This is a genomic window from uncultured Thalassolituus sp., from assembly GCF_950066645.1.
Classification (GTDB): domain Bacteria; phylum Pseudomonadota; class Gammaproteobacteria; order Pseudomonadales; family Oceanobacteraceae; genus Thalassolituus.
In genome coordinates this window covers 172420-230090 of the sequence record NZ_CATMFB010000004.1, presented here as the reverse complement: position 1 = coordinate 230090, position 57671 = coordinate 172420, and the positions used below count along the sequence as shown (strand labels likewise).

The window sequence follows — 57671 nt, the reverse complement described above, 5'->3', positions numbered from 1 at the left end:
ACGCCAGGGCGTGGTTGCCACGCAGGCCAATATCGACCGCGATGCCCAGCCCGGGCGCGCGGATATCCGTATAACGTTTTCTCAGTGAGGTAATGATGAGCGATCTTTACGACCTGGTTGTGATTGGTGCGGGGTCTGGTGGCGTCCGTGCTGCACGAATGGCTGCTGCGACGGGAGCGCGTGTCGCGGTCGTGGAAGATCTCTATCTTGGCGGTACCTGTGTCAACGTAGGCTGCGTTCCGAAGAAACTGTTTGTGTATGCCAGCGAGTATGCAGGCCACACAGGTGAAGCGGCGGGATTTGGAGTTAATCTCACTAGAGAATCTTTTAGCTGGTCTACGCTTGTTGAGAATAAAACCAAAGAAATCAACAGGTTGAATGGCATTTATAACAATTTACTTGAAGGTCCGGGCGTGGAGGTGATTCGCGCGCACGGAAAGGTGGTGTCGGCAGATTGTGTCGAGGCGGGCGGGCGTCTACTCAAGACCCAGCGAATCCTGATTGCTACGGGTGGCTGGCCGTACATGCCTGATCTTCCGGGCATTGAACACGCAATAGACTCCAATGATGTGTTCAGCCTGGAAACCTTCCCGAAGCGGATTCTGGTGGTCGGAGGCGGATACATCGCAGTAGAGTTTGCCGGCATTTTCAACGGGCTAGGTGCCGGGACCAGTCTGCTCTATCGGGGCGAACAGATCCTTCGCGGTTTTGATAACGAAATCCGCAGTCACGCTGCAGCAGAGATTGTGAAGTCTGGCGTGGACCTGCGCACGAATACCGATATCGTAAGCATCGAGCGTGAGGCGAACGGAGGGCTGATCGCTCACCTCAATAATGGTGAGGCGATTCATTGTGATGCCGTCATGTATGCAACAGGTCGTAAGCCACGCACCGAAGGGCTTGGGCTTGAAGCTGTTGGCGTAGAAACGGCGGGCAACGGTTCAATTGTCGCCGATGAGCGGTTTTCAACCAACATCCCTGGTGTTTACGCACTGGGTGACGTGATTGGCACGCCAGCGTTGACTCCCGTAGCGCTGCAGCAGGGTATGGTTTTCGTTAATCAGCAGTTTGGCGATGACACCCGCTCGATGAATTATGACCTGATACCAACGGCTGTTTTCTGCCAACCCAATATCGGCACCGTCGGCCTGACCGAAGAGCAGGCGGCAGAACGTCACGCTGGTGATGTCGATATCTACACCTCTGAGTTCCGCGCACTGAAACATACCCTCAGCGGATCACCAGAGCGCACCCTGATGAAAATGGTTGTCCGTCGCTCGGATGATCGCGTCATCGGTGCCCATATGGTCGGGCCGGATGCAGGGGAGATCATTCAGGGGATCGCAGTGGCAATGACGGCGGGAGCAACCAAAGCGCATTTTGACCAGACATTGGGTATTCACCCTACCGCTGCGGAAGAATTTGTGACTATGAGAACACTGACGCGCTCAATATGAGCGCGTCAGGATGTCAGTCTTTATCCGCAGAACACCAGACGAACACTGTCCAGCACCAGCTGTGAACGGCTGATTGCCTCCACAACCTTTGCCTTCTCACGTTCGACTTCTTCGATCATGGCGCCAGAAATGGCAGCATTCTGCTCCGACAGGGCGCGCAGACGGCCGAGTCGATCTTCATAGGCCTCGGTAGCCCTGTCGCTTGCGCGGGCAATCATTTTATCCAGCTGCCCCATCCCCATTTTTTCCAGCTTAGAGATAAGAGGGCGGACCTGGGCTTCTTTCTGCTCGACCAAGCCCCGCGCTGTCCCTCGCTTGAGAGACAGTACGAATTCGCCGAGATCTGGCTGATTAACCTTAAGATCGCCTGTCGGCGTCATAGTCAGGTGCATGGCATCAGGAGGCAGAAACCGCTCAACCTGAAGCGCGCGTGGCGCTGGACATCTGGCAGTAAACTGAAGCTGGATAAAGCAGTCGCCGGTCTTATAGTTGTGATTTTCGATATACCCTACCGCTGCATTACCTGCCGGACCGCTGAGTATCAGCTCCAGAGCCTGATCGATAAATGGGTGCTCCCAGCTCAGAAACTGGACATCGTCCCGCGCCAGAGCAACGTCTCGGTGGGTCGTTGCCATGAAACCATCCTCAGGAAGGTGTGGCAGGTCGGGCACCAGCATATGATCACCCGGAGCAATTGTTATGCAGTCTCCGCCGAGATCCGTCACCTCAAGGCCGAAAGCATCTGCAAACAACTCGACAAAATCGTTCAGTTCCGCTTCATCCTCGATGTGCGTAATGGTCATTTCCTGCGCTTCAGCCCGTGCGCGGCGAGGTGGGCAGGAATGCAGCTCAAGCAGGCGGTCCCGGCCTTTTTCGTATTGCTCTTCCAGAGCCTTACGCTCAGTGCCCAGGGTGTCCGCGAGCTCCCCCATGTCCACGGAGGCGAATATTCCGTCGCGGATGCGGGTCTCGTGTTTTTCTAATAGCGGCTGAGCGGTTGGGTTAGGGTGACTGAAGGTGTCCAGCGTCCCGTTAAGGAAATCCGCCCAACGTTCGGTGGCATGGCCGGCAAACACTGGGATATGAATGCGGATATCGTTTTTCTGACCAATGCGATCAAGGCGGCCGATACGCTGCTCGATAAGGTCGCAGTTGAACGGCAGATCGAACAGTACCAGATGGCTGGCGAACTGGAAGTTGCGACCTTCGCTGCCAATTTCTGAACAGATAAGGAGGCGTGCTCCCTGCTCCTGGTCAGCAAAATACGCTGCAGCACGGTCGCGTTCGATCATATCCATGTGCTCATGGAATACTGAGCAGGCGACGCCGTGTTTCTCCCAGAGATACTGTTCCAGGGCCAGAACGGTATCCACATCGTGAGTGATAAGGACAAACTTGTCCTGTTTGTGCTGGTTGAGTAGTTCTGCAAGCCAGAGTGGGCGCGGATCATCCAGAGTCCAGTCAGGCGTATCCAGATGAGGACGGAGTGGGTCGCTGGCGTCTTTGTAGTCCGGTGGTAGCTCAAGCGACGTGAACTCCGGCAGGCGCTGAGGGAAGCCACTGACACTGTGGCGGGTATTGCGGAACAGAGCACGGCCCGGGCCAAAGCGATCCACCAGTGCTTCCGTGATTTTCTGCCCGTCTTCACTGTCAGCAAGATCCGGAACGCTGGAGTGCAACAGAGATGACTGCTCTGACGTGAGGTCTTCACCCTCGGACACCGCTGCTGCAAGCTCAGCGTACGGCCGGTATTGATCCTGAGCCGCAAGGAAACTATCCAGAGAGGGGTAGCGTTCGGGGTCAAGCAGGCGCAGACGAGCGTAGTGACCTTCGACGCCCAGCTGTTCGGGCGTGGCAGTCAGTAGCAGAACGGCCGGTGTGATTTTGGCGATCTGTTCAACCAGGCGGTATCCGTCGTCCTGATATTCCGGAGTCCAGGTCAGATGGTGTGCCTCGTCGACAACCAGGGCATCCCAATCCTCACTGAGGATGTCGGCCGCAGCCAGATCGGAAGTGGCCAGAGATAACGGACAGATAAAGAGTTGCCCGCCACCGAATGCGCCTTCTTCTCCTTCAAGGAAATCCGCTTGCGTCGTCACGCTGAAATACAGATTGAAACGACGGATCATCTCAACAAGCCATTGATGTACCAGATGGTCAGGGACGAGAATGAGAACGCGTTGGATGCGCTGCAGGCGGATCAGGCGGTGCAGAATCATGCCTGCTTCAATGGTTTTGCCCAGGCCAACTTCATCCGCAAGCAGTACTCTTGGCAGAGCGTCCTGAGTAACCTGCGCAGCGATATGAAGCTGATGCGGAAGTAGGCTGGTGCGAGCACCAAGGAGGCCATAGAAAGGGCGTTTACGGAGCTGCGCCAGCTTCTGTAGCGCAGACTGGCGCAGTTCGAACAGGTTGTTGTTATCAATCTGGCCAGTAAACAAACGATCGGAGGGCGCGTTCAGCTGAATCGAAGCTGCCAGCAAAGTCTCAGGCACGAAGCGCTCGCCATTGCTGTAGAACATGATGCCATCGATTTCTTCGGTGTCCGCAATGGTGATGACAGAGCCGTCATGCAGCGGAACCGTATCTCCCTCCACAAAAGCAACGCGTGTAAGCGGCGCATTCTGAACTGCATAGGTCCGTGTTTCGTCCATGGCCGGGAAATACATCGACACCATCCGGAAATCGACACTTTGAACCAGACCCAATCCGAGGTCGGTTTCTGCTTCGCTGATCCAGCGCTGGCCAACAACAAACATATTTAATGGATAACCTGTTTTTGTGGAAGAAGGCGACAACCCGGGCCGCAAAAAGAATAAAAGGGCGCGGATTTTAACGTATGTATATTTTCATTCCTACCGCTCACGGGGAGTTAAGCGTCCACACCTGCCAACTCAAGCATGGCGTCGATCATCTCGTGACGATCATTCTCCTGGTGTGGGTGAGAAAGAAGGCCCTCAATGACATATACCAGCAGGCGCGAGACTGTGGCTGCGCGCTCAGTTGGTATACCGACTTTACAGACCTCGCTGATCAGTATCTGTTCAAGCATCATATGGAAACGCGCATGCCAGGTGGCGATGGCCTCTGAGTGAGCGACACGGGCATGCACCGTATTCATCAGCGATTCCGGGCGCTCGAACACCCCAATTGCGTGCATCAGACGCTCTCTGACGGGCAGGCCAGCCATTGTCATGGCCTCGGTCAGACCATCGCGGACGAGATCGTTCAGGACGCCGATTAATACGTCATCCTTTCCCGGAAAATACCAGTAGATAGTGTTCGGCGTGATGCCCGCTTGCTTTGCGATGGCATTCATCGAGGTTCCATCAAAGCCATTTTCCGTAAACAGCTCTGCAGCAGCGGTAAGGATGGCCTGCTTTTTTTCGCCCTGTTCCAAGTGTCGTTTGTTACGAGGCACGGCTTTTTCCTGATTCTTGATTGACATACAAGATAGCAATGTGTTTTCTTGAATGCCATTCAAGATGACAGTAAGTCAAAAAGCAGACAAAACAAAATTGGAGTGCATATGAGTTTTAAACAGGGCATGAAATCAACGTTCCGGTCGGAGGGCGCAGACTGCGCAGCAACCATCTACTATCCAGACAACAAAGCAGAGCGGACACCCGCCATCCTGATGATTCATGGATGGGGCGGAACTCAGCTGATTCTCTTCAAAGACTTTATTAAGCGCTTCACCGAAGCAGGCTACGCCGTCATGACGTTTGACTATGCGGGCTGGGGTGCCAGTGAAGGTCTGCCGCGAAATACTATTAATCCGTGGGCGCGCGTGCGCACTGCAGAAGCAGCACTGGCACACCTGAAAGCACAACAGGACATCAATCAAGATCAGATCGTCGTTTGGGGAACCTCCTTTGGCGGCGGTCACGCCATTGATCTTGCGGCAGAGCACCCAGAACTGGCGGGTGTTATCGCTCATGTCCCTATGCTGAACGGCATGGCGGCAGTTAAAGCCGTGCCGCTGCCACGCCTGATGCGCTTTGGTTTCGATATCGCAAAAGATCTGCTTAATCCGTTTGGCCGAACCTACATTCCTGTCGTATCTGCACTGGGTGAATATTCCACCATGGATAGGGACGGAGCAGGACGCCTTGAAGATTGGGTAGCGAAGGAGCTTGACAGCCCATACGACAACCGGGTAACCGCAACTTCGTTACTCACCATGGGGCCTTATCAGCCGGGAAGGAACCTTAAGCGACTGTCGATGCCAGGGCTTATCATCGGTGCCTTGCGTGACACAGTCGCGCCATTCAACGAAGCATCCGTTCGTAGCAAGGTCGGGAGTAATATCTCGATCAGCACGATTGATGCGAACCACTTCGATCCATATCTGCAGCCCTGGTTTGAAGATAACGTAACCAATCAGCTGAAGTTTCTTAACGAAGTGTTCTCTGATTAGAATTAAATCGAAAACGGGTGATTGCCGCGATTAGGCGGCAATTGCTGTCATTGCCTCATAATACGTTCAATGAACTCTCCTGTCTGACGTAACGATCTATCAGCCTCATCAATTATCCCTGCCTGGAGTTGAAACACATGACCCACACCTTCAAAGCAGGAAAACTCAACGTTAAGGCCCGCTTTTTGAGCGCTCTTGGTGAGCCTGAGCGAATCATCTAACAGTATTTCTTCGCTGCCAACATGTATCAGTATTGGAGGGAGTCCCTCAAGGGTTGCAAACAAGGGTGAACATTCAGCGTCAGTCTTCTGGAGTGCACCGCGGTATGCATCTGCACACCAGCTTAGCCAGTCGGGTTTTAACATGGAGTCCCGACTTAGGTGGGTTTCAATTGAACGACCGGACAGACTAAGATCAACCCATGGGGAATACAGAATAATGGCCCGCGGCAAGGGCAGGGCTGCATCGCGTAGAGCGATTGCTGTAGCAAGCGCCAGCCCCGCACCTGCCGAGTCACCTGCAAGAACTAACTGATGTGGCGCCTGCCCGCTCTTAATTAGTGAAAGGTATACTCGAAGGGCATCATTCAAAGCATGAGGATAAGGTTTTTCCGGAGCGAGCCTGTAATCAGGCAGCCAGACTTTCGATCGCACTGATTGTCCAACCCGCGCAGCCAGTTTTGCATGGCTACCGCGACCACCCAAAACATAACCTCCACCATGCAAGTAGAGGGTGCCCCGGGTTTCAATCGTTGAAGGCGGTGTAATTATGCAGGTCCTTACGCCATCTACTGCGCGCTTCTTGGTAGTGTAGGGCGTGCCGCGTAAAAGTATCCCGCCGACACCTATGATCATACGCTGAAGCCATATCGGTACTTCTGGTGACAGTATTGGTTTTACCGAGCAGCGGATAAATATATTAATTACGCTTCGTATATCCATCATACAGTGCCTTTTGTCTGTATGAAGTGGTTGAGGTTTAAGCTACGAGTCCGGTTACGGTATTCAAAGGTGAACCCTGGCCAATTGTTCGTGTTTTTTCCAGTCGCGGTCTGATACCAACTGGTACACCCCTGGGCCCAGACGGTAGACTTCATTCGCTCCTGAACTTCTTGATTGAAAGCATCCTGTACGTTTTTGCGTAGGTCCAGAGACCGCAGTCCGTTACTCTGGATCTTTCTAACAGCGTCCAGAATGAAGTTAATCTGGCTCTCAAGCATGTAGACGATAGAATTGTGCCCAAGGTTCGTATTTGGACCATAGAGCATAAACATGTTTGGGAAGCTCGTGACTGCGAGGCCGAGATACGCCTCGGCTCCGTCCCGCCATGCCTGCTTTAGCGAAAGGCCATTAAGGCCAGTAATATCCATCGGTGCAAGAAAATCAGTCGCCGCAAACCCAGTGCCGTAAATGATTGCATCGATTTCGCGTTCCTTGCCGTCACAAGTCCGTATGCCATGTGGCAGTACCTCCTCGATGTCGGAAGTAACGACTTCAACTTTTGGATCAATTAATGCGTTGTACCAATGATTTGAGATAAGAATGCGTTTACAACCAATAGGGTAATCAGGCATCAGCCTCTGACGGAGGTCATCGTCCTTAACGATGTCACGAATATGCTTGTGAAACAGATGGTCAACGATGGAGGTTTTTTTAAACCGCGTATTTAGTGCGAGCTGACGCAGCTCGTGGTAGCAGTATTGCCAGCCACGATCAAGCTTCTGTAGTAAGGGGATTCTACGAAACAGTGCTCGTTGCATCTCCGGGTATTGCTTATCGGGTTTTGGTAGCACGTATGGAGCAGAACGCTGATACACATCCAGGTGAGCTACCTGTCGGAGTATTTCGGGTACAAATTGAATGGCGCTAGCCCCCGTTCCGATGACGGCCACACGCTTGCCCGTAAGGTCATAGCTGTGATCCCAGCGGGCAGAATGAAAGGCCTTTCCTGTAAATACTTCAGATCCTTTAAGTGCCGGGTAGGCGGGCCTGTTCAGCTGACCTACTGCGGCAACCATGATCTGGGCGGAGTGGAGCGCGCCCGCTTTGGTGCGGAGTAACCAGACGGACTCTTCAGCATCATATCGAGCACTTTCTATTTCTGTATTGAAGTGAATATGGTCGTAAATGCCATACTTGCGCGCACAGTAGCGCAGATACTGATGTATCTCATCTGCCTTACCGAAGCGATTCTCCCAACCCGGACCTTGCTCAAAGGAGAAGGAGTAGAGGTGCGAAGGGACATCGCAAGCGGCTCCAGGATAGCTATTGTCACGCCAGACCCCTCCAACGTCTCCCGCTTTTTCGAATAGGGTGAAATTGTTGAACCCAGCCTTTTTGAGCTGGATAGCCAAGCCAATGCCGCCAAATCCTGAGCCAATAATGGCGATGCGGGTTGCGTCTCTATATTTTGTTTGTGAATTCACTATGTCTCTCCTGTCTGATTTCCAATACCAATCCAGAGCGTAAAGCCTAATCACCACAGGCTTGCCGTTCGACACTGTTTGAGGACAAAATATCGTTAAAAGGGGACGCCGAGAAATTAGAGGGGAAGAATGAATGGCACATTGGAATTTCCATCGAAATGTGATGAGTGTGCGCCTGTTGTCTGAACTTGCGATTGAGCTGGGAACTACGGCGGATTTTTTGCTGTCCGGTAGTGGCTTGAGCAAGGATCAGTTAGCTGAATCAGAATTGCTCATTTCTGCGCAGCAGGAGCTACAGGTGATCCGGAACCTTGTATCCACATCAAGTCAAAAGCCCGCACTTGGGATTATTGCAGGTACGCGATATCACTTTACTGTATTTGGGGCTCTGGGGTTCGCCATAGTCAGTAGCCGCACAATGCGCAGTGCACTGGATGTAGCTCTCCAGCACTTTCATCTCACGTTTGCCTTCACCCGTTTCGTTGTATCAGAGTGCGACAGTGGTATCAACGTGCAACTAATCGACAATGATATACCCGCAGAGCTGGCTCAGTTCATCATTGAGCGCGATGTTGCGGCTTTAATTACCGTAGCCCGTGACCTCTATGACCTGCAGCCGATGGTCACTCGGGTAACGTTTAAATGCGCACCTCCGGCAGACATATCCAACTACTGTTCATTTTTTAACGTCGAGCCAGAATTTAGTGCAAGTGAGAACTGCGTGGAGTTTGATCGGACCATGTTCGACAGACCTTTGCCGCGAGCTAATGAACTTGCCCATGCAGCGGCAGTTGATCAGTGTCGTTTGTTGCTCGAATCTCGAAGTACTCGTGATGGGGTTGCAGCGCTTGTCAGGGACAAAATGGTGTCTATGGCAGGGTATATGCCCAGGATGGATGAGGTCAGTGCTTCACTGTGCATGACCTCGCGAACCCTGCGAAGGCGGCTCGCGGGTGAACGGGTAACCTTTGCTGAGCTGAGGGATGAAGTCAGGATGTCTATAGCGGAGGAGCTATTAAATGGACCGCGTCTTAGCATTCCTCAGATTGCAGAAAGACTTGGATATGCGGAACCAACCAGTTTTATTAACGCATTTCGACGTTGGCATGGGATTACACCCCATGCATACAGACTTGAGAGCAAAAAGTGATAAGCATATGTATCGTCAATTCGATAGCACGATAACACATATATATCCTCTATTATTTCCGATAATTGTTATTATCGGAATAGGTAGATTGTGGCAGAGATTGCTGGAATTCCTGGGTATTTTCCTGCGGGACTATTGTTCAGCTCCATTCCAGTGTTGGAAAAGAACCTTACAGGCTTCTTCTGCAGTGTCGACCATTTTGAATAACTCCAGATCCGCCTGACTGACCGCGCCCTGATCGGCGAGAAACTGAAAGTTAACGGCTTGTTCCCAGTACTGACGGCCAACGAGGATGATCGGTAGACGGTCGATCTTTTTCGTCTGTACCAGAGTCAGTGTTTCAAACAACTCATCCATGGTGCCGAAGCCACCGGGAAATGCGACCAGCCCGACGGCTCGTTTGAGGAAGTGCATTTTGCGTACGGCAAAATAATGGAACTGAAAGCAAAGTTCAGGTGTGATGTACGGATTAGGTGTCTGTTCAAATGGCAATACGATATTGAGTCCGATACTCAGCCCGCCTGCATCTTTTGCACCGCGGTTTGCTGCCTCCATAACCCCCGGACCACCGCCGGTTGTGACCACATACTGGCGGCAGTCATGACTGACCGATAGCTCGGTAACGCGCCGGGCTAGCTCCCGGGCCTGCGAGTAGTAGTAAGCGCCAGTACCGGGTCGGTTCTTATCACCCGTGGTTTCGTGGAATCTGGCCCCGCCAAAAACCACCAGTGTTGATTCTATGCCGGCTTCTTCCTGTATCAGATCCGGTTTCATCCACTCGAGCCCCAGCCTGACGGATCGCATCTCATCACGCAGTAGCAAGGCATCATCTGCGTATGCCAGACGATATGAAGCGCTGTCCAGGCGGGTGTTTTTCGAGTGTTCGACATCTTCGGCGGCTGATGGAAAACACGATGCGGGTTTCTTCTTTTCGCTCACAGATCGTCCTCAGAAAGAAATTGTTTCCCGTTTTTCAGGGATTCTGGCGGTCCATCCCCTGCTTTCTGCGGCGGATTTGAGTGCCCTTTTGGCCTCAGACTCTCCGTGGACAAGGAATAATTGCGGCTGACTTTCTTTGAAGTGATCCAGCCAGTCAAGCAACTGGCTCTGACAGGCGTGCGCCGAGAACCCGCCAAGCGTATGAATCTGCGCCTTCACTACAATATCTTCGCCGGCCATCTTTACTGATGTTGCACCGTCAATGATTCGCCGTCCAGGGGTGCCCATGGCCTGAAACCCAACGAAAACCACATGTGACTGCGAGCGCCACAGATTGTGTTTTAAATGGTGGCGGATTCTACCCCCATTGCACATACCGCTGCCGGCGATAATAATCGCCCCGCTCTTTATTTTATTGAGTTTCATGGACTCATCAGTGGTTGATGTGAAGCGCAATGGAGGAAGCAGGCTTTGAAGGTTTTTAGGGGCGGAGGGCTTACGCGGCGTAGTGCTGTCTATTATTTCCAGATCTTCATCGCTGTAAACTTCCTGGTGCGATTCGTAGACCTGAGTGACAGAAATAGCCATCGGACTATCAAGGTAGATTGCCTGGTGTGGTAGCTTACCTTTCTGATACAACTCACCAAGACGGAATATGATCTCCTGGGTACGCCCTACAGCAAATGATGGAATAAGGATATTTCCCCCATTCCGGCTCGCCTCTTCAATCACGCCTTCAAATTCCTGAAGCGTATCTTCCATAGACTTATGATTTCTGTCGCCGTAGGTGGACTCCATCAGCAGAACATCCGCTTCAGAAATAATGTCCGGGTCGCGTAGTAATGCTGCCTGTGAGTTACCAAGGTCCCCTGAGAATACCAGGCGCTTCTCCTGACCCTCTTCCGAGATGGCCAGGCAAACAATCGAAGAGCCGAGTATGTGACCCGCATCGTGGAAGGTAACGTGCACATCAGGCGCTATCTGCAGCGTCCGGTAATAATCCACCCCTTCACACAACATCAGCGTGTCGTCTACTTTATCCAGCCCATACAATGGCTCTATGGGTTCTTTGCCGGAGCGCCTGCGACGTTTGTTTTCCCATTCGACATCCCGCTCCTGTAGAGAGGCAGCGTCTTTTAACAATATGCTGATCAGTTCTTTCGTCGGCTGGGTCATAAAGATCTGCCCCTGATACCCCTCTTTTACCAGCAGCGGCAATCTGCCGCTGTGGTCGAGATGGGCATGAGACAGAACGACCGCATCGATGGACGAAACGTCAAAATCCAGAGGAGTAAGGTTTTCGGCCTCTTCCTCTTTTCTACCCTGAAACAGCCCGCAATCGAGCAATACATTGCTGCGTTGCGTTTCCAGCAGATACATTGATCCGGTGACACCTTCTACGGCACCAAGAAACGTAAGTCTGGCCATTTAACTTCCTCCACCCTCATGACGGGTTTGTTGAATGTCGCCTTTAACTTTAATAATTTCCGACGTTTTCTCAGACGCCCGGACAGCATGACGAATTACCGAAAGCGCGGTTGAAGCAAAATCAATCAATTGCGTCATATCAGACACCTTCACCTGATGAAGCGCGGCGGCACGTATCATGGCTCGGCGGAGCTGCTCAAAACTCTCTTCCGCTTCTTCAAACGCCAGTAATGTGTCGGGCAATTGCCCCTGTGTCAGGTTGTCTGAGAGTCTCTGTGTAAGCTCAAAAAACAACAGAAACCTTTCTTCAAGATCTGTACTTATTTGCGGAAGCGATATTTTCTTCTGTATGAGAACAGAGAGTGACGTCTGCATCGCTAGTGTTTCCTGGTTTGCCAGCATTATGTCCATTAATTGCTGTGCGGTTCGTTCATTCAATGAAGATTGCTGCACGCCAACCACAAACTCGGATACCTGCTCGCACAGCGAACGACGCCCCGGTATATCGCCGGATAGCGAATGGTCATAAGCCGAAGCCAAAAGCTTAATTGTCTGATAATCAGCCAGGCTGGCTAGCAGGATGTCGTTCAACTCAAGCGCCGCAGCATTGACTGCAAGGTCTGGTGTGTCTGCAACATTTTTATCAATGTAGTGCGGCCGGAAAGGAATCTGCTCACGGCTACGAAAGCGTTGCTCGAGGAAATCGGCGAGGCGCCCGGTTATTGGATAAAACAGGACGACCCCGGCAACATTGAATGCGGTGTGGAAAATCGCCAGTGTGAACGCTACATTCGTGTTAAGCCCCGCAGCTACCGATAGCTTTTCAATGGCGAACAAAATCACGGGCAGGAGAACGAGCGCAACGACACCCGTCGATAAATTAAATATGACCTGCGCTGTGGCGACCCTCATGGCATTTGCTGTCGCACCCACCGAGGCAAGCAATGCAGTGGTGGTTGTCCCTATGTTAGCCCCTATCACCATTGCACCAGCGGCATAGAGCCCCACGACATCGGTCGATGCAGCAGTGATAATCAGGGCTATAGAGGCGCTCGAGGACTGCGTAAGAATCGTCATAACAGTCCCGATCAGCAGAAAAAGGAAAATCCCGGTAATCCCATCGGCTTTTATCCGCGTCAGATCAAACGCTTCAACAATGCTGCTGAACGCTTCTTTGAGAAAATCGATGCCAACGAAAAACAGACCAAACCCAACCAGGGCCACGCCAAAAGCAGACGCCCTTTGTGAGGGCTTAGTAAGTTTCAGGAGTACCCCCATTGCAATCATAGGGAGTGCAAAGGCCTGAATACTGAACTTAAACCCGACGAGTGCCACTAGCCAGCCCGTCACCGTTGTGCCGATGTTGGCGCCATAAATGATGCCGATTGCCTGGCGCATACTGAGAATGCCGGCGTTTGCGAAGCCAAGCGCGGCAACGGTCACCGCACTGGAAGACTGCACTACCGCGGTCATCATAGTGCCCGAGAGAATCCCCTTTACTGGGTGGCTGCTCCATGACGAAAGCAGGACTTTCAATCCCGAGCCGGCCGCTTGTTTCAGCCCGTCCGTCATCATTTCAATGGCGAGGATAAAAAGCCCTAATCCACCGGCAACGAGGCCGACTAGCTGAAAAGTATCCAAACTGTGAATCGCTACCTGTTCAGGATATTGAGGGTCAGAGCGCCTGCGATTCTGCAGGTATACTCCACGTGGCCGATGTAGCAGAATACTGGAATAACCATTGCTGTATATTGATCTGGATACATAGAAAAGCGGATCTGACAGTGATAATCCGCAACGAATTATCTGAGCGCCGATGAAGAGAAGACATCTTCCAGTCCCTACTCCCCTGATCGACCAGCTCGGTGAGATTAACAGCCCGCTTGCCTACTCCCGGAAAGTACTGAAACAGCACAGTCACATCAGTGTTCCGGATGCCTTCGATGACCTTGTCCACACGATTACGTTTCTTCAGGCCTATGATGGGTCAACTGCGACCTTTAACAGCTACCGGCGGGAGACCGAGCGCCTGTTGCAATGGAGTTGGCTCCTGCAGCAGAAGAGTCTTGCCGAGCTAACCCGGCAGGATCTGGAAAGCTACGTTCTTTTCTGCCAGGACCCACCTCCTGCGTGGACAGGTCAGAAACAGGTGGCAAGATTTATCACCAGAAATGGGGAGCGTGTTGTTAACCCAGTCTGGAAACCTTTTGTTAGCAAGCCAGATAAGCTGGGCAACGCCCCCTCTATGGCGCTTTCGCAGAAGTCACTTCAGGCTTTGTTTGCAGTACTCTCCACCTATTTCAACTTCCTGATTCAGGAAGATTACCTGCGCCTCAACCCCGTCAGCCTTATCCGCCAGAAAAGTAAGTTTCTGCAGCGCCATGCTTACCAGGAGCCCGTAAGGCGATTATCTAACCTTCAGTGGGACTTCATTCTTGAAACGGTCGAGGCGCTGGCGGAGCAGCAGCCAGCAGAGCACGAGCGAACCCTTTTCGTTATGAAGTGCCTGTTTGGCATGTATCTCAGGATCTCAGAGCTGGTTGCGGATGAACGCTCCGCGCCGGTTATGGGGGATTTTCAGCAGGATCAGGACGGTCACTGGTGGCTTCGTGTGGTTGGTAAGGGTAATAAGGTGCGGATGGTGACCGTGTCAGACGACATGCTGGAAGCCCTGAAGCGATATCGTTCTCACCTTGGTCTGCCGCCTATGCCGTACGTGGGTGAGCATACCCCGCTACTACCAAAGCTGCGTGGGCGCGGGCCGGTCACCAGTACCCGACAGGTCAGATATCTGGTTCAGAAATGTTTCGATCTGGCATATGAAAGAATGGTGTCACAGGGGCTGACTGATGAAGCGCAGGAACTGAAAGTGTCCACGGTGCACTGGTTAAGGCACACGGGAATATCCGAGGATGTTAAGTTCCGTCCCAAAGAACACGTCCGGGAAGATGCCGGTCATGCAAGCATGGCAACAACAGACCGCTATATCGATACAGAGATGAGGGAGCGGCACGCCAGTGCCCGGCACAAAAAGCTGAAGCCGGACTTCGAATAAGCCCGGCTTCTGGAGAGACACCAAAAACAGATCAGTGCATGTACTGACCACCGTTCGCCGACACATTGGTGCCTGTAATAAAGCCAGCATCTTCGTGTGCCAGGAAGCTTACCACCCGGGCGATATCCTCAGGCGTACCAAAACGTCCAACCGGAATGCCTTTGCGGATACCTTCGCGAATTTCTTCTGGCACTTCCATAATCATCGAAGTAGCGATATACCCAGGCGAAATAGTGTTCACGGTGACACCTTTGCTGGCCACTTCCTGTGCAACGGCCTTAGTAAAACCATGCATCCCTGCTTTGGCTGCCGAGTAGTTTGCCTGACCGAACTGCCCTTTCTCGCCGTTAACAGAACTGATGTTAATGATGCGCCCGTAGTTGTTGTTGATCATGTCGTTGATCACCATGCGGGTCATATAGAACACGGAGGTCAGATCGGTGTTGATGACGTCCACCCACTGGTCTTTGTTCATCTTCTTCAGGGTTGAATCGCGGGTGATGCCGCCATTATTCACAAGAATGTCGATGGCGCCGAAGTCCCGTTTAATGCCCTCTACGCAGGCTTCGCATGATTCCCACTCGGTGATATTGCCGAAGGCCAGTGCGATGTCGTAGCCCTCAGCTGCCATCTCCTCCTGAAAACGCTGGGCCTTTTCATGATTCCCGCCGGAGTAATATCCAGCGATGACCCGATAGCCATCGTCAGCAAGCTTCTTACAGATGGCCGATCCTATGCCACCCGTTCCCCCAGTTACCAATGCGATGCGTTTGCTCATTTCCTACTCCTTCAGAGTTGCTGTTACTGAATCAGAATTGCCAGTCACTATGAAAGTAGAATGACATTCGACTTTTTTGAAATAGACGTGACTGCATTTGTCACATTTTGTGTCGTCTTACGTGCGCAATGTTGCCACTGGACAGGTGTGAGACAGTTTTTGTCAGGTGAGTGGCGCACCATTTCCAAGCCCTGTCAGCTGGTCGATTGGGTAAAGAAGCCGTACTCGTTTATAATGCGCCGCTTTCTCCGCCCCAGGCCGTTGTATCATGAAGTTCATCGTTAAACTGTTCCCAGAAATCACGATCAAATCAAAGTCTGCCCGACGCCAGATGACTAAGATTCTCAGACAGAATCTGCAGGTTTTGTTCCGTACACACCTCATTTCTGCGGATGTTCAGAACCGCTGGGACAGTATTGCGATCGTCGTTAATCACGATGACGAAGTGACGCGCCGCAAGGTTATTCAGATTCTCAGTCACACACCGGGCATTGGCTTTACTCTGGAAATCGGCGAATACCCTTTTTCAACTCTTGATGACGCCTACCAGCGGATCCGCGATGAGTACCGGGACGAGGTCGCGGGCAAGACGTTTTGTGTGAGGATCAAACGGGCTGGTCAACATGATTTCACCTCTCATCAGGCTGAGATCTACATCGGCGGCGGCATTCTGAAAGAAACTGAGGCCCGCGCGGTGTCCCTGAAAAGCCCCGAGGTGGTCGTTAAGGCCGAGCTTCGCAACGACAAGGTTCATGTTGTCCGCCAGACAATCAAGGGACTGGGCGGCTACCCTCTGGGAAGCCAGGGGGAGGTCCTGTCTCTTATCTCTGGTGGGTTTGATTCGACAGTTGCCAGCTACCTGATGACCCGTCGCGGGCTGAAAACGCACTTCTGCTTCTTCAATCTTGGTGGCAGCGCCCATGAAATTGGGGTTAAGCAGGTCGCGCATTACCTCTGGAGCACCTACGGAGAATCGCACAGAGTTAAATTCGTCACGGTACCCTTTGAAGACGTCGTCACCGAAATTCTGAAGAACGTCGAGACCAGCCAGATGGGAGTCGTACTGAAGCGCATGATGCTCAGGGCCGCCTCTCAGGTGGCTGACAATCTCCACCTCCCTGCGCTGGTGACTGGCGAGGCTGTCGCTCAGGTCGCCTCTCAGACCATTACCAATCTGGCAGTCATTGACCGCGTTTGTGATCACATGGTCCTCCGCCCTCTTGCTGCTATGGATAAACAGGAAATCATTAACACTGCCCGCCGCATAGGAACCGAAAGCTTTGCCGCGAGCATGCCGGAGTATTGTGGTGTCATCTCCGTTAATCCTACGACGGTCGGAGACCGCAAGCGCGTAGAGGCGGCTGAAACAGCCTTTGATATGGCGGTTCTGGGTGATGCGATTGCGCGCTCACGTACCCAGCGTATTGACGAGGTGCTTAGCGAAGCTGAGAGCGGTCTGGAAGATATTCCTGTCGTCACTACGCCCGCCATCAGTGATGTTATTGTCGATATCCGACATCCTGCTGAAGCTGAAGAGAATCCGCTGACATTGCCCAACAACGCGGTGTTGCGCATCCCGTTCTACGACCTGGAAACAAAGAAGAGCGAGTTTGCGCCGGGTGTGCGCCACTTACTTTACTGCCAGAAAGGCACCATGAGTCGTATTCATGCACACCATCTCAGCCTGGAAAGCCCGGAGCGATACGGCGTGTTCTCCGAGCCCGATATTAAGCGTCCGGTAACCACTTCTGACGCAGAGCAGACAGAACAGGAATCTGTAGCCGATGACTAAAATTGTAAGTTTCAACATTAACGGCGTGCGCGCCCGCCCTCATCAGCTCGAAGCAATACGGGATGAGCTGAATCCGGATATTCTCGGGTTGCAGGAGACGAAAGTTCATGACGAGCAGTTTCCAAAGGAGATGGTGGAAGCGCTGGGGTATCACGTCGAATTCTTCGGGCAGAAAAGTCACTATGGCGTCGCCCTTCTCAGTCTTACTCCTCCTGTTCGCGTACAGAAAGGATGGCCATGGGACGACGAAGATGCCCAGAAGCGCCTGATTCACGCAACGTACGATGTTCAGGGTGAACAATGGCATGTGATCAACGGGTACTTCCCGCAGGGCGAAAGCATCGATCATGAAGTGAAATTCCCCGCTAAGCGTCGGTTTTATTCCGACCTGATGCGGTATCTGGAAGAGAACTTCACGCCTGATGACAACCTGATCATCATGGGAGATATGAATATCTCCCCGGAGGATAAAGATATTGGCATTGGTGAGCCGAACCGTAAGCGCTGGCTGAAAAGCGGCAAATGCAGCTTTCAGCCAGAAGAACGGGAGTGGTACACGCGTTTACTTGCGTGGGGACTGAAAGATTCGTTCCGGAAAATTGCTCCCGACAACGATGATACTTTCAGCTGGTTTGATTATCGTTCCCGCGGGTTCGAAGACACTCCAAAGCGCGGCCTGAGAATCGACCACATTCTGGTCACCGAGCCACTGTATCAACGGTGCACTGATTCTGGTGTCAGCTACACCGTGCGTGGAACAGAAAAACCGTCGGATCATGCACCTGTGTGGTCTGAGTTTTCCTGATCAGCCCAGCCCTTCGTGCTGAAGGGCTGAAATATAATCCAGCCAGCGTTTAGCCTGGACAGAGACACCCGGCATAGACGCTGCCTGCTGAAAGAATCTTCTGGCGTCGTCAAACTGCCCTGTTTCCATCGCGCAGCTGCCCGCCAGCAACGTCAGAGACCCTCGCTCACGCGAGTCACCTAGCATGCTGGGAGTCAGCGTCGAAAATGCATCCACTACCCTGGCACATTGCCCCTCGGCATAGAATAGGCGCAGCGCCTGCTGAAGCAACGCAGAACGAGAGTCAGACATCCCCTGAGCAAGCATCCGTTCTGCTGCTTCGGAAAGGTCCCGCGCAGACCGCAACGCCACCAACAGCAGCTCGCCTGAATCTTCTTCAGGGATGTTCTCGAGGATTTTGACTGACTTAGCCGGTACACCCTGCGCAATCATCAGGCGGGCCATGTCTTTCTGATCACTCTCATTCAGCAGGCCTGCCATATTTGCCAGCTCATAGACCGCCAGCTGCTTTTCGGGCTCATTAAGCAGTTGGTGCATTCCGCCAAGCTGCAACCACCAGATACGGTTGTCCGGACGCAAGGCGATGAGGCGTCGGAGAGTACCTGCTGCAGCGCGATATTGTTCGGTGCGGTACTCAGCTGCAACCTTCATTGACAACCAGGCTTCCGGCGGCGATGACTCCTGACTGAGCGCACCGTTAATCCAAGGCAGCGACTCACCCCAGCCTTCGTCTGTCTGCCAGGCAATCGCCATCAACATTTTTATTGCTGGCGCAACGTCCGGAGCGTCTGCAGTGATTCTCGAAGACAATACCGCTCGTGCCTTGCCGGGATTGTCTGTCATGAGGTAGGTCTTAGCCAGCAAGGCTGCAACGGGAATACGCCTGTCGGGAGGCAGACTTGTATTGGCGAGTACGACTTCAAGTACCTCTGCGCTCTCCGCCACCTGGTCAGTCTGCTGCAGGGCCTCGGCCCTGAGCTGCAGCAGAAGTGCCTCAGCCAGACCACCCTCCTGTTTTGCCCAAAGCTCTGCCGTGTCATCAAGCACGTCATTGTATGAGCCGGCCGTGAGTAGCTCCTGCGTGGCCTGTAACTGGCGATACTGGCGCTCACTCAACTCCGCAGCGAACACCGGCAGACTGAGACATAAGAATACAAACAGTCGGATCATTTCAGAGAAAACTCTATCGTCTGGGTTGCGGTCTGGCCTACAGCTTTACCGTTTTCAACCTTAGGTTCAAAACGGTACCGATACAGAGCCCTGATGGCTTCGCGCTCAAAGACACCGGGCGGTTCAGACTCGATGACCTCAACGCCTGTTACGCTGCCTTCGGCTGATATCGTCAGGCGGGCTTTGACGTAGCCTTCAATTTTCCTCGATAGTGCGCGAGCCGGGTAATTGGCAGCCGGTCGCACCAACGGCATGACCTCACTGTCTCCCATGCCAATCCCTGCGAGTATGTCGCCGCTTCCGGAAAGTGATGTCACACTCAGGTCCGTTGAGAACGCCGGCACATTCACTGAAGGCGGGCTCAACTCCTGCGCTTGTGAAGAAGCACTCATTGCGGTGTCCCGGGCGACTGGCTGTTCCGGGGGTGGTGGGAGACTACGCTCCCGGCGCTCTGCCCCGGTTTCCTGCTTCTGGCGAAGAAAGCTGAGCTGAACAGGAGGTGCGCTGTCCATGCTCAGATTCTGCGGCGGTGCCACCATGTAACTCATCAGACCAAAAAGAATCAGGGCAACAGCACAGCCAAGCGGAAAAAGCAGCAGATACCGCATCAGCGATCCCCGCTTGCTGCCAGTGCAATATCATCAATACCCGCCAGGCGGATCTGATCCATCACTTTTACAAGAAGCCCGGTGGGGGCAAATTCGTCTGCCTGAATAATGACCGCCCCAGAGGTACTGTCAGCCTTCAGACGCTCGACGTTGGCGCGCACCGCACGCACATCTACTGCGCGTTTATCAATCCATATTTCGCCATTGGCACGGATCGCGACCAGAATATTGCTGCCATCTTTCTGTTCTGCAGTTGACGCCTGGGGCCGGTTAACCGTCACACCACTCTCTTTGACGAACGAGGTAGTGACAATAAAAAAGATGAGCATGATAAAGACGATATCCAGCATCGGTGTGATATCGACATCTGCTCCTTCGCTGTCTCTGTCTACATGACGCCTGGCCATTACTCACCCCCTATCGGCATCTGATCGGCTAATTTCTGAGTGAGGCGCTGCGTCAGGCGCTGGAAACGGCTACGGAAATATAAGCCAGACAATGCGACCACTAAGCCTGCCATGGTCGGCAATGTTGCCTTTGAAATGCCTCCGGCCATGGCGCGGGCATTCCCCGTACCAGCGATAGCGAGCGTGTCAAAGACCTCGATCATTCCGGTAACGGTTCCAAGCAGGCCGAGCAAAGGACAGACTGCGATCATAGCGCCGATCAGTATCTGAGGCCCTTCAGCCATGCTGCGGAACCCGGATAGCCAGGCGCTGCGGATCTGGCGCGCGGATGCGGACGTCTGATCGTTACGATGCTTCCACTTCTGCGTATTCATGAAAATCAACTGTTGCTGAACCCGATAAAAGAACCAGAGTCGCTCCAGGATCAACATCCACAGAATGGCCGCCGCTGCAAAAACCGCATACAGAACCGGGCCTCCCTGCGATATAAAGTCTGTCAGCCAGAGCATTAACGCGACTCCCGCTTTTCTGCAGCCTCAGCGATCAGCCCGGCTGACTGCTCATCGAGCACCTGGACCAGCCCCCGACTTTGCGACGCCACCCAGCTGTGCAGCAACAGCAGAGGCACGGCAACGATTAAGCCGAGTTCCGTGGTGACAAGCGCCTGAGAAATACCTCCTGCCATCAGTTTCGGGTCTCCCGATCCGAAAACTGTAATTGCCTGGAACGTGGCAATCATACCTGTCACTGTGCCAAGCAACCCGAGCAGGGGCGCAATCGCTGCAAGCAGGCGAATGATCGACTGCCCACGCTCAATTCCTGGCAGTTCTTTCAGTACCGCCTCGTCCATGCGGGCTTCAAGCAGCTCCTGATCGTCGTTATCGGAACCGCGGGCAATCAATATCCGGCCAAGGGCATTGTCCGGGGATGGCGCTTCCAGCGTCCGGAGTTGATTGCGGACAGCAGAGCCTGTCAGGCGCAGTGCAATAAGTCGCCAGGCAGCGATCGCAGCACCCACTGCGCCAATGAAAATGATGAGGTAGCCCACCATGCCACCCTGTCGCAGACGATCAACAAAGGTCGGTGATTCTGCCGTCAGGCTGAGCAACCCACCCCGCGAGGGGTCTATCGCCACGGGAGCAACATCACTGGCCAGGTAGTTATCGATCAGGGCAGCCTCAGTGGGCTGGCGTGGAAGAAGGCTGAGCGCCTTCATCTCATCATCGAGAGTAAGGTAGCCATCTGCAGAAATCAGGTTGAAAGTACCAATACGAATCACTTGTGTATTGGCAAGTTCACCATTCGGGTAAACCGCATCAACCTCCGTTGAAGAAATCTCACCACTCCAGCGCGCTTCATCTCTCAATGCATCCCATAACTGCTTGAGCTCTGTCAGCTGCGGCAGCTCGCGGGCCTCAGAGAGCGCCGCAAGGTTAGCCGCAATATCGGGGTGATCGATACGAACAATACTATTGTCAGTGACGCTCTGAAGGTCGGTTGCCGTCTGACGCACAACGCCAAACATTTCTCCAAGACTACCTGTTCTCAGGCGCAGTGCTTCAGACGCATCCGCCAGGGCTTTTTCGTTCGTTGCAAAAGTTTCTCTGAGTCGCTCGGACTCTTCACGAGCGTCATTGCGGCTGGCGTCTGCGGCGCGATAGATGTCCATCTGTGCTGCAAGGTCGCCGCGGAATGCTGCTTCGCGTGCACTATCCAGCTGCTGTGTCGCCGCTTTCACGAGATCGGCATTCTGGGTTGGCGCAGCCGCAAAGAGAGGTAGGGATAACAATGCAGCTGTGAGGCCGGTCAGGATTCTGTAGCTATTCATCTGGACGCTCCGGCAGAAGGCAGAGACAGTGTCACCAGTTGAGGCGTGACACTTTGTCGGGCGACTTTAACGGCGGTTATAACGTTTGACGTTTCGCTGGTGTCCAGGGGCTCCCATCCGGCAGGTGTCCACCGTTCTGAGCTGCGACCATCAATGGTCGCGCGATAGAGTGCAATACGCCCGACTCTCAGATAGTCGTATGCGAGATCCGACTCCTGTTTTCGCCATGCCTCAATCGTGCGGCCATATTCGACTTCGATAAGCAGGGCTTCCGTAATCCGGCGATATTTTTCGGCAACACTGACGTCAGCCCTGGGCATAAGCGCCTGTAACTGTTCAACGCGCACCGTGCGCTCATCCAGCAGAAACGGAACACCTGACGAGATATCTTCAACCAGGCCGTCGATCATATCCTGCATCAGTGGCAGAACACCGCGCTCAGTACTGTCGATGCTTTCGATCTGGCTCGCGATACTCGCCAGCTCTTCAGATTGACTGGCGATAATGGCACTCAGTTGGCGATTGTAGAGCTGAGTCTGGCGCGATTCAGCAACTGCCTCGCGGGTCTGATTGAGCAGCTCTCGGGTCTTTTCATCTAATTGATTGATCCGCAACTGGGATTGCGCTGACTCGGCATTGGCTTTAACAACGGTGTCTGTGGCTGTTCCGACTTCAGATGCAGCAACGGGCAGCGAAATCAGAGCTGATAATACTAGATACTTCATGATTTCAGTAGTCCTGTAAATTTAAACCAAGCTGCGCAGCAACGGCTTCGGTCCCACGGGGTGCAACAACGGCTTTACTGCCAGCCTGTCCTCTCAGATAAGCCTCTGTAACACGCTGGACATCGGCCCATTTGACCTGCAGCAGCCGGTCTCTGAATGTCTGGCGAATTTCACGCGTACGTCCTGTGCGATCCATATGGAAGGCCTGTTTCGCTTCTCCGGCAGGAGATCCAGGCCGGTCAAGGCTGCCAATCAGTCCGAGAATAGCCTGATCAACCAGTGCGTCGCCGTCCTTCAGATTGAGCACCCAGTCGACGGAATGGCTGAAGTCGTCGAATGTTCCCTCCACCCGGGGGTCGCGGTAGGAGTAAAATTTAAATCCGGCGATGGAGGAATCCTGCGTCGCCCCTGCCCCATACGCACCACCCTTTTCGCGAATAGCCGTGTGAAGGAAACCATTGCGGAGCACACCACCAAGCACCGATAGCGCAGCGGCATCGGGGTGGTTAAGTGTGACCGTAGGGAATGCCATGGCACAGAAATTAACCTGAGAATCGACCATCCAGTACTGAGCCGTACCCGACGGCGACCAGTGGACAGTCCCTGAACGGGATTCTGCCGACTGTCCCCAACAGCATGACAACGCAGCACGATGACTGCCAGCGCTGGCTTCATCATGTACCAGCAGTGCTGCCTCTGGATTTGAACCAATCGCCTCAGAGATAGATTCGAGTACCGAAACAAGTTCGCCGGCCCCCTGGTTACGGATGTGATTGACCCTCGCTTTCAGGCGGGCGGTCTGCGGGAGGCCGCCAATTTCATTCATAAAGTGCGCGGTAGGATTCAACTGTGCGGCAGCCGCCGACATGGCCAGCGCATGACCACTTCCGGTTATGCCCTGTTCCTTACGTGCTTTTGCCTGACCAAGAAGATCCGTCAGGCGCTTTTCTTCATTGAATACCGATGTTTGCCAGGTCTCCTGCATCAGTGAAGAGAATGCCTCTGCCTGACCGCCAAGCGCTTTACCTGTCATTACCAGATAGCCACTCAGGTGACTGCAGTCATCGACCTGGGCTTTGATGGTCGCATAGGATGACAGCGACCCAACGATCGCTGTCTGCTTCTGTTGTTGGGCCAGGTAATCGTTTCCGCCTGCACCGACCTCTGTCCACGCCTGGGCAAAGAACGGCAGCCAGGTAATCTGGTCCGCGGACAGATCAGGGAGTTGGCAGAGCAATTGTTGATAGAGAATACCGTTTGTCCCTGCAACGTATTCAGTGGTTGCCAGCCCATCAGAATGCTCAGCGGTAGGAGCAACATACGATAACTGAGGGTTAACATCTGCAAGAGTCACCTGTGGCAGGATACCCGGATCATCATCCTCCGCCTGTCGTTTTTCCAGCGCAGCCGCCAGTTCAACCACAGCATCGATGTCGCTTTCGCTCATGCCTGCCTTCAGCTTTTCTAGTCTCTGGCGCTCAGCGTCGGCAACCTGACTGTTCAAGTCAGCATCCGGAGCCAGCGTATAGAGGACTCGATGTTGATTATTAATCAGCAGACGGGTGACGGCTTCCTGTATAAATCCGGGCTGTGTAACTTTGCAGCGGAGTCGTTCAAGTGCGGGGTCAAGATTAAGCAGTGCAACCGGGTCACCATAATGGGTAGCTGCAGGTAAGGCATTGAGGATCAGCTGCAGCCCATACGGGTAGTGATCACCTCCGATTTCCCGCTGATGCAGTTCCAGTTGGTGGAGCGCAGCGTCAACCATGTCCTGTGGTACGCCGTCTCTCGCGACAGTATTCAGAGTATTGAGGATCAGCGCCTCAACAGCACCGGCATGTTCGGGCTCGCTGCCCTCCAGGCCGCACATAAAACTCATTTCACGATTGGAATCTTCCAGTCCGCACAATGGTGACGGCGTAGCGCCCAGCGAAGACTCTTCAAGCGCCCTGCGTAATGGCGATGCGCTGTTGTCGAGCAGTACCTGGCTGACGAGGTGCGCTTCCAACTGAGCATCCAGATCGGTTGAATCACCGAGAAGCCAGCCAACCACGTGGTGAGTTTTACCTGACAGATCGTCGCTGTCGACACCGTATCGCGCCGTTGTGGTGACCGGTTTCTGATAGCGCTTTTCCGGATCTACACGCCATTGCCTTTCCTGTTTTTCAAACCGGGAAAGCGCCTGAATATGAAGTTTTGATTGGAGTTCGGATACGTCGAGGTTTCCGAAGGTCATAAAAATGGCATTGGTCGGGTGATAATGCGTGCGGTAAAACTCAGTCAGCTGTTCGTAAGTGAGATCGACAATGTCTGCAGGCTCGCCACCGCTGTTGTAGTGATAGGTTGTCGTCGGAAACAATACACTGCTGATACCCTGCCACAGTTGCGATACTGCGGAGGACATTGCACCTTTCATTTCATTAAACACCACCCCTTTGTACTCGAGAGGTGAGTTCCGGTCGGTACGATCTGACAACTCAACCCTATGCCCTTCCTGAGCAAAATCCAATTCGTGCAGGCGGGCAAAAAATACTGCGTCCAGATAAACATCCAGCAGATTATTAAAGTCTTTATCGTTCTGAGAAGCGAAAGGATATGCGGTCCAGTCGCTACTCGTCATGGCATTCATAAAAGTGTTAAGGGATCGACGTGTCATCATAAAGAACGGATCCCGCACAGGGTATTTTTCACTGCCGCACAACGCGGTGTGCTCAAGAATGTGAGCAACCCCGGTAGAGTCGTGAGGCATGGTTCTCACCGCAACAAGAAACGCTTTTTCATCATGGTCGCAGTTGATGTGATAGTGAACGGCCCCGGTTTGCAGGTGTTCGTAATGATCAATCCCGATATTCAGGGATTCAACCGGGGTGCTGCTGACCAGCCGGAATTGGACGTCGTTGCGAGTAGTTTCAATCATGAAGTACCGGAATATCCTGTTATAGTGCTGTTATTGCCCTATCTTAACAGTGACCCTGATGGACTGGAATGCGCAAAATGGAAACCCTGCTGAACAATGAATTTCCTGTAAATCAGGAGTTTGCCTACCTGAATCATGCGGCTGTCGCCCCCTGGCCGGAAAGCGCACGGCGGGCGGTTACAGATTTTGCCCAACAAAACACTCATGCTGGTGCTGCGCATTACCCAGACTGGCTGATGGTTGAATCGCAATTACGAGCAAATCTGGCACAGATGATTAACGCCCCGACAGAGACCGTTGCGTTCGTGAAAAATACATCAGAGGCGCTCTCGTTTGTAGCCTATGGCATTGATTGGCAGCAGGGAGACCGCGTAGTTATCCCAGATGAAGAATTTCCTTCAAACCGGATCGTGTGGGAATCTCTGCAGGAAAAAGGGGTTGTCCTTGAGACGGTGTCCCTTAGCGGGGAAGACCCGGAAGAGAAGCTTCTGCGCGCAATCGCTCAGTCGCCCAGATTGGTATCAGTCTCTGCTGTTCAGTACGCCACCGGCATACGGCTTGACCTGAAACGGATCGGTGAGGCCTGCAAGGCTAACGGTGTGCTGTTTTGTGTGGATGCTATTCAGATCATCGGGGCTCTGCAGTTCGATGTGCAGGCATGCCACTGTGACTTCGCCATGGCAGATGGCCACAAGTGGCTGCTGGGCCCTGAAGGGCTGGGCGTGTTCTATATCCGGCCTGAAGTCATGGATCAGCTCACACTGAACGAATATGGCTGGCATATGATTGAGCATGCCGGAGATTACAGCCGGACAGACTGGACGCCTGCTTCGAGTGCCCGCCGGTTCGAGTGTGGCAGCCCTAACCTGCTGGCCGCGCACGCGCTAAAAGCCAGTACGGATCTGCTGATTACTGAGGGAATGGATAGAGTAGAAAAAGCCATCTGCGAAAAAACACAATATCTCGCCGATGCACTTCAGCAGGCAGGCGCTCGTTTGATTACACCAGAACACAGCATTGGCAGGTCTGGAATCCTCACATTCAATACGAATGGTAAAGACCCGAAAGACGTCTGGCAGGCGCTTATGAAAGAGAGGGTTATCTGTATGCACCGGGGTGGTGGTCTGCGGTTTTCACCTCACTGCCACACCCCGCAAAGCACGCTGGATGCAGCGGTGTTGGCCGCTGCACGCATCTGCCAGTGGTAATGTTCGTCAGAACTGGATGCCGTATGTTATGTCGTATGTTGGGCCAGATCCGTCAGAGTCATAATAATCAGGATCATCGCTGTCGTAGCTTTCTGTCCGGTTGTATATGCCGGCACCTACAGAAATGTAATTCTTATTGCTAAGAACGAAGCGATAACCGCCGATCACATGCAGCCCGTAGAGAACTTCTTCTCCATCATCAAATTCATCTTCTACGATTTCAACAGGCGCATAACCAACTGCAGCATAGAAGCCGCCGTGATTCCGATCCTGAAGAAGTCGCGCTCCATAAGTGAGGCCGCCAATAATACCTTTGCCAACAAAAAGCGAAAGATGATCAACTGGCGCATATTCAAGCGATACACCGAGTGCCGGAGTAAGACCCGACAAACCCAGATTCAGTGAAATATTCGATTCGTCAGAACCGTTTGCGAAAGAGGGAGCGCTGACAATCAAAAGACTGCAGGCAGTAAGACTCAGGGACTTCAAAACAACTTCCTTTGTCAAAGTTAAAGGTCAGGAATACACGTTACATCGTGTGGGTCATCCGGTCGGATTTTACCGCGCCGGCGAGGTAGGTTTCGATTTTATTGCGCGCGGTATCATCGTCACCATTAAACTGAACGCCAACACCTGCAACTTTATTGCCCTGAGCTCCCTTAGGGGTAACCCACACCACTTTTCCAGCGACCGGGATTTTCTCGGGCTCTTCCATCAACTTGAGCAGCATAAACACTTCGTCGCCCAGCTGGTAATGCTTACTGGTTGGGATAAAAAGCCCACCATTACGAATGAACGGCATGTAGGCAGCGTATAACACTGACTTATCTTTGATTGTTAACGACAGAATGCCACTGCGGCCAGCCAGACTCATGCGTGTACTCCATGCGGTTCAGCAACAAGTAGCTCTCGCCACTCCAGAAGCAGAACCTCAATTGTGAGGGTTTTGTTATGATGTGATGCTCCGGAGAGCAGTTGCCCCAGAATCTGCTGGAGCTTTTCCTGAAATCGTAACAGGCGCATCCGGTCGATACCAAACTGACTCCCCAGTTCTGTGACCGCGTCTGCAAAGACGCAGTACTCCCGCGATACGCCCGAGCTGGTTTTTAACAGATCGCTACTCAGCGCGTAGAACCAGGCAATCACATCCGCAAATTCAAGCTTAGCCCAACGTTCGGCAACGCGATTCAGGGGAAGGTCTCCCCGACTCCACTGCTGAAGCTCGGAAGTCCAGGTCTGCTGCGTGTCTGCGACACCGGAGTTCAGCCATTCAAGCGCACGCAACGGTGCCTGGTAATTACGCTGCAGGGCTTCGAGCGCTCTGTCTCGCGATACACCCTGCTGGCCGAGCCATGCAATGGAATCGTCGGACGCTGGTGGCGTGAGGCTGATGCGCTGGCATCGGCTTCGGATGGTCGGTAGCACGGAACCAAATCGCTCGGTCTCCAGCAGAAGAAAACTTTCTCCCGGTGGCTCTTCCAGAGTTTTTAACAAGGCATTGGCGGCGTTCGTATTCATGACATCGACCGGCCGCATGATCACCACCTGACAATTGCTGATCTGAGGCGTCTGGAATATCAGTTCGTTAACCCGACGCACGTTATCAATGCGTATCTGCCGACTGCCCTCATCTGGCTGACAGATTATAAAATCCGGGTGACTGCCTGCGTCCCACAACTGACAACTGTGACACTGACCACAAGCGTCGTCGCCATTACGTGTGCAGAGCAACCATTTGGCAATGTGCAGGCATAATTGATGTTTACCAATGCCTCCAGCTCCACTGACGAGAAGTGCGTGCGGCAGACCCTTACCATTCTGACGACGGACGAGTGATGCCCATACACCACTCTGCCACGGCAACAGACTCATATTACATCCCCGGCCAGAATTGCTTTCAGAACAGACTCTATGTCGCGCTGTACTTTATCCAGAGGCTGCGTCGCATCCAGCTTGTGGAAACGAGGTGAGTGAGCGGCGAGTTCGAGAAAACCCTGTCGTACTTTTTCAAAAAAACTCAGCTTCTCAAGTTCAAACCGGTCCGTCTGTTCAATCCCCTGCTCTGCCCGTCTTGACGCTCTGGCCATGCCGGTTTCCACTGGCGCATCTAACAGCAGAGTACAGTCCGGCTGCAGATCTTTTTGCACCAGACCTGTCAGAAGCTCGATATCTGCCCTGGGTAATTCACGACCATACCCCTGATAGGCCATCGTTGAATCACTGAAACGATCGCAGATCACCCACTCCCCGCGCTGAAGGGCAGGCACAATCACTTTCTCAATGTGTTGTGCTCGCGCTGCAAACACGAGCAGCAACTCAGTCATCGCTGTCATATCTTCGTTGTGATGCGCCTTAAGCAGATCATTACGAATCTTCTCGGCAATTTCGGTTCCACCCGGCTCTCGAGTCACAACAACAGTAATGCCCTGGTCTTTAAGCCAGTCCGCTACAAAGGCAATGTTGGTTGACTTCCCTACACCTTCACCACCTTCGAAGGTGATAAAGCGTCCAGGATAAGAATGTTTCTTCATCAGTTTTCCTGTGGTGCGGGCGACGAACGATAATCAGATCTGCGCTTCAGCTGGTACCGACGTACCGCTTCATTGTGTTCTTCAAGGGTGGATGAAAAATAGTGACTGCCATCGCCCTTCGCAACAAAATACAGCTCAGTGCCATCGGCTGGATGCAGAGCTGCATGAATTGCTGCACGGCCCGCCAGTGCAATAGGCCCCGGCGGGAGGCCTTTGTGGCGGTAGGTGTTGTACTTGTTTGACCGGTCACGCAGGTGTGCACGGGTCAGATTCCCATCAAAGCCGTTACCCGCACCATAAATAACTGTCGGGTCTGTTTCCAGTCGCATACCCCGCTGTAAACGACGCACAAACACTCCGGCGATCACAGGCCTTTCGCTGGCGACGCCCGTCTCTTTTTCCACGATCGAGGCCATGATAAGTGCTTCGTAAGGGGTTTTATATGGAAGATCTGGTGCCCGGTTCTCCCACTCCTCCATAAGGATCTGATTCAGACGTTCATGGGCCTGCGTAATCAGCCCAGACACCGGCTCGTCACGGTAGTAAACATAGGTATCAGGATACAGTTGCGCTTCCGGGTCGGCGGACAGATCAAGAAACGCAGCAATGCCTGCAGGTGTCAGATCCGACAGATCCTGGCGCACATGCTCCGCTTCGCTGAGTACCGTCAGGGCATCAATCAGGGGGCGCCCCTCAATGAGAGTGATCCGGTAAGTTCTGGGCTTGGCCGTGGCAAGAAAACTAAGCAATTCAAAATTATTCATCCGTGCCGGGATAATAAACTCTCCCGGATGAATATCACGGCTGAGACCCGATACTTTGCCGGCCACCCTCAAGGCAAAAGCTGAGTTGAGCCAGCCAGCAGATTCCCATTCGCGCGAAAGGCCACTCAAGGTAGCACCCTTCGGAATATCAACAACAATTGGCGCCTCGTTGCTGTTTGCCTGATTCAACCAGAACCAGCCAGCGGCAGCGCCAGTTAACAGCATGAAAAGGGGTAAGGCGAGAATGAAAGCCAGCAAACTTCGTTGGCGACTCATAAATAAAGACTCCGGAACTGCTTCTGCCACAAGGATACTTCAGCGTGTTCTGAATATACCATGTCACCACAGGAAGATGCTGACCTGAAACCTGTCAGCGTATTGCAGAAAACGAGTGCACAGGCTCGTTCGAGATCTGCGCACGTGATCACTGACTCATGGATTGTTGCCCGCTCTTTCAGCCATGCCAGCGTCACACCGTTTACGCCAGACAGCTCAAGGCGAGGGGTGTGCCACTGTCCGTCAATACTGATTAGCACATTACTCATAATGCCTTCGATGATATTGCCCTGAGTATCCAGCATCAAAGCTTCATCAACGCCATCTGGTAACGCATTTCTTGCCAGAACCTGCTCAAGTCGGTTCAGATGTTTCAGCCCTGCAAGCGCCGGTTGCTGGCTAAGGCGCACATCACTCAGGCAGACTGACAGCGGTTTATCGCTGAAATCACTGGCCGGAAAATGCTGAAGCCGGACAGTTGGTGTAAGGTCAGCGGGCGCATAGTAGCCGCGCTCTGTTTCGCCGCGACTGACAATCAGCTTGATTACACCGGAGTGTGAAGAGTGACAGGCTGACTCAAATGCTTCTTCAACAACCGCCCGGGCATTGACCGAGAACCCCAGTTTTTTAAGGCCAGCTACAAGCCGGTTACGATGGTAATCCGCCAGGGGGACGGAGCCATCAGCAGCGCAGCGCATCGTCTCAAACAATCCGTCTCCGAACTGAACGGCGCGATCGGTACAGGCAGGCGAGTGCTGCCAGCCCGAGGAGTGCCAGAAGAAGGTTTCAGACATTAACCTGCAACCCTGCTGAGTATCAGGGTTCCGTTCGTTCCACCAAACCCAAAGCTGTTCGACATCACATGATTGGCTTCTATGTGCCGGGCAGTACCGGGGATAAAGTCCAGGTCGCACCCGTCATCCGGACTGTCGAGATTGATGGTTGGCGGCGCCGATTGATGCTGGAGCACCAGTGTACAGATGAGTGCCTCAAGTGCCCCTGCAGCGCCCAGAAGGTGCCCTGTCATAGACTTTGTTGAAGACACCGGAATGGCAGTATCTTCACCGAAAACCTGCTTGATGGCATTGACCTCTGCAATATCACCCAGAGGCGTCGATGTGCCATGTGCATTAATGTATGAGATTTCACGGGGTGCACGACCAGCATCGTTCAAGGCATTTTTCATCGCCAGGGCAGCGCCTTGCCCGTCTTCTGGCGGGGTCGTGACGTGGTGCGCGTCGTCACTCATTCCAAACCCGGTGATTTCTGCGTAGATATCAGCCCCTCTGGCCATCGCGTGATCGTAAGATTCGAGCACGAGCACAGCCGCCCCGCTTCCGAGCACAAAGCCGTCACGATCTTTGTCCCAGGGGCGACTCGCCTGCTCCGGGGCGTCATTGCGCGTACTCAGAGCGCGAGCCGAAGCAAAGCCAGCCATGCCCACAGGGCAGCATGCCATTTCAGAGCCGCCAGCGATCATAATGTCGGCGTCTCCGTAAGCGATTGTCCGCGCGGCGTAGCCAAGGTTATGTGTCCCGGTCGTGCACGCCGTGGCAATTGAGAAGTTGGGCCCACGAAAGCCATGTCGTATAGCAACATTGCCTGAGGCCATATTGACGACCGAACCGGGCACGAGAAATGGTGATACGCGACGGGGGCCGGATTTGCTGAGAGTGAGTGCGTTCGCCTCGATGGTTGCCAGGCCACCGACGCCCGAGCCAATGGCCACGCCAACACGGTCGCTGGCGCACTGCCCAGAGATCCCGCTGTCCGCAATGGCCTGCTCTGCTGCGACGATTGCGTACTGAATAAACAGGTCCATTTTGCGTGCTTCTTTCTCAGACAACACCGGCTCAGGAGAAAAGCCCTGCACTGTGCCGGCAAAGCGCACAGCAAGAACACTGGCATCAAAGTGCTCAATGAGTGAAATGCCACTGCGCCCAGCCATAAGAGAGGCCCAGGTATCACCGACATTAAGCCCAAGAGGATTTACGGTCCCGAGACCTGTAATTACCACCCGTTTCGTCTTCATAGCGTTCCGTGTCACATGCAATCAGGGTCTTTCAGAAATAAAAAAGCCGCGACACATGGCGCGGCTCTCTATGCGGCCAGACCTCAGAGGTTGGCTACGATGTAGTCGATAGCTTCCTGAACGGTAGTCAGCTTCTCGGCCTGCTCATCCGGAATCTCGGTCTCAAACTCTTCTTCCAGAGCCATAACCAGCTCAACAGTGTCCAGAGAGTCTGCACCCAGGTCTTCTACGAATGAAGATGAAGATTTAACGTCTTCTTCTTTAACACCCAGCTGTTCACAAACGATTTTCTTTACGCGTTCTTCAATGTTGCTCATGTTTATTTCCTGACTTGTTGTAGTTTCCTGGAGGTCAGCGCTGTGACCTCAGCCCATATTCATGCCGCCATTCACATGAATGGTCTGGCCGGTAATATATCTGGCGTCATCACTGGCCAGGAAGGAGACCGCACCAGCAATATCCCCCACCTGTCCGAAGCGCTTACCCGGAATGGACGCTAGGATGGCCTCTTTTTGCGCTTCAGGCAAGACATCCGTCATATCTGTTTGAATAAAACCGGGTGCAACGCAGTTTACTGTGATGTTACGACTGGCTATTTCCTGAGCAAGAGAGCGGGTAAATCCCTCAAGACCGGCTTTAGCAGCGGCGTAATTAGACTGGCCTGCATTGCCCGTCGTACCAATAATCGAGCTGATATTGATGATACTCCCAGCCTTCTGCTTCAGCATGGCTTTTGACAGCGCTTTGCATACCCGGAACACGCCGGTCAGGTTCGTGTTCAACACTGCTGACCAGTCATCTTCATTCAGACGGAGGAATAGGTTATCACGAGTAATGCCAGCGTTATTCACGACAACGTCTGGTGTGCCGAACTGAGCCTGAAGCCCCGCCAGCGCCTCATCTGTCTGCGCGCTATCGCCGATATTCAACACCAGAGCGTCGTGCTCTGCACCGCTTTCCTGCAGTGCCTCACGAAGTTTAGCTGCTCCAGCCTCTGAAGTTGCCGTGCCCACCACCCGGAAACCATCGCTTACAAGGCGCTGCGCAATCGCAAAACCAATTCCTCTCGACGCCCCGGTAACCAGCGCCAGCTTCTTTTCAGACATCAGTTCACTCCCTGAATCAGATCTATGGTGTTCCGCAATGACGACGCGTCGCCTGTGTTGGCAATCGCCAGTGATTTATCAATGCGTTTGTTCAGTCCTGCGATCACTTTGCCCGGGCCGAATTCGACGGCAAGCTCCGCGTGAGATCTGATGGCCGGAACCGCCCCGGTCCAGTTGACCGGGCTATACAGCTGAGCCAGAAGCCGCTCTGGGATCTCCTGGAGCGTCGCCGGGGCATTGCTGACATTATGAAACACGGGAAATGCTGGAGCGCGCCAGTTGATGGCGGCAAGATCTTCGCGGAACGACTCGGCAGCAGCCTTCATCAGACTTGAGTGGAATGGCCCGCTTACGGCAAGTGGCAGAGCACGCTTTGCGCCAGCTTCTTTAGCAAGCACAACGGCTTTCTCTATGCCTGAAACTTCGCCTGCAATGACAATCTGGCCCGGCGCATTGAAGTTTGCTGGCTCAACCACGCCTGCCGCTGCCGCATCGGCACATACCTGCTGAATTGCTTCATCGTCGAGTCCGAGAACTGCTGCCATACCACCCTGACCGGCTGGTACCGCTTCTTCCATCAGCTCGCCACGGCGACGTACCAGTCTGATTGCGTCAGAGAAGTCGATTGCATCCGCAGCGACCAGTGCCGAATACTCTCCCAGCGAGTGCCCTGCGGCAGCGGTTACGTGAAGTGCCGGGCACTCAGCGGCAACAATCCGCCAGAGTGCAGTACTGGCAGCCAGCAGCGCTGGCTGAGTATTAAATGTCTGGTTGAGTTGTGAATCAGGACCATTCTGAGTGAGAGCCCAGAGGTCAAAACCGAGCGCGTCGGACGCCTCGGAAAAGGTTTCTGCAACCTGCGGGAAATCAGATGCGATGTCTGCCAGCATGCCAACCTGCTGCGCGCCCTGCCCCGGAAAGAATGCAATTACATCAGTCATTCTGCTGCCTTATCATTATTGTTTGACCAGCACCTGCTGAACAATATGCAGGTGCAGATGATAGAGGCCCATATTCTGACAATAAATCCCATCTAATGCACAGGATTAATGCCTGATATTCACGAGACTGGCGTGTTGTACTCACTGAAAGCGCTCTCCAGTGAACGGAAATCGCGGGTGCGGATCTGGCGGACGAGGTACTCCAGCGCGTAGCGGAATGTCCGCTCATCAGATTTACCGTGCGTCTTAGCGACATGCCCGGCAATACCAAGAAGCATAGCACCACCATGTCTGGCAGGTGACACCTGACGGTCAATCCTGCGCATGGTTGCCTTCCACATAGGGATAAACCACCGTAACGCGAGTGACTGGCGTAGTTCATTACCCATCATGCTCAGCAACCACTCGATCAGGCCCTCGGTAGTCTTCAGCGCAATATTCCCGGAGTAACCATCACAGACCACCGCATCCAGGCGACCATCAAACAGATGATCCCCCTCGATAAATCCACGGTAACCAGACGCGAGCTCTGTAGAAAACAGCTCTCCGGCCCTGCGGACTACTTCCGGGCCTTTTCCTGGCTCGGTGCCTATATTAAGCAATCCGATGGTCGGATGAGGCTCCCCTCCAATCATGCACCAGGCCGAGGCAAGGCGACCCAGCTGGAGCAGGTCCTCGGGGCTCATGCCTATATTGGCTCCCAGATCCATCATGAGAACGGGTTTGTTTCTCGTGGGGAGCTGAGTCGCCAGCGCAGGGCGGTCGATACCCGAAAACGTACCGATATACTTCATAGCCAGCATCAGGAGCGCACCGGTATTTCCAATCGACAGGACACCGTCTGCCCGGCCATCAGCGTGTAGAGAGAGAGCAACACCCATTGTCGAAGTTCCTGCCTGTTTGAGCGCGGACTTAGGCGAGTCGGACATGCGTATATGGCCCGAGCAGCCAATAATTTCGATGCGATCTGAAAATTTTGCGAGAATCTTTTTCGCCAATGCCTGCTGGTCTGGCTCAAGAGGGAGAAGAATGCGCACGTCCGGTTGAGAACGCAGCAGGGCTTTGCAGGCCCGGAAAGCAACGCGGGGACCTAAGTCCCCGCCCATGGCATCAACCGCTATGGTCAACATAGATTAGTTGCTGCCAGTCTCCACGACTTTCTTACCACGGTAGAAACCATCGGCAGTCACGTGGTGACGACGGTGGGTTTCACCAGAAGTAGCGTCGGTGGACAGAGCGATGCTATTAGTGTCCAGAGCATCGTGAGAACGACGCATACCACGCTTGGAACGAGTAACTTTATTTTGTTGAACCGCCATTGTTTGGCTCCTGATTTATCGCTATTTCTGTTTAAGCTGCGCAAGCACTTCGAACGGGTTCGGGCGCTTAACGTCTGCATTCGTTTCTTCTTGCTCCGGCAGATCGGCACTGCACTCATCGGCCGGATGCATTGGAAAATCAGGCAGACTCAGCAAAACTTCGTCTTCAATGATTTCCCACAGGTCTAATAGACCGTCTTCTGTCAGTTCCGCAGGCTCCAGGCGCTTGGGCAGCTGCTTGGCCTGTTCATCATTGAATACCAGCCCCAACTCAAAGTTGCTACTGATTGCCAATGTGACCTCACCAAGACATCTCTGGCAGGTCATGACGACACTGGTCGAACAATCGCCCTTCAGAACCCTGTGGCGCTCAATATCCCGATCAAATTCGAGATTGCAACTCACTGGAGTGTCGCTCCGTAACGTTGCGGCACTCAGACGGGTTAACTTTGAAGCGTCAATTTGACCTGTAAGTTGTTGATTAACATCAACTAACTTACCACCGTCGACACGCTTTGGAATCTGAGCCTCTGTCATAGTGCGCGACATCATAGGTATGTCGCCCTCTCATGTCAAAAATATTTAGCGCAGCATCACAGTCTGCTGACTGAAGAAGCTTGCAACCCCCTGACCAAAGCTTGCACCGAATCGCTCAATCAGGCGCTGGAATGGATCAGGCTGAAAAGTATAGTTTTCAAGTTCTTCCGTACCCAGCAGTTCGCGAGCGACGTAACTGGACGATCCAAGACCGTCAATCAGCCCGTATTCCAGCGCCTGCTCACCTGTCCAGACCAACCCGCTGAACAGTTCTGGATCATCAGCCAGACGATCACCCCGCCCCGCTTTCACCTGATCGATAAACTGGTTGTGAGTAACCTTAAGTACGCTTTCCCAGAATGCTTTCTCGTCTTCTTTCTGAGGGGAGAACGGATCGAGGAACGCTTTGTGCTCGCCCGAGGTGTACAGGCGACGCTCAACCCCAAATTTCTCCATCGCACCGGTGAAGCCAAAGCCCGACCCAATGACGCCAATGGAGCCGACCAGACTCGCCTTGTCGGCATAGATTTCGTCTGCTGCAGCAGCAATATAGTAAGCACCGGATGCTCCAAGATCGACAATCACTGCATACACAGGGACGTCCGGACGCTCAGCCTTAAGACGCTTAATTTCGTCGTAAACATAGCCAGACTGAACAGGGCTGCCTCCCGGGCTGTTGATCCGCAGAATCACTCCCAGGATATCAGGGTTGTCAAATGCTTCCCTGAGAGCCCCCACAATCGCATCCGCACTGGCTTCCTGATCTGCAGCAATCGGACCATTCACCTCAATAATGGCCGCATGCTCGCCAGACACGCTCGCATGACGGTCAGCCCCACCAGGCACCCGCAACAAAGCAAGCACCACAATCAGGTAGGTAAAAGTAAGAAGCTTAAAGAAGATCCCCCAGCGTCGTGCAGTCCGCTGCTCTGTCTGGGCGGATAAAAGCGCCTTTTCAATCAGCTTCCACTCTTTACTGTTATCGGCCGGGCGCTGCTGTCCGTTGTTATCCATTGGTTTCAATCCAGTTGGTAAGTTCCTGAATGCTATGACAAATCACACGCGGTTCACAAGCAAGGAGGCGCGCTTCATCATGAGCACCATGACTCATGCCCACCGAGTGCATTCCGGCGGCAGATGCCATTTCAAGATCAAAAGTAGTGTCTCCGACCATAAGCGCGCGCCCAGGAGAGACATTCAACTCACTGAGTATTTCAAAAAGCATGCATGGGTCTGGCTTCGACCGGGTCTCATCTGCGCAACGGGTGATGTCGAAAACAGAATGCATCGACAGGTCCGTCAGTATGCGGTCAAGTCCTTTGCGGCTTTTGCCTGTGGCCACCGCCAGACGGCGCGTGCCGGCATAACGATCAAGCAACTCGGCCGCACCATCGAAGAGCGACATCATCACTGGGCTGTCACTGACAAAGTGGCGCGCGTACGCCGCTTTCATCGGAGGTAGCTGGTCTTCCAGAATCTCGGGCCATACCGTGCGAATGGCTTCTGGCAACCCAAGACCAATAATATTCTGAATCTCACTATCATGGACAACCCTGAGCCCCGTCTCGTGCGCGGCCGAGCGCATGCTGTCGACGATGCGCCCGGTTGAATCGCAAAGAGTCCCATCCCAGTCAAAAATAAGTAGCTCGTACTTCATACATCCCCTCCGAACTCACACCCAACCTGACGGAATGCCGCCAGCATTTCCTGATCGGGCAGCGCCTGAAGTGATAGCTGCTCACCATCCAGTGGATTGCGGAAGCTCAGGCGCCACGCATGCAGGCACAACCGACGCACGCCATGATCCCTGTCCAGTTCTTTTTCTGTTTTGTCGCTGTATTTCTCATCGCCCGCGATCACATGCCCCTCTGCAAGGGAATGGACTCTGATCTGGTGGGTCCGGCCGGTAACAGGCTCCGCCTCAATCAAAGAATATCGACGCCCGGAACTGAGCAGCCTTGTACGCGTATGGCAGCTTTTGCCTTCCTGACTGACCACCACTATGCGTTCACCCGACTGCCGCTCCGTACGTAGCAGTGGATGCTTCACATCACGAACGCCTGCATCCCATTGGCCATGAACAAGTGCGAGGTACTGCTTGCGGATGCCTTTTTTGTTAACCAGCATCTGCTGCAGGGCCGTAAGCACGGATCGTTTTTTGGCAACAAGAATCAAGCCCGACGTGTCGCGATCAAGACGATGAACGAGCTCAAGAAACGAATGATCCGGACGGAGTTTGCGCAAGGCCTCGATCAGCCCGAGAGACACCCCGCTTCCACCATGAACCGCCAGGCCGTGAGGTTTATTCACTGCAATCAGCCCGGCATCTTCGTACACAATGCTGGCCTCAAGTATCTGCTGCAGTTTTGGTGAGACATCAGGGACTTCATTCTGCTCAGGCAGCCGCACAGGAGGGACCCGGACAATGTCGCCCGAGGCAATTCGGGAGTCTGCTTTAACTCTTCCCTTATTCAGGCGAACTTCGCCTTTGCGGATAATGCGATACACCAGAGTTTTGGGCGCCCCCTTCAGCAGAGTGAGCAGGAAATTGTCGATCCTTTGTCCGTCATTTTCCTCTCCGACTGTAATAAGGGAGACTTTGGCGGGATCAAACTGCTCTCGGGACATGTATAAACCAGTATTGAAGATGAAGTTTTTCAGCGCGGGTGTTTGCTGCACCACTACATTGTTGCTATATTCGCCGGAGTCCGGGTTGAGACATGTTTCAGAGAGCGCGTCGGCCCAGCCTTCAGCGCCTCCCCGGACTGGCCGAAAGATGGCCGCAAGTATAAAGGAAGAAGTGAACGGTAAAAACTCTTCCTGAGAATTGATTCGGCGGAATGACTCCGCCCGGTGAGATAAACTGCGCAGCTACCGCTGGCAATCTCGCATTATCAAATTATGGACAGTGTCGGTGCCAGGTAACTAACAGGCACCCATGCAGCCGGTCGGCGCAACACGTAAGACGCGACCCAGGTGCAGAGCACCCATAAACATTTTGGTAATAACCGGCCCTGTTGGCCGTGATGAACACTGCGAAAGTGACACAGATTTTCTGACAGACATGGTTACTCCATGACTGCTGGGCCCGCAAGCCGCTTGCTGCGGGCCTGTTCCTTCGCTGCTGTACAGACACAGCAGACAGGCCTGCGTTGCCAGTCAGGTACGTTGCCCCTGTGAGTATACGTACAAGCATGAAAAGAATGCTGATTAACGCGACCCAGCCAGAAGAGCTGCGTGTTGCGCTCGTTGACGGTCAGAAACTGTATGACCTGGACATCGAATCCGGTGCCCGCGAACAGAAAAAATCAAACGTCTATAAGGGTAAAATCACCCGCATCGAGCCAAGTCTCGAGGCTGCATTTGTAGACTTCGGCGCTGAGCGTCATGGCTTCCTGCCCCTTAAAGAAATTTCCCGCGAATACTTCTGCAAAGACCCAGGACCTGGCCGCATCAATATCAAAGATGTGCTCAAGGAAGGTCAGGACGTTATCGTTCAGGTGGATAAAGAAGAGCGTGGTAATAAAGGCGCCGCTCTGACGACTCAGGTCAGCTTGGCCGGCCGCTACCTCGTCCTGATGCCAAACAACCCTCGCGCTGGCGGCATTTCCCGTCGCATTGAAGGTGATGAGCGCTCAGAGCTTCGCGAAGCCATGAAAGGCGTCACCGTTCCTGACAAAATGGGCGTAATTGTACGCACAGCAGGTATCGGACGCTCCAGCGAAGAGCTTCAGGCCGACCTCGACTACCTGGTCCAGCTGTGGGAAGCCATTACCCGTGCCTCTGAAGAGCGCAAAGCTCCTGTTCTGCTGCTGCAGGAAAGCAACGTTATCATTCGTGCGATCCGCGATTACCTGCGCCAGGATGTTGGCGAAGTTCTTATCGACACCGACGAAGCGCATGAGCAGGCTCTGGCGTTTGTTCAGCAGGTAATGCCGCAGTACCAGAACAAGTTCAAGCGCTACGAAGATCCGGTGCCACTGTTCAACCGGTATCAGATAGAAAGCCAGATTGAGAGCGCTTTCCAGCGTGAAGTCAAACTGCCTTCTGGCGGATCAATCGTTATCGACCCTACCGAAGCACTGGTTTCTATTGATATCAACTCCGCCCGCGCAACAAAGGGTGCAGACATTGAAGAAACCGCACTGAATACCAACCTTGAAGCCGCAGACGAAATCGCACGTCAATTACGTCTGCGCGATATGGGCGGCCTGGTCGTGATCGACTTCATCGATATGATGGCAAACAAGAACCAGCGTGAAGTAGAGACTCGCCTTAAAAAGGCGCTCGAAATCGATCGCGCACGGGTTCAGGTAGGCCGCATTTCGCGTTTTGGCCTGATGGAGATGTCCCGCCAGCGTCTGCGTCCGTCGCTTGATGAGACATCAGCGCACGTCTGCCCTCGCTGTAATGGCACGGGCGTCGTTCGTGACACGCAATCAGCCGGACTGTCTATTCTTCGCCTTATCGAAGAAGAAGCTGCAAAAGACAACACCGCTCAGGTCCGCGCAATCGTCCCTGTCGTCGTGGCGTCTTTCCTGCTTAACGAAAAGCGCACGCTGATCGCAAACATCGAACAGCGTCACGGCTGTCGCGTTATGGTGCTTCCGAATCCGCACATGGAAACACCTCACTACGAAGTCCAGCGCATTCGCCCGGACGACAGCGTAGTCGACGAAGTGTCTTACGAGCAGCGCTTTGACGAGGAAGAACAGGAGCACCTGTCAGCCACCATGACAGCTGAACCTGTCCGCGTCCAGAAAGCAGCCGTCAGCACCGTTTCACGCCCTGTCGCAGCTGCACCTCAGGAGTCAGCGCCGGCTGCACCTGTCGGCCTTTGGGGACGCATCAGTCAGGCAATCTCCGCCCTGCTGGACAGTGACAAAGCAGACGAGACTCCCGCCGTTAAGCGTGAAGTCCGGATTGAAAAAGACACGAAGCCTGCACGGAAAGAACGCAACACCCGCAAGGGCGGTACAGAAAACCGTAAGTCCGATGGTGACAGAGACAATCGTCGTTCTAATCGTAAGGATAAACGTCAGGATCAGGATCGCAACGAGCGCAAAGACACGCGCAATACTCGCGACCGCAAGACTGAAAAAGACGGCACTGAGAACGCGCAGGGTCCTGACTCACGCAACGAGTCGGGCAACCGCAACAACAAGGGACGCAACAACCGTCGCCGTAACGACCAGAAGGGCAGCGAATCTGCTGGTCTGGTTGATGGCAATCAGAAATCTGATAGCAATAGCGATTCAACTTCTGAAAACCCGAATGCCAAGCGCGCACCACGCCGTGACAGGACTCGTCGCAACAACACCGAGCGAACTGCTAAGCGTAACGACAGCGCGGGTAGCGAAGCAGAAAAAGAAGCGACCAGCACAGCGGTTGCAGCTGAATCTGTAACCGCCACGGAAGTGACGAAGCCAGAGGTTTCAGCGGAGCAGAACACGGAAGCAAACAGTGAGACTGCATCAAGCGGTAACGGACGTCGCCGTAGTCGTCGTCGCAACCGTAACAACCGCAGTGAACGCGGAGCAAGTGACAGCAATCAGACGCCAGAAACGGCTTCGACCGAAGCTGGTGCTTCTGAAACTGCGCCGGAAGCTCCAGTAAAAGTTGACAGCAACGAAAAGTCAGAAAAAGCAACAGCGACAGAAGCAGCAACTGAAACTGCAGCGACTGAAACTGAAGTAGTTTCTGCAGATGCTGCCGCGGATACGGCAAAGGAAGAAAAGCCTGCTGCTCAGGTAAAAGCGGACGTTTCTGAAGAAAAAGCAGAAACCAAAACAAAGCCTGCTGCACGTAGAGCTGTGAAGCCTGAGCCAAAGACAGAAGATAGCCCCGCTCCGGAAGCTGAAGTAAAACCTGCGACCGAGAAAGTCGAAGAGAAGACTGAAACAGCCCCAACCGAAGCCAAGGCTACTCCTGAGACTGCAGAGGCCCAGAAGGCCCCAGTTGCTCCAGAGGCTGCGCCTGAGACCACGCCGGATGCATCCGATGACAAGGGCGCTTCCCGTCCGCGTCGTCGCCGTCGCACCAACAGCACCGGTCGGGCTCCAAATGACCCGCGTAACAGCGGAGACAACGCAGCCCAAGGCGACCAGCCTGAGAAACAGGAAGCTGTAGCAGAAGAGAACCAGGGCGATCAATAATTGATCGCCCTGCCCCTGCTTGCCGGTCCTTACCGGCAAGCAGACATAAAAAAGCCCGCGATTGCGGGCTTTTTTATGTCCGGACGTTTCTACGATCCGATCAGAAATCGCTGATCAGAACGTTCCACCCGGAATATGGACATTACCTTCCATAATAATACGCGCACTGCGGCTCATTACGGCTTTTTTAGCTGTCCATTCACCGTTCACTTCTTCAGCCGCCGCACCAACACGCAACGTACCGGACGGATGACCAAAGGTGACAGCATCACGATCACCACCACCGGCCGCTTCATTCACCAGAGTGCCTGGAATCGCTGCAGCAGTCGCGATTGCAACGGAGGCGGTACCCATCATGGCGTGATGCAACTTGCCCATCGACAGCGCACGAACACAGAGGTCGACATCACCTTCTGAAATCTGCTTGCCACTTGATGATTCATACGCTGTTGCTGGTGCAACGAATGCAATTTTCGGCGTGTGCTGGCGATCAGCCGCTTCGGCAACGTCTTTGATCAGGCCCATTTTTACCGCGCCATAGGCACGCATGGTTTCAAAGCGAGCCAGCGCGTCTGCATCTGAGTTCAGATCTTTCTGCAGCTCAGTACCTTTGTAGCCAATATCTGCAGCGTTCACGAAGATGGTTGGAATGCCAGCATTGATCATGGTCGCCTTAAACGTACCGATACCCGGAACTTCAAGATCATCCACCAGGTTGCCGGTTGGGAACATAGAACCTTCGCCATCGGCCGGATCCATGAATTCAATCACAACTTCAGCGGCCGGGAAGGTCACGCCATCCAGCTCAAAATCGCCCGTTTCCTGCACTTCACCGTTGGTGATCGGCACATGAGCGATAATGGTTTTGCTGATGTTTTTCTGCCAGATGCGAACCGTACAAATACCGTTTTCAGGAATACGATCAGCACTCACCAAACCTTTAGCAATGGCAAACGCACCAACCGCCGCCGTGAGGTTGCCGCAGTTGCCAGACCAGTCAACGAAAGGCTTGTTGATCGACACCTGACCGAACAGATAATCAACATCGTGATCAGACTGTTCACTTTTCGCCAGAATCACGGTCTTAGAGGTGCTGGAGGTCGCACCACCCATACCATCGATCTGCTGTCCATAAGGATCAGGACTGCCGATGGTACGCAGCAGAATCTTATCGCGCGCCTCACCCGGCACCTGAGCCGCTTCTGGCAGATCCGTCAGACTGAAGAAAACACCCTTAGACGTACCGCCACGCATGTAAGTCGCCGGGATTTTAACTTGTGGTTTATGAGTCATAAGATGCCCCATTAAATAATAAAAATAAGGTGGGCAATGCCCACCCTACCGATTCAGCTTTATATCGCTAACACCTCACAGCCCCAACGACGAAAAACACGTCCGCTCGGGAGGCGTCAGTGAGGCCGCTGCAACGAGGCGCCCCGCAGCGAGACCCCGAGACATACCAACTGGTAGGCGACGGGGCGAGCGAGGACGCAACAAAGTTGCAGCAACGCAACTAGCCTCAGTTTGACTTAAGGAAGTCTTTGGCGAATTTTTGTAGCACACCACCTGCGTTATAGGTCACTACTTCTTCAGCAGTATCCAGACGACAGGTCACTGGCACTTCAACGGTTTCGCCATTCTGGCGGTTGATGATCAGTGTCAGATCGCCACGCGGAGTACGTTCACCCACGACGTCGTATGTCTCGGTGCCGTCCAGCTCCAGTGTCTTACGGGTGGTGCCTTCTTTGAACTGTACCGGCAATACACCCATACCGATCAGGTTGGTACGGTGAATACGCTCGAAGCCTTCAGCAACAATCACTTCAACACCTGCCAGACGAACACCTTTGGCCGCCCAGTCACGGGAAGAACCCTGACCGTAGTCAGCGCCGGCAACAATGATCAGCGGCTGCTTGCGGTTCATGTAGGTCTCGATGGCTTCCCACATACGGGTTACCTGACCTTCCGGCTCGATACGCGCCAGAGAGCCCTGCTTCACATTACCGTCTTCATCACGAACCATTTCGTTCATCAGTTTCGGGTTAGCGAAGGTCGCACGCTGAGCAGTCAGGTGGTCACCCCGGTGAGTTGCGTAAGAGTTGAAGTCTTCTTCTGGCAGACCCATCTTGTGCAGGTATTCACCGGCAGCACTGTTCATCAGAATCGCGTTAGACGGAGACAGGTGGTCAGTGGTGATGTTGTCTGGCAACAGCGCCAGTGGACGCATGCCTTTCAGAGTACGTTCACCTGCCAGCGCGCCTTCCCAGTATGGAGGACGACGGATGTAGGTCGACATCTCACGCCAGTCGTACAGCGGACTTGGTGCCTTCTCAGCTTCACCCAGATCGAACATCGGGATGTATACATCACGGAACTGCTGCGGCTTAACGAATTCACCAACGATCGCGTCGATTTCTTCGTCAGATGGCCAGATGTCCATCAGGCGGATTTCTTTGCCATCAACCACGGCCAGTACGTCTTTCTCGATATCAAAACGTACGGTACCAGCAATCGCGTAAGCAACTACCAGTGGTGGAGACGCCAGGAACGCCTGCTTAGCGTATGGGTGGATACGACCATCGAAGTTACGGTTACCCGACAGTACCGCTGTGGCGTACAGGTCACGATCGATGATTTCCTGCTGGATCACTGGATCGAGCGCACCAGACATACCGTTACAGGTAGTACATGCGAACGCCACAATACCGAAGCCCAGCTTCTCGAGCTCTGGCAGCAGGCCAGACTCTTTCAGGTACAGCTCAGCCACTTTAGAGCCCGGCGCGAAAGACGATTTCACCCAAGGCTTACGGATCAGACCCAGTTCGTTGGCTTTCTTAGCCAGCAGACCAGCAGCGACTACGTTGCGCGGGTTAGAGGTGTTGGTACAGGAGGTGATCGCCGCAATGATGACTGCGCCATCCGGAATCAGGCCTTCTGCTTCTTCAGCTTTTGCTGCATCCAGGTTGCCAGCAATGCCTTTGGCTGCCAGATCTGCCGTTGCCAGACGTGCGTGCGGGTTGGATGGACCAGCCATGTTACGGCCAACAGTCGACAGATCGAACGTCAGAACACGTTCGTATTCCGCAGTTTCCAGGGCTGTCGCCCACAGACCAGTCTCTTTCGCGTACTGTTCTACCAGAGCGACCTGCTCAGGCTCACGACCAGTCAGGTTCAGGTAGTCAATGGTCTGCTCGTCGATGTAGAACATCGCTGCAGTCGCACCGTACTCTGGCGTCATATTGGAGATGGTAGCGCGGTCACCGATGGAGAGGCTGGATGCACCTTCGCCGAAGAACTCGACATAAGCACCGACCACACGCTCCTTACGCAGGAACTCCGTCAGAGCCAGTACGATGTCAGTGGCAGTAATGCCTGGCTGACGCTTACCTTTCAGCTCAACGCCCACGATATCCGGGAGACGCATCATGGATGGGTGACCAAGCATGACAGTTTCGGCTTCCAGACCACCCACGCCCACAGAGATTACGCCCAGCGCATCAACGTGCGGGGTGTGAGAGTCGGTACCAACACAGGTATCTGGGTAGGCAACGCCTTCACGCGCCTGAACCACCGGAGACATTTTCTCCAGGTTGATCTGGTGCATAATGCCGTTACCCGCTGGAATCACGTCGACGTTGTCGAACGCGGTTTTGGTCCAGTTGATAAAGTGGAAACGATCTTCGTTACGACGCTCTTCGATGTCACGGTTTTTCTGGAATGCATCCGGATCAAAACCACCACATTCAACAGCCAGAGAGTGGTCAACAATCAGCTGAGTCTGAACCACAGGGTTCACTTTAGACGGATCACCACCCTGCTCTGCAATTGCATCACGCAGACCCGCCAGATCCACCAGAGCGGTCTGGCCGAGGATGTCGTGACAGACAACGCGCGCTGGGTACCAAGGGAAGTCGAGATCACGCTTACGGTCGATCAGCTGCTCAAGGCTGGCGTTCAGTGCTTCTGGTGCACAACGGCGAACCAGCTGCTCTGCCAGAATACGCGAGGTATAAGGCAGTGTGTCGTATGAGCCCGGCTTGATGGCTTCGCATGCCGCGCGGGTATCAAAGTAGTCCAGGCTGCTGCCCGGAAGATTCTTACGGAATTCAGTATTCATACTCAATTTCTCATCACGGTTTTGGCGCACTCGATTCGGTGCGTGGATGAAAGCCGGTTTTCAACTCGTCGTGAATCCATCCATGGAGACTCCCGCATGCCATCCATGGCATGCAGGGTTGAAAACCGGCTTCCACCCACCCCCCTTACACCGGGTGGGCCGCTGAAATCACCGCTCAATATGGCGGGGACTTCGGAGTACTCAAGTGAGAGCGACTGTTGCGATCTGGCTGTGCACCACATGGATGTAGCGCCCAAGCCCCCAGGGATGGGTTCACGGCGCGCCAGAGAGCAATAGCCGCCTCTCACATTTAACTTTTAGCGGCGCAGCGACTTAGCGGTCAGTAATCGCCGGAACCGCACGGTTCTCTTCACCAGTGTATTCAGCGCTTGGACGGATAATACGGTTGTCAGCACGCTGCTCCATTACGTGTGCTGCCCAGCCAGTCAGGCGGGAACATACGAAGATCGGAGTGAACAGCTTGGTTGGAATACCCATGTAGTTGTACGCAGACGCATGGAAGAAGTCAGCGTTACAGAACAGCTTCTTTTCGCGCCACATAACGGCTTCACAACGTACAGAAATGTCGTACAAGTTGGTGTCGCCATTCTCGTTCGCCAGCTTCTCAGACCACTCTTTGATCACAGCGTTACGCGGGTCAGATTCGCGGTAGATCGCGTGACCGAAGCCCATGATCTTATCTTTGCGCGCCAGCATACCCATGATGGTTTCTTCAGCGTGCTCTGGGTTGTCCATGCCTTCGATCAGATCCATCGCTGCTTCGTTAGCGCCACCGTGCAGTGGGCCACGCAGAGAGCCGATAGCGCCAGTGATGCAGGAGTGCATATCGCTCAGCGTTGACGCACATACGCGTGCGGTGAAGGTAGACGCGTTGAATTCGTGCTCTGCGTACAGAATCAGAGATGCCTGCATGACACGAACGTGCAGTTCAGACGGCTTCTCGCCATGCAGAGTCCACAGGAACTGCTCTGCAATGGAATCAGCATCGGTATTCTCATCAATGCGCTTGTCATTGTGAGAGAAGTTGTACCAGTAGTTGATCATGCCCGGGAAGACAGCCAGCATACGATCAGTCGCTTCCTGCTGCTCATCGAAGCTTTCTTCGGTTTCGAGGTTGCCGAGCATAGAACAACCGGTACGCATCACATCCATTGGATGAGCGGACGCAGGGATACGCTCAAGCACTTCTTTCAGCGCCTGTGGCAGGCCACGCATTGCTTTCAGCTTGCTCTTGTATGCATCCAGTTCAGCCTGGTTTGGCAGCTCGCCTTTCAGGATCAGGTACGCAACTTCCTCAAACTCACAGTTTGCAGCAAGGTCTTTAACATCGTAGCCACGATAGGTCAGACCAGAACCTGATTTACCTACGGTCGACAGAGCAGTTTTACCGGCGACCTGACCACGCAGGCCCGCCCCAGAGAGTTCTTTTGCAGCAGCCATGTGCTTCTCCTATAACTTTAGATACTTAACGTAACTATCTGAAATTATTAATTTTTATAACAGGAGGAATATCTCCCATCGGCAACTTACTTATTCTTTCCTTCTTCAAACAGCGCATCGAGCTTCTGTTCAAAATCGTGGTAGTTCAGGTAATCGTACAGCTCCATACGGGTCTGCATAATGTCGATCACCTTACGCTGATGACCCTCTTCAAGGAGGCTCTTGTAGACAGTTTCAGCGGCTTTGTTCATTGCACGGAAAGCACTCAGTGGGTACAGAACCATAGCGGCGCCCCACTCGCCCAGCTGCTCGCGGCTCCACAGTTCGGTCTGACCGAATTCAGTGATGTTCGCCAGAATCGGCACATCCAGCGCTTCAGCGAATGCGCGGTAGTGCACTTCAGTCTTCACAGCTTCTGCGAAGATGCCGTCAGCGCCAGCTTCAACACACGCTTTAGCACGGTCGATCGCGGCTTCCAGACCTTCCTGAGCAAACGCATCGGTACGAGCCATGATGAAGAAATCCGGATCAGTACGAGCGTCTACAGCCGCCTTGATACGGTCAACCATTTCTTCTTTAGAAACGATTTCTTTGTTCGGACGGTGACCACAACGCTTCTGAGCAACCTGATCTTCGATATGAACAGCGGCAGCACCAGCCTTTTCCATCTCTTTGATGGTGCGAGCGATGTTGAATGCACCACCCCAACCGGTGTCGATATCTACCAACAGCGGCAGAGAGCTGGCAGACGTGATACGACGCACGTCTTCAACAACGTCGTTCAGAGACGTCATACCGAGGTCTGGCAGACCGTAAGAGGCGTTTGCAACACCACCGCCGGAGAGATAGATCGCCTGGTGGCCGATCTTTTCAGCCATCATTGCGGCGTACGCATTGATGGTACCTACAATCTGCAGCGGCTTGTTATCTTCAAGCGCCTTACGGAACTTCTGGCCTGGGGTCATATCAGGTCTCCTGTGCCATATGTATTAATGTCGGGCCTCGTGAGCCAGACGAGTTTCAAGGTTAGTCAGCGACGCCTGAATATGGCGCCTCATCAATAATTCGGCGAGCTGCGGATCACGACCTTTTATCGCCTCCACAATCCGCTGATGTTCTTTCAGTGCAAGCAGTGGCCGTTCGGTACTTGTGCTGGTGCGGTAACGATACATACGAATGATGTGGTAAAGATCACCACACAACATCTGATGCAAGCGACCATTCTTGCTGCCTTCAATAATGCGGTAATGAAAATCGAGATTGCCGGACTTCTGGTAATAACTGAGGCCCTGGTCCGCCTCAATTGAGCGGGCATGTTCAGCCAGCAGCGACTCAAGGTCAGCCACCTCTTCATCCGTCATACGTTCAGCGGCCAGACGACAGGCCATACTTTCCAGTTCAAGACGGACTTCGTAAATATCCCGCAACTCTTCAAGAGACAATGACACCACTCTGGCACCCGCGTGAGGAACACGGACAACGAGGTTGCGAGCCTCAAGTTTCTGTATAGCTTCCCTGATGGGAGCACGACTCCCGCCATAACGCTCAACAAGCGCCTGCTCAGACAGCTTTTCGCCCGGAGCAAGCTCCCCTCGGACGATTGACGTTGTCAACTCATTAAACACTTTGTCGGCAAGAGTCTTTGACATGCAATGTCTACAATATAGTAAGAGAGGTCGCAATTCTAAGGCAATTCACTCCCCGCATCCACCTCATTGTATACAATCCATTTTTATTATTAACATTTTTAATACGAAGAATTCGCATTACGTTTGACATTAATTTTCAAATCCATACACTGCTCCGCGTTTTTGTAAGAATTCAATAAAAAGGATCTGAAAATGAAACTCCCTAAGGTAAGCGCTCTTGCCGTAGCAACCATGTCTATCGCTCTTTACGGTTGCGGTGGCGGCTCCAGCAGCAACGATGACGACAACGTAACAACGCCTGTTGTTCCTGAAAGCAGCTACAACGTCCCGGAGACCTATACGTTTACGGACGCCAGTGGCAACGACACCGTCAGCTACAGCGGCCAGACTGCTCGCCACATCCTTATCTCAGATCTTAAGGCGGCGACTGCAGACGTCACCGACACAACAGAAACAGCCGCATTTGATTATTTCTTCCGTTTCGACAGTGAAGCAAACGGAGATAACGCATTTGATTTCGCGATCGACGGCCAGACCCTTGTCCAAGACACTTACAACTCAATTTCATCAGGTAAAGATCTGATCAGCAAAATTGCCGGACAAGACAAGGCAGAGCATGTTCTGGGCGAGGGCTTCTTCGGCTGGGGCGACGTAGCAAGCCCTACTGATCTTGTCGATCAGTTCTTCGATGATCTCGTGCTTAATGCAGACACTGGATTCACTATCGCAACAACCGCCAGCGACACAACCGCTGTTGAAGTTGCATATGTTTCTCCTGAAGGCCTCGACTATGTGCAACTGATTCAGAAGTTCCTGCTTGGTGCAGTCACCTTCTCTCAGGGAACGGCAGATTACCTTCAGACAGATTTCGCAGACGCGTCTAATCTTGCGCTCGTTGACGGCAAAAACTACACCGCTGCAGAGCATAAGTGGGACGAAGCATTCGGTTACTTTGGTGCAACGCGTAACTTTAATGATTTCACCGACGACGAAATTGCAATCAAAGGTGGTCGTCCTGAATTCCAGGGCTACAACGATGCCAACGGTGACGGCCTGCTGGACCTGAGAAGCGAAGTTATCTTCGGTAATTCTGCCAACTGTGCCAAGCGTGACCGCGGCGCCACCGTTGAAACAGACCTCACGAAAGAAGCTTTTGATGCATTCCTGACTGGTCGCGCCATCATCGCCGAAGCCTCTGCTGCTGGTGAGCTGACCTCCGAAGCTGCCGCCGATCTCGAATCACAGATTCAGATTGCAGCTGTTACCTGGGAAAAATGTATTGCAGCAACGGTTATCCACTACATCAACGATACCATTGCAGATATGGATGACTTTGACGGTACCAAGTTTGCCGACGTTGCCAACTTTACTGACCTGGCAAAGCATTGGGGTGAAATGAAAGGCTTTGCTCTGGGCCTCCAGTTCAACCCACTGTCACCATTCCGTGTCAGCGAAGCAGCAGTCGCCAATCTCGAAGAGGTCCACTCTCTGATGGGTGATGCACCAGTACTTGCTGATGGAACACAGGCTGGCGAAGCCTTCACTGGTGGTGTTAGCCAGTACCGTACAGACCTGCTGGCAGCCCGCGATTTGCTTCGCGATGCGTATGGCTTCCACGCCGACAATGCAGCGAACTGGTAATTACCAGCTTTGAATAGAAACGCCCGCGATATCGCGGGCGTTTTTGTATGGAAATTCCTTAATACTAGCAATTCTTATTTACATCATCTCTATCACGGAGAGGTACATGTTCCGCCGCTATATTTCACTCGCGACCCTGATTACAGCATCACCACTTCTGATGACAGGTTGTGTCGGGAGTTCGGGCTCTGGTCAGTCGGAAAGTCTGGATGACTTCCCATTTACTGAAATGCTTGCAAATTACACCGACAACATCATCGAACCATCTTACCGATCATTCGCAGAACTGAGTCAGACCATCAGTGTCAGCTCCTACTGCGATGCCATCGGCAGTGACGGCGAGTCCTCAGCGCTGGATGCCGCCCAACACGAATGGCTCGATCTCATGGCATCCTGGCAAGCTAATGAAATGATGATAATCGGCCCTCTTGCCAGCAGCGACATGAGTCTCAGAAACAGAATTCTCTCTTACGGGAGCAACTTTTCCCATAACGCCTGCGCTGTCGACCAAGCGGTCATTGCAGCTACCGAGCCAGATTTCAGCATAGTCACGCGGCGAAACAGCGCGCGGGGGCTAGATGCACTTGAATATCTTCTTTTCAATCAAGACCTCGACCACTCGTGCCCTGCAACAACAGAAGCAACTCAGGACTGGAACGACCTGACCGATTCAGAGAGAAAGACCCAACGTTGCGCCTATGCAAAGTTCGTCTCGGCAGACATCACCCAACAAGCACAAACGCTGCTTGAACAATGGGATGCACAGCGCTCCGATTTCCTCAACCCGGTCAATACGAGTGAAAGCCTCGGAGCCCTGTCAGATGCACTTTTCTACATTGAAGAATATGTAAAGGACACAAAGGCAGGAATTCCAACCAGCATTATCAATTCAGGGTGCGACGATGCTGCATGCCCTGACGACGTCGAGTCTCCATACACCGAAACATCTTTTGCGAATATCCGCATCAACCTCCAGACCTTTAAAACCCTGCTCACCGGAGGTTCCGGCCTGGGGTTCGACGACGTTATCGCCAGAACTGAGTTTTCAGACAGTGGGATCATTGAAAACCTGCTGTCAGATACGGGTGCCGCAGTGTCCTTTATCGACTCCATGGACCAGTCTCTGCTTGATCAGGCAGAAGCTCAACTCCTGTCCGGAGATGAAACAGCCTGTACAAACAGTGCAGCAAACCCGGATAGCGGCTCTGTCGACATGTGCAGCCTTTATGGCCTGTTAAAGCGGATTACTGACAGACTGCGCGTAGATTTTATTGCCGCTGTAAATCTTGATCTTCCGGAACGAAGCCAATCTGACAATGACTGACCCGAGCATTACTATGAATTTTTATCGGATTAATTTATTAAAGGCGTCGGTATCTGCAGGACTTCTGATCTCTGTTCCGATGCACACGACTGCTGCCGAAGAAGCTGTTCACCTGGACACGATGACTATTATTGGTTCTGAGCAGGAGCTGGCAACCATCGCGGGCTCTGCAACGAGAATCGACGAGAGCATGATCTCCGAATTTGACAGCACCGACCTCAATGATTTATTGACGAGAACGCCTGGTGTCTATATTCGTTATGAAGACGGTTACGGGCTACGCCCCAATATAGGTATCCGGGGTGTCACCTCCGACCGGAGCCAGAAGATCACCTTGATGGAAGATGGAATTCTCATCTCCCCTGCACCATACACCGCCCCTGCAGCGTATTACATTCCGAATGTAAACCGGATGCAGAGTGTTGAAGTTGTAAAAGGCCCCGCGGCCATTCAATACGGCCCGCACACCATTGGTGGAGCCATAAATATGGTGACCCTTCCGACGCCCTACACCGATGAAGGTAGTCTGGACCTCACTTATGGTAGTGACAATTACTATAAAGGGCGTCTTCAGTATGGCGACACTCCTGAAGCATTAAATAAACAATGGGGCTATCACATTGATCTGCTCTCCTACGGCGCTGACGGATTCAAGGAACTGGACAATGGAGATGACACCGGTTTTGCCCGAAATGATGTAAATGCAAAGCTATTCTGGGAGAGCGCCCCCTCCGCAGAATACGCTCAGTTTGCCACTCTGAAACTTGGATACGCTGAAGAAACGTCAGACGAAACATATCTTGGTCTGAGTGATGATGATTTCAGTGCAAATCCCAATCGCCGCTACGCCGCAAGCCAACTCGACCAGTTCAATTCAGATCACAGCCAGGTTCACTTTATTCATGGCATCGAATTGTCATCATCACTGAGCATATCCACGCGAATTTACGACCAGACATTCAATCGCTCCTGGAATAAATTCGATGGTTTCATAGATGGCGTATCTGCTCAGGATGTCCTTGCCAATCCAGATATTTTCATTAAGGAAATGTCCGCCCTGCGAGGCGACATTGCCACATCAGACAGTGAAGACATCACTATTGACGTCACCGACAATGACAGAACCTATGGCTCCAAGGGTATATCACTGACCGCTGACTACCTCGCATATACAGGATCGGTTGAGCATTACCTCAGAGCTGGCCTGCGCTACCATCATGATTATGTCAGTCGCCACCATACCCAGAGAGGATACTTTATGGTTGATGGCACTCTGGAATTTGATGGTATCGAGGACCGGGAAGCCAAGACTCTCAACAGAGCAGAGTCGGATGCAGTTGCTCTGTTCTTGAGCGACGAACTTCGCGTCAACGACTGGCTCATCAATCTCGGTATGAGATATGAAACCATATCAGGACAGGTAAAAGACTATCTGACAGAAACCGAGAGTGATCGCAATCAAAGCATACTCGCACCGGGCGCTGGGGTTTTCTTCCAATGGTCCGATAATTTCGGATTACTGGCGGGCGTCTATAAGGGATTCTCCCCTGCCGGTCCGGCGTCGGACGACAGCGTTTCACCGGAGGAAAGCATCAATTATGAGTATGGTGCACGATATAAATCAGGCGAGCTTCATGCAGAGATCGTCGGTTTCTTCAGTGATTATTCAAATCTGATCGGTCGCTGCCGCGCCTCCGACAGCGGCTGTACCGTTGGTGACGAATTCAATGGTGGAGAAGTCCAGGTTGCTGGATTTGAATCCACAATCAATCATGCGCTGCTCCATGGACGCTACCGTTTCCCCGTGCAGCTTGTATACACCTATACTGAGTCGGCTTTCCAAAGTAGTTTTCAGTCGGGTTTTTCCCAGTGGGGCATTGTTGACGAGGGGGATGAACTTCCTTATCTGCCAAAACATCAGGCCAGGCTAAGCACCGGTGTTGAATTTGATCGCTGGAATGTTGCAGGCGCGATTCGCTACACAGGAGAGGCCAGAGAAGCTCCCGGGCAAGGTAGCTATTCTTCAGGCATCAGTACTGAAGCTCATACCCTGTTTGATCTGAGTGTCTCATGGCAAGCGACAAATGCGGTGCAGGCTCGCCTTATTGGCGAAAATCTGACGGATGAGCAGGTTATTGTCTCGCGCAGACCCTTCGGCGCACGTCCCAGTCAGCCTCTGACCGTTAAAGCGGCCATACGCTGGGATTTCTGAGAATATGATTGCAGACACAGGTGCAAGTGAGTTTCTGTCACTCACACTGGGGCAGATCACCGATCCCAGCAAGCGCCTGTTCTGGGGGTTTATCGCCAGTAGCATTGTATTAATTCTGATCTACTGGTGGATAAGCCCCTATCCGGTCACCTGGCATCGTGTTCAGCAGACGTTCTTTTCTCGTCGCTACTGGCTGACGAAATCAACGCTTACTGACACCTCGTACCTGATAGCAAACAGTTTGATTAAACTGCTCATTCTGGTACCACTATTCGGCTCCCATTTACTTGGTGCAGTCTGGTTTGCCGGTTTGCTTCAGAAATATTTTGATAGCCCATCGGCCATCGAGCTGCCGACATGGGGCATTGCCGTCGCCTTTTCGCTGACTTTCTTTCTGCTGGAGGATATCAGCCGCTTCGGTTTGCATCGTTTGATGCACAAAGTTCCTGCACTATGGCATCTTCACAAAGTACACCACAGTGCCACAACACTTACTCCATTGACGCTGCATCGGATTCATCCTGTAGAAATGACACTCTACGCATTAAGAGGGTGGCTGGTGTTCACCCTGGTCTCTGGTGCATTCCTCTATCTTGCGGGCAGGGAACTGACAGCGTTGCACATACTCGGCGTTGACGCACTGGGCTTTCTGTTTAATGTTCTGGGGGCGAATCTCAGGCACTCTCACATTCCACTGAGTTTCGGACCTTTTGAGCGCTGGTTTATCAGCCCGGTACAACATCAGATACATCACAGTAGTGCTCCGGCACATGTCGACAAAAACTTTGGCACCTGCCTGGCAATATGGGACAAACTGGGAGGAAGCTGGGTGTCGGGGCGATCTGATGACTCCCCTTCTGCTGCTGATGATCACAGCCTCAGAGAACCACGATTACGTTTCGGACTGACCCAGCCCGAAACGTAGTGTCGGCAATTTATTCAGGCATGCTCAGCGCTTGTGGAGAAACGATGATGCCGTTGTTATCTGCATAGACAAACTGACCCGGCACGAACTCTACACCACCAAATTTGACTTTGACATTTACGTCACCCAGACCGCGCTTATCGGTCTTCAGCGGATTAGTTGCCAGAGCCTGAACGCCCAGTTCGGTTTCCATGATCACGTCAACGTCGCGAATGCAGCCGTAGATAATGATGCCTTCCCAGCCATTTTTAGCGGCCTTCTCTGCCAGCATGTCGCCCAGCAGAGCGTGGCGCATTGAGCCGCCACCATCAACCACCATCACTTTGCCTTTGCCATCGGTATCAACCAGCTCTTTTACTTTAGAGTTGTCTTCGTGGCATTTAACAGTAACGATTTCTCCACCGAATGATTCACGGGCACCGTAGTTGTTGAACATTGGCTCAACAACAGTAATCAGGTCCGGATATTCATCGCACAGGTCTGGGGTAATATATTGAGTCATAGAATCTCTCCTGAGTTAAACATATCTATTTCACGTACTTTAAATCGGTGTAAGCCAGTTAAATCCTGACCGGCAGCCACTACCATGGCAGAGGCAACTGCCGCTCCTTTCCGGGCCTGAATATTTTTTGGCAAAGGTGGCCGCAATACTAAACCTGCCAGTGCCTCTGCGAGACGAAAATCATCGCGCTCACCAAGCAAAACCGAGGGCTGCCAGAACTGAATACAAGGAACACTCAGTCGACCGACCCCCTGCTCCATTTCGCCCTTGATACGGTTATAGAAAAACATCGAACCCGCATTCGCACCTGTCGCGCTGACAATCGACAACAACCGAGCGCCAGCAGCGACGGATTTCCCCGCAAGATCAATCACCAGATCACGATCCACTGCAGCCAGGCCAGACTTACCGGATACCTTCTGTGTTGTTCCCAGAGCACAGAAGAAATGATCAACATGCCCAGGAAAAGACTGATCGAACGCATTCCAGCGAAGCAACCCTGTGCTGAGCGCCTCCTGAGCAGTGACAGAGAGATCTGTCGGTTTTCTGCGCGCCAAAACCACTACCTGAGTGTATTTGCCTGTGGCAATCAGAAGATCCAGAAGATGCGCACCAATCAAACCTGTCGCTCCAGCGAGCACTGCGACATTGCGCTGCTGGTCAGCCGGCATAAGCCTTTAACCAATTACTGACCTTCGGCCAGACTTCAAGTTCTGCTTCCTTACTGACAACCATGTCTATATGGGCAAAATCCTTACTGAAGCCGTTCTCGGTACCAAGCAACAGCTCCTCTTTCGGACCACCATACATACGGTAAAACCGCTGACAATATTTTGCAGGATCCGTTGTATCCCCCGCTGCGGAAACACCGAGCATTGGAATACACTCTTCTTTCCAACGCGGAAGCAGAGGTTCATTCGTCGAGGGAAGTTTCCAGCGACCAAGCAGACTATGGCGAGCAAGATACTCATTAATGACGCCTGCAGGTTCATTTTCAGGCCCGATCTTAAGTTTGCGGCCATCGAGTTCCTGCTTAAAGTAAACCACTCCTCGTGTGATCTGACTCA

Annotated in this window: 52 protein-coding genes (2 of these 52 only partly in view); 13 read left to right on the top strand and 39 right to left on the bottom strand. The window is 53.1% G+C overall.

Features of this window, described 5'->3' with window-relative positions; translation table 11 throughout:
• Together Q1L85_RS05605 and gorA are read left to right on the top strand one after the other, a co-directional pair.
• Positions 1–88: the end of a type II secretion system protein M gene (locus Q1L85_RS05605; protein WP_300425086.1), read on the top strand. Its footprint begins 425 nt before the window's first position; the window shows 88 of its 513 coding nt (coding positions 426–513); the start codon falls outside the window, past its left edge; it ends in the stop codon at positions 86–88.
• Between the two features lie 7 nt (positions 89–95).
• Entirely contained in the window at positions 96–1457 is a 1362-nt protein-coding gene (gorA, locus tag Q1L85_RS05600; protein ID WP_300425158.1) for a glutathione-disulfide reductase, read from the top strand.
• 20 nt (positions 1458–1477) lie between these two features.
• Here the strand turns inward: gorA and rapA are convergent, their stop codons facing one another.
• Together rapA and Q1L85_RS05590 are read right to left on the bottom strand one after the other, a co-directional pair.
• Positions 1478–4216, bottom strand: coding sequence for an RNA polymerase-associated protein RapA (gene rapA / locus Q1L85_RS05595; RefSeq protein WP_300425088.1), 2739 nt, complete (start codon positions 4214–4216; stop codon positions 1478–1480).
• Positions 4217–4329: 113 nt separating this feature from the next.
• A complete protein-coding gene (locus Q1L85_RS05590) occupies positions 4330–4878 on the bottom strand; it encodes a TetR/AcrR family transcriptional regulator (RefSeq protein WP_300425089.1) in 549 nt (182 codons plus the stop codon).
• A gap of 108 nt (positions 4879–4986) precedes the next feature.
• Between Q1L85_RS05590 and Q1L85_RS05585 the strand changes: the two genes are divergently transcribed.
• Complete coding sequence (locus Q1L85_RS05585; RefSeq protein WP_300425091.1) at positions 4987–5877, top strand: alpha/beta hydrolase; 891 nt, start codon at positions 4987–4989, stop codon at positions 5875–5877.
• 47 nt (positions 5878–5924) lie between these two features.
• Here the strand turns inward: Q1L85_RS05585 and Q1L85_RS05580 are convergent, their stop codons facing one another.
• Entirely contained in the window at positions 5925–6821 is an 897-nt protein-coding gene (locus Q1L85_RS05580) for an alpha/beta hydrolase fold domain-containing protein (protein ID WP_300425092.1), read from the bottom strand.
• Positions 6818–8302 carry an NAD(P)/FAD-dependent oxidoreductase gene (locus Q1L85_RS05575; RefSeq protein ID WP_300425094.1) on the bottom strand — a complete coding sequence of 495 codons (1485 nt, stop codon included), beginning with the start codon at positions 8300–8302 and terminating at the stop codon, positions 6818–6820. Before Q1L85_RS05575 ends, Q1L85_RS05580 begins: the two co-directional genes overlap by 4 nt.
• A 133-nt stretch (positions 8303–8435) precedes the next feature.
• Here Q1L85_RS05575 and Q1L85_RS05570 point away from each other — a divergent pair, with 133 nt between their 5' ends.
• Positions 8436–9452: an AraC family transcriptional regulator gene (locus Q1L85_RS05570; RefSeq protein ID WP_300425096.1), complete on the top strand. Its 1017-nt coding sequence runs from the start codon at positions 8436–8438 to the stop codon at positions 9450–9452.
• A gap of 132 nt (positions 9453–9584) precedes the next feature.
• Here Q1L85_RS05570 and Q1L85_RS05565 read toward each other — a convergent pair whose 3' ends face one another.
• Genes Q1L85_RS05565 through Q1L85_RS05555 form a run of 3 tightly spaced genes read right to left on the bottom strand, consistent with a single transcriptional unit; the run spans position 9585 to position 13460 of the window.
• Positions 9585–10391 (bottom strand): TIGR00730 family Rossman fold protein, encoded by an 807-nt coding sequence (locus tag Q1L85_RS05565; RefSeq protein ID WP_300425098.1) that lies wholly within the window; start codon positions 10389–10391, stop codon positions 9585–9587.
• Positions 10392–10400: 9 nt separating this feature from the next.
• Positions 10401–11819, bottom strand: a complete 1419-nt coding sequence (locus Q1L85_RS05560) for an MBL fold metallo-hydrolase (RefSeq protein WP_300425100.1) — start codon at positions 11817–11819, stop codon at positions 10401–10403.
• Positions 11820–13460 (bottom strand): Na/Pi cotransporter family protein, encoded by a 1641-nt coding sequence (locus tag Q1L85_RS05555; RefSeq protein ID WP_300425101.1) that lies wholly within the window; start codon positions 13458–13460, stop codon positions 11820–11822. It abuts the gene before it with no gap.
• A 175-nt stretch (positions 13461–13635) separates the two neighbouring features.
• On the opposite strand from Q1L85_RS05555, the gene Q1L85_RS05550 reads away from it, so the two are divergent.
• A complete protein-coding gene (locus Q1L85_RS05550; protein WP_300425103.1) occupies positions 13636–14874 on the top strand; it encodes a site-specific integrase in 1239 nt (412 codons plus the stop codon).
• Between the two features lie 31 nt (positions 14875–14905).
• On the opposite strand, the gene phbB is transcribed toward Q1L85_RS05550, so the two are convergent.
• Complete coding sequence (gene phbB / locus Q1L85_RS05545) at positions 14906–15652, bottom strand: acetoacetyl-CoA reductase (RefSeq protein ID WP_300425104.1); 747 nt, start codon at positions 15650–15652, stop codon at positions 14906–14908.
• Between the two features lie 268 nt (positions 15653–15920).
• Between phbB and thiI the strand changes: the two genes are divergently transcribed.
• Positions 15921–17444 (top strand): tRNA uracil 4-sulfurtransferase ThiI, encoded by a 1524-nt coding sequence (thiI, locus tag Q1L85_RS05540; RefSeq protein WP_300425106.1) that lies wholly within the window; start codon positions 15921–15923, stop codon positions 17442–17444.
• The gene (gene xthA / locus Q1L85_RS05535) at positions 17437–18249 is read left to right on the top strand and encodes an exodeoxyribonuclease III (RefSeq protein WP_300425108.1); all 813 of its coding nucleotides are present in this window, start codon (positions 17437–17439) and stop codon (positions 18247–18249) included. Before thiI ends, xthA begins: the two co-directional genes overlap by 8 nt.
• Here the strand turns inward: xthA and Q1L85_RS05530 are convergent, their stop codons facing one another.
• Genes Q1L85_RS05530 through Q1L85_RS05500 form a run of 7 tightly spaced genes read right to left on the bottom strand, consistent with a single transcriptional unit; the run spans position 18250 to position 25904 of the window.
• The gene (locus Q1L85_RS05530; protein ID WP_300425110.1) at positions 18250–19419 is read right to left on the bottom strand and encodes a hypothetical protein; all 1170 of its coding nucleotides are present in this window, start codon (positions 19417–19419) and stop codon (positions 18250–18252) included.
• Positions 19416–20027, bottom strand: a complete 612-nt coding sequence (locus tag Q1L85_RS05525) for an energy transducer TonB (RefSeq protein WP_300425112.1) — start codon at positions 20025–20027, stop codon at positions 19416–19418. The genes Q1L85_RS05530 and Q1L85_RS05525 overlap by 4 nt, the downstream gene beginning before the upstream one ends.
• Positions 20027–20434, bottom strand: coding sequence for a biopolymer transporter ExbD (locus Q1L85_RS05520; protein ID WP_300425114.1), 408 nt, complete (start codon positions 20432–20434; stop codon positions 20027–20029). The genes Q1L85_RS05525 and Q1L85_RS05520 overlap by 1 nt, the downstream gene beginning before the upstream one ends.
• A complete protein-coding gene (locus Q1L85_RS05515; protein ID WP_300425115.1) occupies positions 20434–20943 on the bottom strand; it encodes a MotA/TolQ/ExbB proton channel family protein in 510 nt (169 codons plus the stop codon). Before Q1L85_RS05515 ends, Q1L85_RS05520 begins: the two co-directional genes overlap by 1 nt.
• On the bottom strand, positions 20943–22262 hold the full coding sequence (locus Q1L85_RS05510; RefSeq protein ID WP_300425116.1) for a MotA/TolQ/ExbB proton channel family protein: 1320 nt from the start codon (positions 22260–22262) through the stop codon (positions 20943–20945). The genes Q1L85_RS05515 and Q1L85_RS05510 overlap by 1 nt, the downstream gene beginning before the upstream one ends.
• Entirely contained in the window at positions 22259–22987 is a 729-nt protein-coding gene (locus Q1L85_RS05505) for a DUF3450 domain-containing protein (RefSeq protein ID WP_300425118.1), read from the bottom strand. The genes Q1L85_RS05510 and Q1L85_RS05505 overlap by 4 nt, the downstream gene beginning before the upstream one ends.
• A 4-nt stretch (positions 22988–22991) precedes the next feature.
• Positions 22992–25904: an insulinase family protein gene (locus Q1L85_RS05500; protein WP_300425120.1), complete on the bottom strand. Its 2913-nt coding sequence runs from the start codon at positions 25902–25904 to the stop codon at positions 22992–22994.
• Positions 25905–25981: 77 nt separating this feature from the next.
• Between Q1L85_RS05500 and Q1L85_RS05495 the strand changes: the two genes are divergently transcribed.
• Entirely contained in the window at positions 25982–27112 is a 1131-nt protein-coding gene (locus tag Q1L85_RS05495) for an aminotransferase class V-fold PLP-dependent enzyme (protein WP_300425122.1), read from the top strand.
• Positions 27113–27118: 6 nt separating this feature from the next.
• Here the strand turns inward: Q1L85_RS05495 and Q1L85_RS05490 are convergent, their stop codons facing one another.
• The 16 genes from Q1L85_RS05490 to Q1L85_RS05415 form a co-directional block, all read right to left on the bottom strand.
• On the bottom strand, positions 27119–27601 hold the full coding sequence (locus tag Q1L85_RS05490) for a hypothetical protein (protein WP_300425123.1): 483 nt from the start codon (positions 27599–27601) through the stop codon (positions 27119–27121).
• 40 nt (positions 27602–27641) lie between these two features.
• Positions 27642–27986, bottom strand: a complete 345-nt coding sequence (locus Q1L85_RS05485) for a PilZ domain-containing protein (RefSeq protein WP_300425125.1) — start codon at positions 27984–27986, stop codon at positions 27642–27644.
• A complete protein-coding gene (holB, locus tag Q1L85_RS05480; protein ID WP_300425126.1) occupies positions 27983–28984 on the bottom strand; it encodes a DNA polymerase III subunit delta' in 1002 nt (333 codons plus the stop codon). Before holB ends, Q1L85_RS05485 begins: the two co-directional genes overlap by 4 nt.
• The gene (tmk, locus tag Q1L85_RS05475) at positions 28981–29643 is read right to left on the bottom strand and encodes a dTMP kinase (protein ID WP_300425128.1); all 663 of its coding nucleotides are present in this window, start codon (positions 29641–29643) and stop codon (positions 28981–28983) included. Before tmk ends, holB begins: the two co-directional genes overlap by 4 nt.
• Entirely contained in the window at positions 29643–30683 is a 1041-nt protein-coding gene (gene mltG, locus Q1L85_RS05470; RefSeq protein ID WP_300425130.1) for an endolytic transglycosylase MltG, read from the bottom strand. The genes tmk and mltG overlap by 1 nt, the downstream gene beginning before the upstream one ends.
• Positions 30680–31477, bottom strand: coding sequence for an aminodeoxychorismate lyase (gene pabC, locus Q1L85_RS05465; RefSeq protein WP_300425132.1), 798 nt, complete (start codon positions 31475–31477; stop codon positions 30680–30682). The genes mltG and pabC overlap by 4 nt, the downstream gene beginning before the upstream one ends.
• Positions 31477–32715 carry a beta-ketoacyl-ACP synthase II gene (gene fabF / locus Q1L85_RS05460; RefSeq protein ID WP_300425133.1) on the bottom strand — a complete coding sequence of 413 codons (1239 nt, stop codon included), beginning with the start codon at positions 32713–32715 and terminating at the stop codon, positions 31477–31479. The genes pabC and fabF overlap by 1 nt, the downstream gene beginning before the upstream one ends.
• A gap of 83 nt (positions 32716–32798) precedes the next feature.
• On the bottom strand, positions 32799–33032 hold the full coding sequence (gene acpP / locus Q1L85_RS05455; RefSeq protein WP_300425135.1) for an acyl carrier protein: 234 nt from the start codon (positions 33030–33032) through the stop codon (positions 32799–32801).
• Between the two features lie 48 nt (positions 33033–33080).
• Complete coding sequence (fabG, locus tag Q1L85_RS05450) at positions 33081–33821, bottom strand: 3-oxoacyl-ACP reductase FabG (RefSeq protein WP_300425136.1); 741 nt, start codon at positions 33819–33821, stop codon at positions 33081–33083.
• Entirely contained in the window at positions 33821–34762 is a 942-nt protein-coding gene (gene fabD / locus Q1L85_RS05445) for an ACP S-malonyltransferase (RefSeq protein ID WP_300425138.1), read from the bottom strand. Before fabD ends, fabG begins: the two co-directional genes overlap by 1 nt.
• Before the next feature lie 119 nt (positions 34763–34881).
• Positions 34882–35892 (bottom strand): phosphate acyltransferase, encoded by a 1011-nt coding sequence (locus Q1L85_RS05440; protein ID WP_300425140.1) that lies wholly within the window; start codon positions 35890–35892, stop codon positions 34882–34884.
• Between the two features lie 3 nt (positions 35893–35895).
• Complete coding sequence (gene rpmF, locus Q1L85_RS05435) at positions 35896–36081, bottom strand: 50S ribosomal protein L32 (protein WP_300425142.1); 186 nt, start codon at positions 36079–36081, stop codon at positions 35896–35898.
• 21 nt (positions 36082–36102) lie between these two features.
• Entirely contained in the window at positions 36103–36633 is a 531-nt protein-coding gene (locus Q1L85_RS05430) for a YceD family protein (RefSeq protein WP_300425144.1), read from the bottom strand.
• A 30-nt stretch (positions 36634–36663) separates the two neighbouring features.
• Complete coding sequence (locus Q1L85_RS05425) at positions 36664–37632, bottom strand: S49 family peptidase (protein ID WP_300425146.1); 969 nt, start codon at positions 37630–37632, stop codon at positions 36664–36666.
• Complete coding sequence (locus tag Q1L85_RS05420; protein ID WP_300425147.1) at positions 37625–38275, bottom strand: HAD-IA family hydrolase; 651 nt, start codon at positions 38273–38275, stop codon at positions 37625–37627. Before Q1L85_RS05420 ends, Q1L85_RS05425 begins: the two co-directional genes overlap by 8 nt.
• Positions 38272–39246, bottom strand: coding sequence for an RluA family pseudouridine synthase (locus Q1L85_RS05415; protein ID WP_300425149.1), 975 nt, complete (start codon positions 39244–39246; stop codon positions 38272–38274). The genes Q1L85_RS05420 and Q1L85_RS05415 overlap by 4 nt, the downstream gene beginning before the upstream one ends.
• Before the next feature lie 566 nt (positions 39247–39812).
• Here Q1L85_RS05415 and rne point away from each other — a divergent pair.
• Positions 39813–42773, top strand: a complete 2961-nt coding sequence (gene rne, locus Q1L85_RS05410; RefSeq protein WP_373914596.1) for a ribonuclease E — start codon at positions 39813–39815, stop codon at positions 42771–42773.
• A gap of 114 nt (positions 42774–42887) precedes the next feature.
• Here rne and prpF read toward each other — a convergent pair whose 3' ends face one another.
• The 5 genes from prpF to Q1L85_RS05385 all read right to left on the bottom strand — a co-directional run bounded on the left by prpF (position 42888) and on the right by Q1L85_RS05385 (position 50000).
• Positions 42888–44066, bottom strand: a complete 1179-nt coding sequence (gene prpF, locus Q1L85_RS05405; RefSeq protein ID WP_300425153.1) for a 2-methylaconitate cis-trans isomerase PrpF — start codon at positions 44064–44066, stop codon at positions 42888–42890.
• Between the two features lie 226 nt (positions 44067–44292).
• Positions 44293–46890: a Fe/S-dependent 2-methylisocitrate dehydratase AcnD gene (gene acnD / locus Q1L85_RS05400; RefSeq protein WP_300432529.1), complete on the bottom strand. Its 2598-nt coding sequence runs from the start codon at positions 46888–46890 to the stop codon at positions 44293–44295.
• Positions 46891–47223: 333 nt separating this feature from the next.
• Entirely contained in the window at positions 47224–48351 is a 1128-nt protein-coding gene (gene prpC, locus Q1L85_RS05395) for a 2-methylcitrate synthase (protein WP_300432527.1), read from the bottom strand.
• A gap of 86 nt (positions 48352–48437) precedes the next feature.
• Entirely contained in the window at positions 48438–49316 is an 879-nt protein-coding gene (gene prpB, locus Q1L85_RS05390) for a methylisocitrate lyase (protein ID WP_300425378.1), read from the bottom strand.
• 24 nt (positions 49317–49340) lie between these two features.
• A complete protein-coding gene (locus Q1L85_RS05385) occupies positions 49341–50000 on the bottom strand; it encodes a GntR family transcriptional regulator (protein ID WP_300425380.1) in 660 nt (219 codons plus the stop codon).
• 192 nt (positions 50001–50192) lie between these two features.
• Here Q1L85_RS05385 and Q1L85_RS05380 point away from each other — a divergent pair, with 192 nt between their 5' ends.
• The 4 genes from Q1L85_RS05380 (at position 50193) to Q1L85_RS05365 (ending at position 56102) form a co-directional block, all read left to right on the top strand.
• On the top strand, positions 50193–51641 hold the full coding sequence (locus Q1L85_RS05380; protein ID WP_300425381.1) for a DUF4856 domain-containing protein: 1449 nt from the start codon (positions 50193–50195) through the stop codon (positions 51639–51641).
• A gap of 106 nt (positions 51642–51747) precedes the next feature.
• Entirely contained in the window at positions 51748–52965 is a 1218-nt protein-coding gene (locus Q1L85_RS05375; RefSeq protein WP_300425382.1) for an imelysin family protein, read from the top strand.
• Positions 52958–55177, top strand: a complete 2220-nt coding sequence (locus Q1L85_RS05370; protein ID WP_300425383.1) for a TonB-dependent receptor domain-containing protein — start codon at positions 52958–52960, stop codon at positions 55175–55177. The genes Q1L85_RS05375 and Q1L85_RS05370 overlap by 8 nt, the downstream gene beginning before the upstream one ends.
• A 4-nt stretch (positions 55178–55181) precedes the next feature.
• The gene (locus Q1L85_RS05365) at positions 55182–56102 is read left to right on the top strand and encodes a sterol desaturase family protein (RefSeq protein ID WP_300425384.1); all 921 of its coding nucleotides are present in this window, start codon (positions 55182–55184) and stop codon (positions 56100–56102) included.
• A gap of 10 nt (positions 56103–56112) precedes the next feature.
• Here Q1L85_RS05365 and rraA read toward each other — a convergent pair whose 3' ends face one another.
• The 3 genes in view from rraA to Q1L85_RS05350 are tightly spaced (each overlapping or abutting the next) and all read right to left on the bottom strand, a layout consistent with a single transcriptional unit that may run on beyond the window.
• Entirely contained in the window at positions 56113–56604 is a 492-nt protein-coding gene (gene rraA / locus Q1L85_RS05360) for a ribonuclease E activity regulator RraA (protein ID WP_300425385.1), read from the bottom strand.
• Positions 56601–57275, bottom strand: a complete 675-nt coding sequence (locus Q1L85_RS05355; protein WP_300425387.1) for an NAD-dependent epimerase/dehydratase family protein — start codon at positions 57273–57275, stop codon at positions 56601–56603. Before Q1L85_RS05355 ends, rraA begins: the two co-directional genes overlap by 4 nt.
• Positions 57265–57671, bottom strand: partial view of an alpha/beta hydrolase family protein gene (locus Q1L85_RS05350; protein WP_300425389.1) — the final stretch only. It continues 544 nt past the right edge of the window; the window shows 407 of its 951 coding nt (coding positions 545–951); its start codon lies off the right edge, out of view; it ends in the stop codon at positions 57265–57267. The genes Q1L85_RS05355 and Q1L85_RS05350 overlap by 11 nt, the downstream gene beginning before the upstream one ends.

What these genes read in the sequence shown, in the direction of transcription:
- gorA (WP_300425158.1), top strand. Translation starts at nt 96, where the DNA reads ATGAGCGATCTTTACGACCTGGTTGTGATTGGTGCGGGGTCTGGTGGC.
- rapA (WP_300425088.1), bottom strand. Translation starts at nt 4,216, where the DNA reads ATGTTTGTTGTTGGCCAGCGCTGGATCAGCGAAGCAGAAACCGACCTC.
- Q1L85_RS05585 (WP_300425091.1), top strand. Translation starts at nt 4,987, where the DNA reads ATGAGTTTTAAACAGGGCATGAAATCAACGTTCCGGTCGGAGGGCGCA.
- Q1L85_RS05580 (WP_300425092.1), bottom strand. Translation starts at nt 6,821, where the DNA reads ATGATGGATATACGAAGCGTAATTAATATATTTATCCGCTGCTCGGTA.
- Q1L85_RS05570 (WP_300425096.1), top strand. Translation starts at nt 8,436, where the DNA reads ATGGCACATTGGAATTTCCATCGAAATGTGATGAGTGTGCGCCTGTTG.
- Q1L85_RS05560 (WP_300425100.1), bottom strand. Translation starts at nt 11,819, where the DNA reads ATGGCCAGACTTACGTTTCTTGGTGCCGTAGAAGGTGTCACCGGATCA.
- Q1L85_RS05550 (WP_300425103.1), top strand. Translation starts at nt 13,636, where the DNA reads ATGAAGAGAAGACATCTTCCAGTCCCTACTCCCCTGATCGACCAGCTC.
- phbB (WP_300425104.1), bottom strand. Translation starts at nt 15,652, where the DNA reads ATGAGCAAACGCATCGCATTGGTAACTGGGGGAACGGGTGGCATAGGA.
- thiI (WP_300425106.1), top strand. Translation starts at nt 15,921, where the DNA reads ATGAAGTTCATCGTTAAACTGTTCCCAGAAATCACGATCAAATCAAAG.
- xthA (WP_300425108.1), top strand. Translation starts at nt 17,437, where the DNA reads ATGACTAAAATTGTAAGTTTCAACATTAACGGCGTGCGCGCCCGCCCT.
- Q1L85_RS05530 (WP_300425110.1), bottom strand. Translation starts at nt 19,419, where the DNA reads ATGATCCGACTGTTTGTATTCTTATGTCTCAGTCTGCCGGTGTTCGCT.
- Q1L85_RS05525 (WP_300425112.1), bottom strand. Translation starts at nt 20,027, where the DNA reads ATGCGGTATCTGCTGCTTTTTCCGCTTGGCTGTGCTGTTGCCCTGATT.
- Q1L85_RS05520 (WP_300425114.1), bottom strand. Translation starts at nt 20,434, where the DNA reads ATGGCCAGGCGTCATGTAGACAGAGACAGCGAAGGAGCAGATGTCGAT.
- Q1L85_RS05515 (WP_300425115.1), bottom strand. Translation starts at nt 20,943, where the DNA reads ATGCTCTGGCTGACAGACTTTATATCGCAGGGAGGCCCGGTTCTGTAT.
- Q1L85_RS05510 (WP_300425116.1), bottom strand. Translation starts at nt 22,262, where the DNA reads ATGAATAGCTACAGAATCCTGACCGGCCTCACAGCTGCATTGTTATCC.
- Q1L85_RS05505 (WP_300425118.1), bottom strand. Translation starts at nt 22,987, where the DNA reads ATGAAGTATCTAGTATTATCAGCTCTGATTTCGCTGCCCGTTGCTGCA.
- Q1L85_RS05500 (WP_300425120.1), bottom strand. Translation starts at nt 25,904, where the DNA reads ATGATTGAAACTACTCGCAACGACGTCCAATTCCGGCTGGTCAGCAGC.
- Q1L85_RS05495 (WP_300425122.1), top strand. Translation starts at nt 25,982, where the DNA reads ATGGAAACCCTGCTGAACAATGAATTTCCTGTAAATCAGGAGTTTGCC.
- Q1L85_RS05485 (WP_300425125.1), bottom strand. Translation starts at nt 27,986, where the DNA reads ATGAGTCTGGCTGGCCGCAGTGGCATTCTGTCGTTAACAATCAAAGAT.
- holB (WP_300425126.1), bottom strand. Translation starts at nt 28,984, where the DNA reads ATGAGTCTGTTGCCGTGGCAGAGTGGTGTATGGGCATCACTCGTCCGT.
- tmk (WP_300425128.1), bottom strand. Translation starts at nt 29,643, where the DNA reads ATGAAGAAACATTCTTATCCTGGACGCTTTATCACCTTCGAAGGTGGT.
- mltG (WP_300425130.1), bottom strand. Translation starts at nt 30,683, where the DNA reads ATGAGTCGCCAACGAAGTTTGCTGGCTTTCATTCTCGCCTTACCCCTT.
- pabC (WP_300425132.1), bottom strand. Translation starts at nt 31,477, where the DNA reads ATGTCTGAAACCTTCTTCTGGCACTCCTCGGGCTGGCAGCACTCGCCT.
- fabF (WP_300425133.1), bottom strand. Translation starts at nt 32,715, where the DNA reads ATGAAGACGAAACGGGTGGTAATTACAGGTCTCGGGACCGTAAATCCT.
- acpP (WP_300425135.1), bottom strand. Translation starts at nt 33,032, where the DNA reads ATGAGCAACATTGAAGAACGCGTAAAGAAAATCGTTTGTGAACAGCTG.
- fabG (WP_300425136.1), bottom strand. Translation starts at nt 33,821, where the DNA reads ATGTCTGAAAAGAAGCTGGCGCTGGTTACCGGGGCGTCGAGAGGAATT.
- fabD (WP_300425138.1), bottom strand. Translation starts at nt 34,762, where the DNA reads ATGACTGATGTAATTGCATTCTTTCCGGGGCAGGGCGCGCAGCAGGTT.
- Q1L85_RS05440 (WP_300425140.1), bottom strand. Translation starts at nt 35,892, where the DNA reads ATGTTGACCATAGCGGTTGATGCCATGGGCGGGGACTTAGGTCCCCGC.
- rpmF (WP_300425142.1), bottom strand. Translation starts at nt 36,081, where the DNA reads ATGGCGGTTCAACAAAATAAAGTTACTCGTTCCAAGCGTGGTATGCGT.
- Q1L85_RS05430 (WP_300425144.1), bottom strand. Translation starts at nt 36,633, where the DNA reads ATGATGTCGCGCACTATGACAGAGGCTCAGATTCCAAAGCGTGTCGAC.
- Q1L85_RS05425 (WP_300425146.1), bottom strand. Translation starts at nt 37,632, where the DNA reads ATGGATAACAACGGACAGCAGCGCCCGGCCGATAACAGTAAAGAGTGG.
- Q1L85_RS05420 (WP_300425147.1), bottom strand. Translation starts at nt 38,275, where the DNA reads ATGAAGTACGAGCTACTTATTTTTGACTGGGATGGGACTCTTTGCGAT.
- Q1L85_RS05415 (WP_300425149.1), bottom strand. Translation starts at nt 39,246, where the DNA reads ATGTCCCGAGAGCAGTTTGATCCCGCCAAAGTCTCCCTTATTACAGTC.
- rne (WP_373914596.1), top strand. Translation starts at nt 39,813, where the DNA reads ATGAAAAGAATGCTGATTAACGCGACCCAGCCAGAAGAGCTGCGTGTT.
- prpF (WP_300425153.1), bottom strand. Translation starts at nt 44,066, where the DNA reads ATGACTCATAAACCACAAGTTAAAATCCCGGCGACTTACATGCGTGGC.
- acnD (WP_300432529.1), bottom strand. Translation starts at nt 46,890, where the DNA reads ATGAATACTGAATTCCGTAAGAATCTTCCGGGCAGCAGCCTGGACTAC.
- prpC (WP_300432527.1), bottom strand. Translation starts at nt 48,351, where the DNA reads ATGGCTGCTGCAAAAGAACTCTCTGGGGCGGGCCTGCGTGGTCAGGTC.
- prpB (WP_300425378.1), bottom strand. Translation starts at nt 49,316, where the DNA reads ATGACCCCAGGCCAGAAGTTCCGTAAGGCGCTTGAAGATAACAAGCCG.
- Q1L85_RS05385 (WP_300425380.1), bottom strand. Translation starts at nt 50,000, where the DNA reads ATGTCAAAGACTCTTGCCGACAAAGTGTTTAATGAGTTGACAACGTCA.
- Q1L85_RS05380 (WP_300425381.1), top strand. Translation starts at nt 50,193, where the DNA reads ATGAAACTCCCTAAGGTAAGCGCTCTTGCCGTAGCAACCATGTCTATC.
- Q1L85_RS05375 (WP_300425382.1), top strand. Translation starts at nt 51,748, where the DNA reads ATGTTCCGCCGCTATATTTCACTCGCGACCCTGATTACAGCATCACCA.
- Q1L85_RS05370 (WP_300425383.1), top strand. Translation starts at nt 52,958, where the DNA reads ATGACTGACCCGAGCATTACTATGAATTTTTATCGGATTAATTTATTA.
- Q1L85_RS05365 (WP_300425384.1), top strand. Translation starts at nt 55,182, where the DNA reads ATGATTGCAGACACAGGTGCAAGTGAGTTTCTGTCACTCACACTGGGG.
- rraA (WP_300425385.1), bottom strand. Translation starts at nt 56,604, where the DNA reads ATGACTCAATATATTACCCCAGACCTGTGCGATGAATATCCGGACCTG.
- Q1L85_RS05355 (WP_300425387.1), bottom strand. Translation starts at nt 57,275, where the DNA reads ATGCCGGCTGACCAGCAGCGCAATGTCGCAGTGCTCGCTGGAGCGACA.